A 56,154-nucleotide genomic window follows, 5' to 3' on the forward strand; every position below is an offset into this window, starting at 1 on the left:
ATCGCCCTGACCGCCGACTCCGGCGCCTCCTGGACGCTGCCCCGGCTGGTCGGGCACGCCAAGGCCACCGAACTGCTGATGCTGCCCCGGACGGTGAAGGCCGCCGAGGCGATGGAGCTGGGCCTGGCCACCAGGGTGGTGCCGGCCGAGGAGTTCGCCGCCACCGCGCGGACCTTCGCCCGGGAGCTGGCCGAGGGCCCGACGCTGGCCTACGGCGCCATCAAGGAGTCGCTGGCGTACGGCGCTTCGCACTCGCTGGACGAACTGCTCGACAAGGAGGACGAGCTGCAGACCCTGGCCGGCGAGAGCGAGGACCACCGGATCGCGGTCCGCGCCTTCGTCGCCAAGGAGAAGCCCACGTACCTGGGCCGCTAGCGCTCGTCCCCGCGGGTCCCGGCGGTGCGGACGTGGCAGTCCGCCAGGTGGTCGTCGACCAGGCCGCAGGCCTGCATCAGGGCGTAGGCGGTGGTCGGGCCGACGAAGCGGAAGCCCTCCTTCTTCAGGGCCTTCGCGAGCGCGGTCGACTCGGGCGTGACGGCCGGCACCTCCCCCAGCGTGCGGGGGGCCGGCCGGTCCGGGGCGGCGGCGAACCGCCAGATCAGCGCGTCCAGGCCGCCGTCCAGGTCGCGGGCGACCTTGGCGTTGGCGATCGACGCCTCGATCTTGGCCCGGTTGCGGATGATGCCGACGTCGGCGAGCAGCCGCTCCACGTCCGCCTCGCCGAACTCGGCGACCTTGGCGATCTCGAAGCCGGCGAACGCGGACCGGAAGCCCTCCCGGCGGCGCAGGATGGTCAGCCAGGACAGTCCGGACTGGAAGGCCTCCAGGCAGACCCGCTCGAACAGGGCGTCGTCGCCGTGCACCGGGCGGCCCCACTCGGTGTCGTGGTAGAGCCGGTAGTCGTCCGTCGACTCGCCCCAGGCGCAGCGGCGCAGGCCGTCCGCGCCGAGTACCGCGCCCTCGACCGGAACACTCATGCGCCCACCTCGCTGCGCTCGGCAGGGGCATTCGCCCACACGCACCTCACGATGATGAGCTCACTCCGTTCGCTCATGCGCCCACCTCGCTGCGCTCGGCAGGGGCAATCGCCCACACGCACCCCACGATGACGAGCCCACCCCGTTCGCTCACTGGTCCCCCACCGGCTTCGCGTCCTCGGGCTGCTTGGTGAGCGCGACGGCCGGCTCGACCACCTTCGCGAACTCCTCCAGGCCGGGCAGCGGTTCGGCGCCGGCGTCCGGGCCGTTGGTCGCCTCGACCGCGCCGCGCAGGTGGGCGGCGGCCTCCAGTTCGGCGATCCGCGAGTCGCGGTAGGCGAGTTCGGCGCCGAGGCGGTCCAGGACGTCGTCGACCTCGTCCATCCGGTAGCCGCGGACGGCCATCGGCAGCCGCAGGTCGTCCACGTCCGACTTGCTCAACGGACGGTCCTGCGGCAGCCGGGCGGCGATGCGGTCCTGCACCGCCTCCGGCATCGAGCCGCCCCCGCCGAGCGCCACCAGCGCGGCGCCGCCCACCACGACGGCCATGGCGACCACGATCACCCAGAACACGAGCTGTCCTCCCGAACTCCCGGCCGGCCTGCTGCGAAGTGCCCACGACCAAACTGATCATGACAGCATGGTCCCTGTGAGGCCGGGGGCCATCATCGCACCCGCAGCAGCTGTGGAGGAGACATCGGTGGCACTGCGCCTGGGACCGCGGGAATTCGGCGACGACGAGCTGGTGATCATGGCGATCGTCAACCGGACACCGGACTCGTTCTTCGACAAGGGTGCCACCTTCGCGGACGAGGCCGCGTTCGCCGCCGCCGACCGCGCGATGGCCGAGGGTGCGGCGATCCTGGACATCGGCGGGGTGAAGGCCGGGCCCGGCGACGAGGTCACGGTGGAGGAGGAGCTGCGACGCACCGTGCCGTTCGTGGCCGAGCTGCGCAAGCGCCACCCGGAGGCCGTGATCAGCGTGGACACCTGGCGGCACGAGGTCGGCGAGGCGGTCTGCGCGGCGGGCGCCGACCTGCTGAACGACGCCTGGGGCGGGGTGGACCCGAAGCTCGCCGAGGTGGCCGCGCGCCACGACGTCGGGCTGGTCTGCACGCACGCGGGCGGCGCCGAGCCGCGCACCCGGCCGCACCGGGTCGGCTACCAGGACGTGATGGCGGACATCCTGCGGGTGACCATCGGCCTGGCCGAGCGGGCGGTGGGGCTGGGCGTGCGGCGGGACGCGGTGATCATCGACCCCGGGCACGACTTCGGCAAGAACACCCGGCACTCGCTGGAGGCCACCCGGCGGCTGCCGGAGATGACCGCGACCGGCTTCCCGGTGCTGGTCTCGCTGTCCAACAAGGACTTCGTCGGCGAGACGCTGGACCGGCCGGTGAACGAGCGGTTGCTCGGCACCCTGGCCACCACGGCGGTCTCGGCCTGGCTGGGCGCGCAGGTCTACCGGGTGCACCAGGTCGCGGAGACCCGCCAGGTGCTGGACATGGTCGCCTCGATCCGGGGCACCCGCCCCCCGGCGGTCGCCCGCCGGGGGCTGGCGTAGGGCCTGCCGGCCCTACGGTCCTGGCTCTCGGTCCTGGATCTCGGTCCTAGATCTCGTTCACCGGCCGGCGGGCGTCGGCGAGGATCTTCATGACCTCGTCGATCTCGTCGGTGATGTGGAACAGCTCCAGGTCGTGCTGGGCCGCCTTGCCCTGCGCGACCAGGGTGTGCTTCAGCCACTCGTAGAGGCCGCCCCAGTACGCGCTGCCGAAGAGGATCACCGGGAAGCGGGTGACCTTCTTCGTCTGCACCAGGGTGAGCGCCTCGAACAGCTCGTCCAGCGTGCCGAGCCCGCCGGGCAGGACCACGAAGCCCTGGGAGTACTTCACGAACATCGTCTTGCGGACGAAGAAATAACGGAAGTTCAGCCCGAGGTCGACGAACTCGTTGAGGCCCTGCTCGAAGGGCAGCTCGATGCCGAGCCCGACACTGAGGCCTCCGGCCTCGGAGGCGCCGCGGTTGGCGGCCTCCATGGCGCCCGGTCCGCCGCCGGTGATCACCGCGTAGCCGGCCTCGGCGAGGGCCCGGCCGATGGCCACGCCGGCCTCGTACTCGGGCGAGTCGACCGGGGTCCGGGCGGAGCCGAAGACGCTGATCGCGGCGGGGAGTTCGGCGAGGGCGCCGAAGCCCTCGACGAACTCGGAGGTGATCCGCAGCACCCGCCACGGATCGGTGTGCAGCCAGTCGGTCGGGCCGGTGGTGTCCAGCAGTCGCTGGTCCGTGGTGCTCGTGCCGACCTGGTCCCGGCGCACCAGCACCGGGCCCTTCTGCTTCTCGGGCCAGGCCTTCGTCTTCCGCGGCACGCCGACCTGCTCGGGGCCGTGTCCGTAGTGCTTTTCGTCTCCTGTGCCTGTCATGACGAAACCCTACGCCTGGCGATCCCCGATTTCAGGCAACAGGAGAAGGTCGGTTGGACGACCGGAAGATGGCGTTCAGCCGATGGGCGGCCGGTTGGGCCGGCCGCCCGTCGGCCCGGCGCCTCAGCTGGTCAGCCAGGTCCGCAGCCGGTCCTCGGTCTCGGCGATGGAGCTCAGCGAGCAGTGCTCGTCCCGCTTGTGCGCGAGGTTCGGGTCGCCGGGGCCGTAGTTGACCGCCGGGACGCCCAGCGCGCTGAACCGGGCGACGTCGGTCCAGCCGAACTTGGCCCGGGCCTGGCCGCCGGTGGCCGCCAGGAAGGCCTGCGCGGCCGGCTGGGAGAGCCCGGGCAGCGCGCCCGGGGCGAAGTCGGTGACGGTCAGCTCGAAGCCGTTGAAGACCTCGCGCACGTGCTTCTCCGCGTCCTCCTCGCTGCGGTCCGGCGCGTAGCGGAAGTTGACCGTGACGACGCACTCGTCCGGGATGACGTTGCCGGCCACGCCGCCGTCGATCCGGACCGCGTTCAGGCCTTCGCGGTACTCCAGGCCGTCGATCTCCACCTGGCGCGGCCGGTAGTCCGCGAGCCGGGTGAGCACCTCGGCGGCGTGGTGGATGGCGTTGTCGCCGAGCCAGCTGCGGGCCGCGTGCGCGCGCACGCCGGTGAGCCGGATCTGCGCCCGCAGGGTGCCCTGGCAGCCGCCCTCGACGACCGCGCCGCTCGGCTCCATCAGGACCGCGAAGTCGCCGGCCAGCCACTCCGGGTGCTCCGCGGCGAGGTGGCCGAGGCCGTTGCGGTGGGCCTCCACCTCCTCGCAGTCGTAGAACACGAAGGTGAGGTCGCGGTTGGGTTCGGGCAGGGTGGCGGCGAGCCGCAGCTGGACGGCGACGCCGGACTTCATGTCCGAGGTGCCGCAGCCGTAGAGCAGGTCCCCCTCGACGCGGGAGGGCAGGTTGTCGGCGATCGGCACGGTGTCCAGGTGGCCGGCGAGCAGGACCCGCTCGGGGCGGCCGAGGGTGGTGCGGGCGACCACGTTGTTGCCGTACCGGTCGACGGTCAGGTGCGGGTAGCCGCGCAGGGCGGCCTCCACGGCGTCGGCGAGCGCCTGCTCGTCGCCGCTCACCGACGGGAAGTCGACGAGCCGGGCGGTCAGCGCGCCGCCGTCGAGAGTGAGGTCCAGGGGCGTCGTGTTCGGGCTGCTCATGGCGCCAGCCTAGTCGTCGCGTTGTGTGGCCCGTGTGGCTGTTCTGTGACACGGAACGTGACGGCCAACGGCAACCGGGTGGCGCCGCTCACCCGTCCGAGTGGGTACGGTGTCGGATCAAGAAGCAGGCGCGAGAGGGGCGACGGTGGCCAGGAGAAAGAGCGATGAGCTGGGCGAGGAGTCGGCGCCCCGCCGTCGCAGGCCGCTGCGCGCGGTACTGATCGTGCTGCTGGTCCTGGCGGTGATCGCGGTCGGCCTGTGGTGGCTGCGCGAGGGGAAGACCGAGCCCGAGGGCTGCTCGGTGAAGACCCCGGCCGGCGAGGGCACCCTGGAGATCCCGCAGGCGGCCAACGCCGCGACGATCGCCGCGGTGGCGCGCTCGCGCGGGCTGCCGGACCGGGCGACCACCATCTCGCTGGCCACCGCGATGCAGGAGTCCAAGCTGCGCAACCTCGCGGGCGGCGACCGGGACTCGCTCGGCCTGTTCCAGCAGCGGCCCTCGATGGGCTGGGGCACCCCGCAGCAGATCCAGGACCCGGTCTACGCGACCAACAAGTTCCTGGACGGCCTGGTCAAGGTCCCCGGCTACACCCGGCTGCCGCTGACCGACGCGGCCCAGGCGGTGCAGAAGAGCGGCTACCCGCAGGCGTACGCCAAGCACGAGACCAAGGCGACGCTGCTCTCCTCGGCGCTGGCCGGCCGGGTACCGGGCTCGTTCAGCTGCGTGGTGCACGACTACACCAAGCCGGACCCGGCGGACGCGGCCGCGCCCGCCGCGGGCGCCTCGGCCTCCCCGACCGCCGCGCCGGACCGGGCCCAGGTGCTGTCCGACCGGGTGCGCCGGGAGTTCGGCCGCACGGTGACCCCGGAGACCGGGTACACCTCGACCATCAAGGGCGCCGAGAACGCGATCGCGCTGACCCCGGACCCGTCCGCCGCCGCGCTGACCTCCTCGTCCGACGCCGGGGCCGACGCCGGGGTGAGCGCCGAGCTGGCGAGCGGCTGGGAGGTCGCCCACTGGGCGGTCGCCCAGGCCCAGCAGCTGGGCATCGCGACGGTCGCCTACGACGGGAAGATCTGGCGCAAGACCAAGTCGGAGGACGGCTGGCAGCCGCAGACCTCCGGGACGTCGACCAAACTCGTTCAGGTCACCCTCGCCACGTCCTGAAAGGGCTGATGCACTGACGTACGGGTTGCCGCCGTACGGGTGAACCCGGTCAACCTCGGTGGACGCGGCGCCCGCTCCGGCGACCCCCGGTGGAGAACCGTCACTCCCCTTGCCCGGAGCCGGGTCCACCGGGTCGGACGGGCCCCGCCGGGCGACGTCGCCATGGTCATACGATCCGATGGTCGGTCAGAAACTTTCCTTGCTCAGGCCGAAACCTTCTGGCTTCTCAAGCGGTAACAACGTCGTCCGCCCGGCGGACGGGACGGACCCAGACCCTTCGAGGAGCCCCATGTCTCACCCCCTCACGCGCCGGATCGCCAGCGCCGCGCTGCTCGTGGCGGCCGGAGCGACCCCGCTGGTCGCGGCCGGCTCCGCGTCCGCCCTGGGCGGCGACGCCCTGCTGCCCAAGAGCGACCTGGCCGCACCGCTGGGCCAGCTGACCAACACCGACACCGGTTCCACCCTCCAGCACACCACCCACCAGCTGGGCCAGGCCGCCGGCAGCACCGGCGCCGCCACCGTCGCCGCGGGCGTACCGGCCTCCGCCGACGCCGCCGGCACCATCGTCGCCCACCAGCTCCCCGAGGCGAACGAGAAGGCCGGCTCGCTGACCGCCCCGGTCGACCAGACCGCCGCCACCACCGGCCAGCTCTCCGCCGTCACCCCGAAGGTCGCCTCCGCGCTGGCCGACAAGCTCGGCGAGGCCGTCACCGGCAAGGGCGTCGGCACCCGCAGCGCCGCCGCCAGCCCGGTCGGCGGGCTCTCCCAGGCCGGCTCCGTCGCCCAGGGCCTGCCCGGCGCCGACAAGCTCGCCGGCGCCGTCCCCGGCACCAACGCCGTCACCGACGCGCTGCCGCTCGGCGCCGTCCAGCGCGCGCTGCCGGCCCTGCCCGGCACCGACGTCCTGGGCCTGGCCGAGCACGGCTCGGCCAACCGCCTCGGCGGCGCCGACCTCGGCCCGAACAACCCGCTGTCCGGCCTCACCGGCGCACTCGGCCCGGTCGGCGGCCTGCTGCACGGTGTGAACGGCGGCAGCATCAGCGGCCTGCCGCTGTAACCGTCCGCGGCATCGCGCGGTATCGCAGGGCATGACGAAGGGGCCGGTGTCGGTGGACACCGGCCCCTCTCGCGCTCCGCACTAGCGGGCCGCGTTCAGCCGCTCCACGGCCGCGGCCACCCGCTCGTCGGTCGCGGTGAACGCGACCCGGACGAAGCGCTCGCCGGCCGGCCCGTAGAAGTCGCCGGGCGCCACCAGGATGCCCAGCCCGGCCAGCTCGGCCACGGTCTCCCAGCACGGGCGGTCCTGCGTCGCCCACAGGTAGAGGCTCGCCTCCGAGTGCTCGACCCGGAAGCCGTACGCCTCCAGCGCCGTCCGCAGCGCCGAGCGCCGGGCCGCGTACCGCTCCCGCTGCTCCGCCACGTGCGCGTCGTCCGACAGCGCCGCGATCGTCGCCGCCTGGACCGGCGCGGGCACGATCATGCCGCCGTGCTTGCGCACCTCCAGCAGCTCCTTGACCACCACCGGGTCGCCCGCCACGAAGGAGGCGCGGTAGCCGGCCAGATTGGAGCGCTTGGAGAGCGAGTGGACGGCCAGCAGGCCCTCGTGGCCGCCCCCGCAGACGTCCGGGTGCAGGACCGAGACCGGCTCGGCCGTCCAGCCCAGCTCCAGGTAGCACTCGTCGCTGACCAGCAGCGCCCCGTGCTCCCGGGCCCAGGCGACGGTACGGCGCAGCTCGTCCTCGCCGAGCACCCGGCCGGTCGGGTTGGACGGCGAGTTCACCCAGAGCAGGCGGACGCGGGAGCCGTCCAGCTCGTCCACCGAGTCGTACTCGACCGGCTCCGCGCCGCACAGCCGCGCGCCCACCTCGTAGGTCGGGTAGGCCAGCCGCGGGTAGGCGACCTGGTCGCCCGGACCGAGGCCGAGCTGGGTCGGCAGCCAGGCCACCAGCTCCTTGGAGCCGACGGTCGGCAGCACGGCCTGCGGGCCGATCTCGGCGCCGCAGCGGCGGTGCAGCCAGCCGGCGACCGCCTCGCGCAGCTCCACCGGGCCCCAGACCGTCGGGTAGCCCGGCGTGTCGGTGGCGGCGGCCAGCGCCTTCTGGATCACCTCGGGGACCGGGTCCACCGGGGTGCCCACCGAGAAGTCGCAGAGACCTCCCGGGTGGGCCAGCGCGGTCGCCTTGTACGGCTCCAGCTTGTCCCAGGGGAAGACCGGCAGGAGGTCGGAAACGCGGCGCGCCGCCCCCGGGTGGCCCGGGAACGGCGCGCGCGTGCTGTTGGTGCTCACAGCTCAGTTTCCACCGATCGTCAGTGGTCGGCGTTCTGCGGCGGCAGAGCGGCGATGAACGGGTGGTCACGCTCGATCAGGCCCAGCTTCGAGGCGCCGCCGGGAGAACCCAGGTCGTCGAAGAACTCGACGTTCGCCTTGTAGTAGTCCTTCCACTCCTCAGGAGTGTCGTCCTCGTAGAAGATCGCCTCGACCGGGCAGACCGGCTCGCAAGCGCCACAGTCGACACACTCATCCGGGTGGATGTAGAGCGATCGCTCGCCCTCGTAGATGCAGTCAACCGGGCACTCTTCGATGCACGCCTTGTCCTTCACGTCGACACAAGGCTGCGCGATGACGTAGGTCACGCTGTCGTTCCTCCTCGGAAGGGCCGTGGCGGCCCGTTCTGTTCTACTCGCGTGCGCGGTGAGCGCGGCGTCGTCGATGCCCGCCCCTAGTATCGCGGGTCGGAGACCGCAAATGCACAGGAGGTGCCCAGATGACGGCAGCCGGGCCGGTTCAGGACCGTCCGGAGGTCCGGATAGATCGCTCTGACGTGGGACGACGCGTGTCCGTCCGGCGCATCTCGGAGTTCGTGGGCGACCGGCCGGTGTTCCGGGATGCGATCGGCGTGCTCACATCGTGGGACGATCATGGGTTGACGGTCGCCCCGCGCAGCGGCGAGCCGGTCTCCTTCGCCGAGAAGCTGCTGGTCGCGGGCAAGGTCGTGCCGCTCTTCCCGGCCCGCCGCGCTCCCCTGCCCGCCGCCACGCCCGTCGAACTCCAGCGGATCGCGGCCCGCGGCTGGCCCGCCGTCGAACAGGAACCGCTCGGCGAGTGGACGCTGCGCGCCTCGGCCGGCTTCACCCGGCGGGCCAACTCGGTGCAGGCGCTCGGCGACCCCGGGCTCGCGCTGCCCGACGCGCTCGCGGCCGTCCGCGCCTGGTACACGGCCCGCGACCTGCCCGCGTACGTCGAGGTGCTCACCCCCGGTTCGCCGGCGGACCTGCGGGCCGAGCTCGACCGGCTGGGCGCCGGCTACGCGCCCACCCTGGTCCGGACGGCCCCGCTGGCCGGGCTCACCCGGATCGGCTCCGGGCACGACCGGGTCCGGCTCGCGCGGACGGCGGACGCGGCCTGGCTCTCGCTCTACCGGCGGGTCGGCGAGGACGAGGCGCTGGAGGAGGCCGCCCGGCAGGTGGTGCACGGCGGGCCGTCGGTCTGGTTCGCCACCGTGCCCGGCGCCCCCGGGCAGCCGCCGCTGGCGATCGGACGCTGCGTCATCGACGGGCCCTGGGCCTGCTTCGGTGCGATCGAGGTCGCGCCGTACGCCCGACGGGCCGGACTGGCCACGACCGTCATGGCGGTGCTCGCCGCCCGGGCCGCCGAGGAGGGGGCGACCGGCGGATACCTGCAGGTCGAGGCGGACAATGCCGGTGCGATCGCGCTCTATGACGGACTCGGCTTCACGACCAGTCACACTTACCACTACGCCCTTCTCCCCCAGGGGTAGCACCGCCGTCCGACCCGCCCGCCCGAGCCGCCCGCCCACCCGACTCGTCCGCTTGCCCGCCCGCCGTACGAAAGCCGTCGCCGTCACCGTGACCGAGCAGAGCAGAGACCGCTTCCGGACCGCCGCCCGCGCCGAGCCCGCCGACCCGGTGCTGCTCTGCCTGCTCGCCGCCGCCGAACACGGCCCGGTCCTGGACCCGGACGACCCGGGCGAACCGCCCAGCGTGGACGCCCTGCTCGCCGCCTGCGAGGCCGCCCTGGAGCGGCACGCGAGCGCCGTCCGGCTCGCCGTCGCCGAACGCGCCCCCGCCGGGCCGGAGGAGACCGCCGCCCTGCTCGCCGCCGTCCTCGGCGGGCGGGAGCGGTTCCACGGGCAGCAGTCCGACTACCGGCGGCTCGAATCCTCGCTGCTGCCCGACGTGCTGCGGCGCCGGCGCGGACTGCCGATCATGCTGTCCCTGGTGTGGATGGCGGTCGGGCGGCGGGCCGGGCTCACCGTCCACGGCATCGCGCTGCCCGGCCACTTCATCGTCGCCGTCGGCGGCCCGGCCGGCGGCGAGGAGTACGTGCTCGCCGACCCCTTCCACGGCGGACGGCTGCTCGACCCGGACGACGCGGAACGCCTGGTCCACGCCGCCGGGCAGGAGTTCACCCCCGACCTGCTCACCCCGGCCCAGCCGCTCGACATCGTGCTGCGCGTGCTCGGCAACATCCGCGCCTGGGCCGCTGACCGCCCCGAACACGCCCGCACCCAGCTCTGGGCCGCCGAACTCTCCCTCCTGCTGCCCCGCCACCCCGCCCAGCTCCGCCTCGAACGAGCCGAACTCCTCGTGCGCACCGGCGACTTCCTCGGCGGCTCGGCCGAGATGGACGCCTACGCGCAGATCCTCGACGCCTTCGACCCGGACACCGCCGCCAAGGTCCGCCAGGAGGCCCGGGCCGCCCGGCACCGCCTCAACTGACGGCCCCCTACAGCCAACCCTTCTCGCGGGCGATCCGCACCGCCTCGGTGCGGTTGCGGGCCTCGGTCTTCTGGATCGCCATCGACAGGTAGTTGCGGACCGTCCCCTCCGACAGGTGCAGCCGCCTCGCGATGTCCGCGTTCACCGCGCCGTCGGCCGCCGCGCCCAGCACGTCCCGCTCGCGCGCCGTCAGCGGGTTCGCGCCCTCCGCCAGCGCGGCCGCCGCCAGCGCCGGATCGATCACCCGCTCCCCGCGCAACACCCGGCGGATCGCCTCCGCCAGCTCCGAGGCCGGCGCGTCCTTCACCAGGAAGGCGTCCGCACCCGACTCCATCGCCCGCCGCAGGTACCCCGGCCGGCCGAAGGTCGTCGCGATCACCACCCTCGTCCCCGGTGCATGGCGGCGCAGCTCCGCGGCCGCCTCGATGCCCGTCATCCCCGGCATCTCGATGTCCAGCACGGCCACCTGCACCCCGTGCGCCAGCACCGCCGCCACCACCTCGTCGCCGCGTCCCACCTGCGCGACGACGTCGATGTCGCCCTCCAGCCCGAGCAGCGCCGCCAGCGCCTCCCGGACCATCCCCTGATCCTCGGCGAGGAGGACGCGGATCAGGGCCCCGTTCCGTGTGTCGCTCATGGCCACGACCTTAGGTGTCCCCCGCAGCTTGCGTCTCCCGTAGGGGGAGACGCCAGGCTGGACCCATGGACGGCAACGACGCCCACTACTCGATCGGCGACCTCGCCCGGCGCACCGGGCTCACCGTGAAGACCATCCGCTTCTACGCCGACACCGGCCTCGTGCCGCCCACCGACCGCACCACCGCCGGCTACCGGCGCTACGACGTCCACGCCCTCGCCCGGCTCGACCTCGTCCGCACGCTGCGCGAACTCGGCCTCGACCTGGCCGCCATCCGCCGCGTCCTGGAACGGGAGACCCCGCTGCACGAGGTCGCCGCCGCGCACGCCGAGGCGATCGACGTCCAGATCCGCACCCTGCGGCTGCGCCGCGCCGTCCTACGGGCCGTCGCCCAACGCGCGTCCACACCAGAGGAGACGACACTCATGCACAAGCTCGCCAAGCTCTCCGACGCCGAACGCCGGCGCCTCGTCCACGACTTCATCGACGACGCCTTCGGCGGACTGGACGCCAACCCGGAGTTCGTCGCGATGCTCCGCTCCGCGATGCCCGAACTGCCCGACGAGCCCAGCGCGGAGCAGGTCGAGGCGTGGGTCGAGCTCGGCGAACTCGTCCAGGACCCGGACTTCCGCGCGGCGATCCGCGCGATGGCCGAACACCAGGCCGCCGAACGGGCCGACGGCGACACCACCGGGCTGCACCACGACCTCACCGCGACGGTGCGCTCGCTGGTCGGCGCCGCGCTGGCCGACGGCATCGCGCCGTCCGCCCCGGAGGCCGACGCCGTCCTCGCCGGCTTGACCGCCGCGTACGCCGAGACCTTCGGCCGCCCGGACGACGCCGCCCTCCGCCAGTGGCTGCTCACCCGCCTGGAAACCGCCAACGACCCGCGCGCGGAGCGCTACTGGCACCTGCTCGCGGCGATCAACGGCTGGCCCGTCCCGGACAGCCTGCGGGAGGTATTCGAGTGGTTCACCGCCGCCCTGCGGGCCAGACTGGCGGCATGCTGAGCCTGGAACGACTCCGACCCGACCACGCCGAGGCGCTCCTCGCCTTCGAGGAGGCCAACCGCGCCTACTTCGCGCGCGCCGTCCCCGACCGGGGTGACGCCTACTTCGCCGACTTCCCGGCCCGCCACGCCGCCCTCCTCGCCGAACAGGCGGCCGGCACCTGCCACTTCCACCTCATCCTCGACCCGGCCGGCACCCTGCTCGGGCGCCTCAACCTGGTCGACGTCGAGGGCGGCGGCGCCGAGCTCGGCTACCGCGTCGGTGAGGCCGCGGCCGGCCGGGGCGTCGCCACCGCCGCCGTCGCCGAGGCCTGCCGCCTCGCCGCCACCGCCTACGGCCTGACCTCGCTGACCGCCGTCACCACGCTGGACAACGCCGCCTCCGCGGCCGTCCTCACCCGCAACGCCTTCACCGTCGTCGGGAGGCTCACCATCGACGACCGCCCCGCCCTCCGCTTCCGCCGCCACCTCGCCGACGGCGGCTGACCGCCCCGGCCACCGGGTCGCGGCACCCGGACGGCCGTCCCGCACCCGACGGGTCGGCCGGTACCCCGGCTGTCAGCCGGTTCAGCACGCCGCCGCAGAACGTAGTGACCGGAGCAGGAAGTCGGCCGGGCCGACTTCCTGCTCCGGTTCGCGTCACAGCCAGCGCTGGGCGGCCTCGACGGAGTCGGCGCCGCTGGTGTTGAAGGCGATGGCGGCCTGGGGGGCGTGGCGGCGGACGAGGTTCACCACGTGCTCGAAGAAGGTCAGGGCCGGTTCCGGCTTGCGGATGCCGCCGCCGATGACGACCACGTCCCAGGGGCGTCCGGCGAGGGCGGCGACGATCGCGGGCTCGGCGCTCGCGTCGGGGGCGACCAGGGTCATGGCGGCGTCGATGCCGTGGTCGGCGAAGCGGGCGAGTTCGGTGTCGAGGCCCGCCCGCAGGGTGTCGCCGTCCAGACCGCGGACGGTGTGCGGGTCAAAGCCGAGTACGAGAACGGTAGCCATGCCCGGAGGGACGATCGGCCCGGGCCGCCGGGTTCCCGCGCCGGGCTCCCGGGCCAAGGTCCGGGCCCGGACGGTCTAGGACTTCTCGGACGGCTGCGGGGCGACCGGTGCGGTGACCGTCCGCAGGGGCACCGAGGCCCGGAGGCGGAAGCCCCGGCCCCGCTCCCCCGGCCCGCTCTCCAGCCGCCCGCCGACCAGCGCCAGCCGCTCCTGCAGGCCCGAGAGCCCGTTCCCCGGCTGGGACTTGCCCGGACCGCGCCCGTTGTCGGCGATCTCCAGGACGGCGTAGCGCTCGCCGCTCGCCTCCCAGCTCTCGTCGGCCGTGACGGTGCAGACGGTGGCGCCCTCGCCGTGCCGGACGATGTTGGTGACGGCCTCGCGCAGCGCCCAGGCCAGCACACCCGACTCCTCGTTGGCGAGCCCCGGCCAGGCCTCGGCCAGTTCCGGCGCGGCCTCCAGCCGCACCTGTGCGGCGACCAACGCGGTACGGGCGGCGGCGAGTTCGACCGGCAGGGTGGGGCGGCGGAAGCCGGTCACCGCCTCCCGGACGTCGATCAGCGACTGCCGGGCGACCTGCTCGATGTCGGCGACCTGCGCCCGCGCCGCCTCGTCCTTGCCGGCGTCCATGAACCGCCCGGCCAGTTCGCTCTTCAGCGTGATCAGCGACAGCGAGTGCCCGAGCAGGTCGTGCAGGTCGCGGGCGAGGCGCAGCCGCTCCTCGGAGGCGGCCAGGTGGGCGACCGCGGCGCGGGCCTCGCGCAGTTCCTTCATGGTGGCGACCAACCGCTGCAGGCCGGTCATCGCGATGCCGGAGAGGAAGGCGCTGAGCGTGAAGGTCGCGATGTCGTCCCCGCCGGCGTGGATGAGCAGGCCGACCGTGGCGGTGAGGGCCGCCATGCCGCCGAGCGCGCGGAGCGCGTACCGGGCCGGCGTGATGATCGCGACGCACACCGAGGCGTAGATGAAGAGGGTCAGGAAGGCTCCGCCGAGCACGCAGGCGGACGCGATCGCGAACACCACCATGGCCGCCACGACGGCTCGGCAGGCTCGCGGCCGCATCCCCGCCGTCGAGCGGAAGATCACCAGCAGGACGTAGCCGCCCACGAAGAACGCCAGGCAGGCCCAGCCGAGCACCTCGCCGGCCAGGCTGTGGCCCCCGTGCAGCAGGTTCCCCACCGGGTAGGCCAGGTAGATCATCCAGAGCAGCATCCAGGCGATCTTGACCAGCATCTGCCGACGGGTCTCCACCGGGGAGCCGGGGACGTTCATGAACGACGCGCGCGCCGGGCCCGCCTCCCGCTGCTCGTCGAAGGGGTGGGCCCGGCGCGCGTCATTCATGGAGGTCATCATGCCTGGCGGGTGTCGCGGCGGTACAGCGCCGCCGCGGCGACGACGAACACCGCGAGGAAGGCGGCCAGTCCGGCGACCGCGACGGTGTCCAGGGAGTGCCCGGGCTGGGTGAAGGTGGCCAGCTTGTTGTACAGGTACACCGGGTTGAACCGGGCGAACTTCTCCAGCGAACCACTCACCGGGAACCACGTCCCGCCGAACAGCGCCATCACCATGTAGGTGATCATCACGATGGTCTGCACCGAGTCCGGCGCCGCCGCGTACCCGAGCGCCACCCCGAGCGCCGCGAACACGAAGCTGCCCAGCCACAGCGCCGCCGTCAGGCCGATCCACTGCGGGGCGCTCAGCGACACGCCCTGGCTCGCGCCGACCGCGAAGACCACCAGGATCGCCGGCAGCGTGGTCACCGCGCTCGCGGCGATCTTGCCGAAGGTGTACGCCCGCCCGGGCAGCGCGGTGAGCCGCAGCTGGCGCACCCAGCCGCTCTTGCGCTCCAGCGAGATCCGCTGCGCGCTGCCGGTGAGCACCGCGCCGACCGCGCCGAAGGTGGCCATCGAGACCATGAAGTAGGTCTTCACCGGCAGGCCGCCGGCCAGCTTGGAGGAGTCGTAGGCGTGGATGAAGAAGAAGTACATCAGCGCCGGGTAGGCGATGGTGAAGAGCAGGTAGCGCCGGTTGCGGAGGGTCCGCAGGATCTCCAGCCGGATCAGGGTGGTCATCGCGCGCTCTCCTTCGCCGCCTCGTACTGGTCCTGCTCGCCGGTGATGGTCAGGAAGGCCTGTTCCAGGCCGAGGCCGGTGACCTCCAGCCCGCGCGGGTACAGGCCCGCCCGGTAGAGCCCGGCGACGCTCGCGTCGGCGTCCGCGGTCCGGATCCGGACCGTCCGCACCCCCGGCACCCGGGCGGTGACGTCCAACGACTGCACGCCCGGCAGCATCCGCAGCACGCTCTCCTCGAACTCGCCGTCCGCGTCGTGGAGTTCGAAGGCGACCCGGCGGGCCCCGGCGCGCGCCTTGATCTCGGCGGAGCTGCCGTCGGCGATCAGCCGGCCCCGGTGCAGGACCAGGACGCGGTCGGCGATCGAGTCCGCCTCCTCCAGGTAGTGGGTGGCGAACAGCACCGTGCGACCGGCGTCGGCCTGCGCCCGCATGCTCGCCCAGAACGCCTGCCGGACGCTGACGTCCATGCCGGTGGTGGGCTCGTCCAGCACGATCAGGTCGCTCTCGCCGGCGATCGCGAGCGCGAAGCGGACCCGCTGCTCCTGGCCGCCGGACAGCTTGTCGACCCGGCGCTCGGCCAGTTCGGTGATCCCGGCGTCGGTCAGTACCCCCGTGACCGACCGACCGCGCGGGTGCACGTCGCAGGCGAGCCGGACCAGCTCGCGGACCTTGACGTCGGCCATCAGCCCGCCGCTCTGCAGCATCGCGCCGACCCGGCCGGCCGCGATCGCCTCCCGCGGCGTGCCGCCGAACAGCGTGACGCTGCCCTGGTCGGGCTCGCGCAGGCCGAGCAGCAGGTCCAGGCTGCTGGACTTGCCGGCGCCGTTCGGGCCGAGCAGGGCGACGGTCTCGCCCGGCCGCAGCACGAGGTTGAGATCGTCCACGGCGCGCACCCGCCCGTAGCTCTTGCCGACGCCGCGGAAGGCCGCCACTTCGGTCCCCATCGCCCCGCTCCTCTGCCCTGGTGGTGTCACGTCCGGTGTCGTTCGCACCACGTCAGGGTCCCGTGCGGGCGGGATGCGGCGGCAGTGTCCGCCGTCGTGCCTTCGGCATGACGGATGTCATGCCGGCGGCCGGTACCCGCGTCACGCCGGTACGCGTGACGGGGCCCGGCCGCCGCATCCGCCGGTCAGGGGCTACCTGTCGGGCTTCACGCCCCCAGCGCGCGCTTCACGAAGTCGACCTGGAGCAGCAGCAGGTTCTCCGCGACCTCCTCCTGCGGCGTCATGTGGGTGACGCCCGACAGCGGCAGCACGGTGTGCGGGCGCCCGGCCGCGAGCAGCGCGGAGGACAGCCGCAGGGTGTGCGCGGCGACCACGTTGTCGTCCGCCAGGCCGTGGATGATCATCAGCGGCCGCTCCAGCCCGGCGGCGTACCCGGTCAGCGAGTTGGCCGCGTACACCTCGGGCCGCTCGGCCGGGTGGCCGAGGTAGCGCTCGGTGTAGTGGGTGTCGTACAGCTCCCAGTCGGTCACCGGCGCCCCGGCGACGGCCGCGTGGAAGACGTCCGGGCGGCGCAGCACGGCGAGCGCGGCGAGGTAGCCGCCGTACGACCAGCCGCGGATGGCGACCCGGCCGAGGTCCAGCGGGAACTCCTCGGCGAGCGCCTGCAGCGCCTCGACCTGGTCGTCGAGGGTGGCCCCGGCGAAGTCGAAGGCGATGGACTTCTCCCAGGCCGGGTTGCGGCCGGGGGTGCCGCGCCCGTCGGCGACGACCACCGCGAAGCCCTGGTCGGCGAACCACTGCGAGTTGAGGTGCGGGTTGTGCGCCTGGACGACGCGCTGGCCGTGCGGGCCGCCGTACGGGTCCATCAGGACGGGCAGCAAGCCGTCCCGCTCGCGGTCGTAGCCGGTGGGCAGGAAGACGGCGGCCGGGATGCGGCGCTCGCCGGCGAAGCGGAACACCGGGCGGGCGGTGATGACCGGGGTCTCGGCGTACGAGGCGATGGTGGCGACGTCGTCGACGACCACGCCTTCGGGCAGGTCGCGGGCGACCTGGACGAGGGTGCCGGGCAGGTCCGGCTCGGCGGTGGCGCGCACGGTGATCCCGCCCGCGTGCACGGCGCTGGTGACGGAGGTGAACGGACGGCCGTTGGAAGACTCCCAGGCCAGCCGCTTGCCGTCGTGGCTGATCCGGCCCACCGCGATCCAGCCGGGCTCGGGGTCGGTCTCCCCGGCGCCGCCGGAGGCGCTGAAGAACACCTCGTCGTCGGTGACGGCGACCACCGACCGCAGGTGCAGGTCGGCCCCGGTGACGGCCTGGTCACCGATCACCAGCGCGCGCACCCCCGCGTCGTCCGAGATCCGGACCAGCCTGCCGTCCGGGGTCCAGGCCGGGACGCCCTGGAACAGCTCCAGCCAGACCTCGTCGCGCTCCTCGAACAGCACCTCGGTGGCGCCGGTGGCCACGTCGAGGCCGAGGATCCGCTGGCTGCGCTGGTCGCGGGCCTGGACGAGCAGCAGCGGCACGCCGCCGGTGGACCAGTGCACCCGGGCGAGGTAGGGGAAGGCCGCCCGGTCCCAGACCACCTCGGTGCGGCCGCCGTCCAGGTCGAACACCCAGAGGCCGACCTCGGCGTCGGCGGTGCCGGCGGCCGGGTAGGCGATCTCGGCGGGCTCGCGCTGCGGGTTGGCCGGGTCGGCGATCCACCAGCGGCGCACCGGGGAGTCGTCGGCGCGCTCGACCAGCAGCCGCTCGCCGTCCGGGGACCACCAGAAGCCGCGGTCGCGGCCCATCTCCTCCTGGGCGAGGAACTCGGCCTGCCCCCAGGTGACGTTCGGGCCGTCGGGCTCGGCGAGCGCCCGGTCGGCGGTGCCGTCGGTGCGGGTGAGCCGCAGCTCGCCGGCGGTGTTGGCGTAGGCGACGTGGCTGCCGTCCGGGGCGACCCGCGGATCCAACAGCGGTCCCTGGGCGGGCAGTTCGGCGGTGGCGCCGGAGGCCAGGTCGGCGGTGAACAGCCGGCCGGAGAGAGCGAAGGCGGCCAGCCGGCCGGCCGTGTCCAGGGCGTAGCCGACGATGCCGGCCGAGCCTTCGCGGCTGCGCTCGCGGCGGGCCTTCTCGGCGGGCGAGAGGTCCTCCTCGCCGCCGCCGAGCAGCACGGCCGGGTCGGCGGCGATCCGCTCCTCGCCGGTGGCGGTGTCGAGGGTCCAGAGCAGGTTGGTCCGGTCGCCGCCCGACCGGGAGCGCAGGAAGACGACCCGCGAGCCGTCCGGTGAGACGGAGAACGAGCGGGGCGCGCCAACGGTGTAGCGCAGGGTACGCGCGTACTGCCGGGGGAAGGTGTCCGCAGGGGTGTGGGAGGTCATGGCACCAGACCCTACGACGCCCCGCTCCCACTGTCGGGAGCCTGGTGATCACTCGTTCGGAGCATCGTTCCGAAGTACCCCCCAAAGGGGCTCATACCCCCTCCGACCGGCCCATGCGCCCCACGAGTGCCGCAGCGCCCCGACGTGCGGAGACTCACCGCGTGTAATGCTCCCCTCACCCATCGGGTATGACTGGTCGGGCGGTGATCGTCGGGTCCCGTCCCGGGCCCCGGTCACCCGACCGCAGGTCCCGCACGGTCCCACCGCCACCCTCCCGGGTGGCGCACCCGAGAAGGGGTGTGAGCCGACATGGCTTTGTCCGTCTCCGCAGCCATGCTGATGCTGGTCATCGTGGTGGTGCTGATCCGCCGCTCCAGCCTGAAGCTCGGGCACGCGATCATCTGCGCACTGCTCGGCTTCTACCTGGCCTCCAGCTCGATCGCCCCGTCGATCAGCCAGGTCACCAGCAACCTCGCGGGGATGATCAACGGCCTGAAGCTCTGACCCCGCCACCACGGCCGCCATCGTGACGACAGGCTCTAGGCTTTCCCCCATGACCGCGACTACCGGCCGCCGCCTGCTCCTGGTGCACGCCCACCCCGACGACGAGTCGATCGGCAACGGCGCCACCATGGCCCGGTACGCCGCCGAGGGCGCCCACGTCACCCTGGTGACCTGCACCCTCGGCGAGGGCGGCGAGGTGATCCCGCCCGGGCTGGCCCATCTGACGGCCGATCGGGACGGCACCCTCGGCGCGTACCGGATCGGCGAGCTGACCGAGGCGATGCGCGCGCTCGGCGTCACCGACCTGCGTTTCCTCGGCGGCCCGGGTCGCTACCGCGACTCCGGGATGATGGGCGTGCCCGACAACGACGTGCCCGGCTGCTTCTGGCGGGCCGACGTGGACGAGGCGGCCGGTCACCTGGTCGCGGTGATCCGCGAGGTCCGGCCGCAGGTACTGGTCACCTACGACGAGAACGGCGGCTACGGGCACCCGGACCACATCCAGGCGCACCGGGTCGCGATGCGCGCGTACGAGCTGGCCGCCGATCCGGTGCACCGCCCGGAGCTGGGCCCGGCCTGGCGGATCGCCAAGGTGTACTGGAACCGGATGCCCCGCTCGGTGCTCGAGGCCGGGCTCGCCGAGACCGCCGCCAGGGCGTCCTTCCCCGGGGTGGCCCAACCGGCCGACGTCCCCGGCGTGGTGGCCGACGAGGTGGTCACCACCGTGCTGGACGGCTCCGCGTACGCCGGGCACAAGGCGGCCGCGATGGCCGCGCACGTCACCCAGATCACCGTGGACGGCGCCGCCTTCGCGCTCTCCAACCACCTCGGCCAGCCGCTGCTCGCCACCGAGTACTACCAGCTGGTACGCGGCCAGGCCGGACCGGACCGGCCCGAGGAGGACCTGTTCGCGGGCCTGGCGCCCGACCCCGACCCGCTGCACACCCCCGCCGAGGAGAGCGTCCGATGACCGAGCCCGCCGCCGCCCGGCCGCCGCGCCGCTCGTTCCCGGCGACCGTCCTCGGCACCCGCGAGGAGCGGCTGGCCGAGTCCCAGCCCCCACGCGCGGCCCGGATCGCGGCCTACGTCCTGTTCTTCCTGCTGGGCATCGCGGTGTCGGTCTGCGGATCCTTTGTGCAGGCCTTGTGGCCGCCTGTGGGGGTCCTGCTGTCGCTCGCCGCGACCGGCGCCACCTTCTACGCAGGCCTGCGGGTCACCGGCACCCGGCTGGGTGCGGCGCTGCCCGCGGCCGGCTGGTTCCTGGCGATGCTGCTGGTGATCGTGCCCCGGCCGGAGGGCGACAACGTGCTGTGGTCCAACGCCACCTCGCTCGGCTGGCTGTTCGCCGGCTCGGTCCTGGGCGTGATCTGCGCCACCCTGCCGACCCGCGGCAGCTGGTTCCCGGGCGTGCCCGGACCGCCGCGCTGACCCCACCCCCGGGGCGCGTACGGCGCCGTGCACGACGCGCAGTCAGGAGCACACGGCCGTACTCTCATACCGGAGGAACCGGACGTATCAGGATCTGTCCGAAGCCGTTCGCCGCTCAGTTCTTCCCAGTATGGTGGTCCCGCAGAACGCCGTACCCGACCGCCGCCCGCCCAGGCCCGGCGACCACGAACCGCGGTCGCGCCGCACGGCCCGCCCGCGAACCCGGAGCAGAGCAGCATTGAGCAGCCGCGAATCTGACAACGCCCACCCGACGCCCCGGCGTACGGGCCCGGACGCCTACCCGTCGGGCACCCCGCCCTACGGCACACCGGGGCTCCCGGGCGGCGACCGGACCGGTGCCGCCCAGGGCGCCGCGTCAGGCGGCGAGGACGACGGCCCGAAGACCGAGACCACCCTGACCACCCGGGTCCGGATCAACATCCCCGGGTCGCGCCCGATCCCGCCGGTCGTGGTCCGCAGCACCGTCAAGAACGAGGACGGCCCGGGTGACGAGGCCCCGGCGCCCGCCCCCGAGCCGGGCGGCCCGCGGCACCGTTCCGCGCCCGCCTCCCCCGTCCTCGGGGTGATGGACGGCGGCGCCCAGACGGCCACCCCGCCGAACCTGCCGCCGGAGTGGCAGGTCCCGCCGATCCCGCCGGCGACCTCCGAGTCGGAGTCCACCGGCGCCTGGTTCCGGCCCCGGCAGAAGAAGGGCCCCGAGTCGGCCGGCGCACCGGAGACCCCGGCCGCGCCCGCCGCCGCCGAGCCCCGGCCGACGGCCGCCCCGGCCGCCCCGGCCACCGGTGCCCGCCAGAACGGCACCCGCCCCGCCCCGGGTGCGGCCCGTCCGAACGGCCGCCCGGTGCCCGCCCAGACCAAGGGGCCGAACCCGAACGGCGCACCCGCCGCACCGTTCCCCGCCGGCCCCGGCGCGCAGCCCCCGGCGGAGGAGCCCGGCGTGTACGAGGCCGCCGCCCCCTTCGTCCCGCCCGTCGCCGACCCGTTCGCCCCGATGGCTCCCGAGGCCGAAGCCCGCGGCCGGCGCGACGCCCGCCCGCAGCAGGGCACCCCGCCGAACGGCGCCCAGCCGAACGGCCGGCAGCCCAACGGCCGACCCCAGCAGGGACCGCGCCCGGGCGCCCGCCCGCCGGGCCCGGCGGCCGGCGCGGCCGACCCCGAGGACACCTCGGTCGACGGCTTCGAGCCGATCCGCGAGGGCACCCCGCCGCCCGCCGCCATACCCGGTCTGCCGCAGCGCGGCGCCTCGCACGGCGGCGAAGCCCGCCCGCAGCCGGGCCTGTTCGCCTCGGCCCCGGCCGGCGCCGACCCGTTCGCCACCCAGCGCCCCGCCGCGCCCGGCCAGGACGCCTTCGCCACCCCGCCCCCCGGCGGCCTCTTCCCGGGCGCCCCCGGCGCCGCCCCCGGCCAGCCGCAGCAGCCCGGGCGGGACCCGGAGGCCACCGAGCTCACCCCGCTGCCGACCCCCGGCCCCGGCCCCCGGCCCGAGGACGCCCAGTCCGCGCCGGTCCCGCCCGCACCGCAGCCGGCCAAGGCCAAGGCCGCGCCCGGCAAGGCCAAGCGCGGCGGCGCCGGCAAGAAGCTCGTCAAACTGGGCGTCTACGGCATCGGCGGTGTGCTGTTCCTCGGCGCCGCCGCGTACGGCACCGGCCTGATGCTCAACCAGTCCGACGTCCCCAAGGGCACCGTGGTGCTCGGCACCGACATCGGCGGCAACAGCCGCGACCAGGCGATCCACCAGCTCGACGAGACCGTCGGCAAGGCCGGCCAGCAGCCGCTCAAGCTGAAGGTCGGCGACCAGACGCTGAACCTCGACCCGACCGTCGCCGGGCTGAGCTTCGACACCACGGGCACCGTGGACGGCCTCGCCCAGCACAGCTACAACCCGGTCGACGTCATCAAGTCGCTGAAGGGCGGCACCAAGGCGGTCGCACCGGACGTCAAGGTCGACCGGGCCAAGCTCAAGGCCGCCCTGGACACCCTGGCCTCCGGCTCGGGCCAGGGCCTGCAGGAGGGCTACGTCAAGTTCGGCGACAACGGCGACCCGCTCGTGGTGCCCGGCCGGGCCGGTCAGGCCATCGACTCGGCGAGCGCCCTCGACGTGGTCGAGCAGGCCTACCGCGACCGTGCCGCCGGCAAGCCCGACCAGCCGATCGCGCTCGCCGTCACGGCCGCCCAGCCCAAGGTCTCCCCGCAGGCCCTGCAGGCCGCCGCGGACAGCCTCGGCAAGTCCGCGGTCAACGGCAACGTGTACCTCGTGGCCGGTGCCAAGAAGTGGGGCTTCGGCAAGCTGGTCGCCGCCAAGACGCTCACGCTCGCCCCGGACGCCTCCGGCAAGATCGTGCCCAAGTGGGACCTCGACGCGCTGAACGGCCAGCTGAACGGCGTGTTCGACAAGGTGAAGGTCAAGAAGAACGGCCAGACCGCCGCGATCACCCCGCAGGACGTCGCGGACGCCATCACCCCGCTGCTCGACAAGACCGGCGAGAAGGACCGCACCTTCAAGTTCACCGTCGTCTGAGCGACGACCGCGCCGATCGGGGGGCGGGCCGGATCCCGGCCCGCCCCTCGACAACTCCCCCCTCCGGTCAGCAAGATGTGACGCCACACCTTCCGCCACAGCCACCTCGGGGAGCACGCCGATGAGCCGCCGCCTCCAGTACCGGCCGGCTCTGCTCGCCGGCCTCACCGCACTCTCGCTCTCGCTGACGCTCTGTTCGTGCGCCTCCGGTCAGGGCGACGGCGGCGCGAACGGGCCGGCGGCCGCCGAGATCCCCAAGTTCACCTCGATCGACATCAACCCGCTCGACCGCTCCCGGCTGCGCCAGGGCGGCACCCTGCACCTGGCGATCGCCCAGTTCTCCCGCCAGTGGTCGCCGATCCAGAACGACGGCAGCGAGTCCTCGACGATCAGCGTCACCAAGCCGCTGCTGCCGACCTTCTTCCGCTCCGACGCGGCCGGCACCCAGACCGTCAACCCCGCCTACCTGCAGGACGCCCACGCGGAGCTGCGGGACGGCCGGCAGGTGGTCGTCTGGACGCTCAACCCGAAGGCCCACTGGTCCGACGGCACCCCGATCACCTGGCGCGACATCGAGGCCAACTGGCGGGCCCTGAACGGGAAGGACCCGGCCTACCGGCCCTCCAGCAGCACCGGCTTCGAACAGGTCTCCTCGGTCGAGCGGGGCAAGGACGACTTCCAGGCGGTGATGACCTTCGACCGGCCGTTCTCCGAGTGGCAGTCGATGTTCAACGGCGCCGCCAACGCCCCGCTGCTGCCCGCCAGCCGGATCGCCACCCCTGAGCTGTTCAACTCCGCCTACCTGGACGCGATCCCGGTCACCGCCGGCCCGTTCAAGGTCGAGCGGCTGGACCGCGCCGCCCAGACCGTCACCCTGGTCGCCGACCCCTCGTGGTGGGGCGACAAGCCGATGCTGGACCGGATCGTCTTCCACGCCATGCTGCCCAACGCCATGGCCGCCGCCTTCGCCAAGGGCGAGATCGACCTCTTCAACAACGGCCCGGACGTGGCCGGGTACCAGACCATCAAGAACACCAAGGGCGCCGCCGTCCGCCGGGCCGGCGGGCCGGACTTCCGCCAGCTCACCCTGAACGCCCGCACACCGGCGCTCAGCGACGCGACCGTCCGCCAGGCCGTCTTCCAGGCCATCAACCGGGACGCCGTCATCCGCTCCGACCTGAACGGCCTGGACTGGCCCGCCGTCCCGCTCAACAACCACCTGCTGGTCGCCAACCAGAACGCCTACCGGGACAACTCCCTCGGCCTCAGCCGCTACGACCCCGCCGAGGCCGCCCGCAAGCTGGACGCAGCCGGGTGGAAGCTCGACGGCGACGTCCGGAAGAAGGACGGCCGCGAGCTCAACCTGCGGATGATCGTCCCGGCCGGCGTCACACAGGCCCAGAACGAGGCCGCCAGCACCACCCGGATGCTCAAGGACGTCGGTATCGAGGTCACCACGGTCACCGCCGCCGCGAACGAGTTCTTCGACCGGTACGTCAACCGCAACGACTTCGACATCGCCGCCTACTCGCTGCTCGGCACGCCCTTCCCGGCCAGCGGCAACCGCGCCAACTTCGTCCAGAACGGCGGCACCAACCACGTCGGCGCGGGCAGCCCGGCGGTGGACACCGCCCTCGACCGGGCCGCCGCCGCGCCCGATGCGGCGACCGCCTCGGAGGCGATCAACCAGGCCGACGGCGAGCTGTGGAAGGTGGCCGGCGTGCTGCCGCTCTACCAGCGTCCCCAGCTGTACGGCGCCCGTGCCAACCTCGCCAACATCGGCGCGCAGGGGCTGTCCGACATCGTCTGGGAGAACGTCGGCTTCGAGCGGTAGGCGACGGCGGCCCTCCGGCACCCTCAGCCGTCGAGGGTCTCCCGCCAGAAGTGGCAGGCGCTGCGGCGGCCCGGCAGCTCGGCCCCGTCCGCGGCCACCACCGGTACCAGCGGCGGGAGTTCGGTCAGGCAGCGGTCCTGCACCCGGTCGCAGCGAGGGTTGAACGCGCAGCCCTGCGGGATCCGCAGCAGGCTGGGCGGCAGGCCCTTGATGGCGTGGAGGTTCTGCCCCTTCTGGTCCAGCCGGGGGATCGAGTCCAGCAGGCCGCGGGTGTACGGGTGGGCCGGGCGCGCGTACAGCTCGCGCACCGGCGCCGTCTCGACGATCCGACCCGCGTACATCACCGCGATCGTGTCCGCGACGTCGGCGACCACCCCGAGGTCGTGGGTGATCAGGATCAGCCCCATGTGGAACTCGTGCTGCAACTCGGCCAGCAGGTCCATCACCTGGGCCTGCACGGTGACGTCCAGGGCGGTGGTGGGCTCGTCCGCGATGATCAGGTCCGGCTCCAGGGAGAGCGCCATCGCGATCATGATGCGCTGGCGCATGCCGCCGGAGAACTGGTGCGGGTAGTCGCCGACGCGCTGCCTGGCGGCCGGGATGCGCACCCGGTCCATCAGCTCGACGGCCTTCTCCCTGGCCTCCTTGCGGCTGACGCCGTGGTGCACCTGGAACATCTCGCCGAGCTGGTAGCCCACGCTGAGCACCGGGTTGAGTGCGGACAGCGCGTCCTGGAAGATCATCGCGATCTTCTGGCCGCGGACGGCCCGCCGGGCCCTGGAGCCCATGGTCAGCAGGTCCTCGCCGCGGTAGAGGATCCGACCGGCGGTGATCCGACCGGGCGGCATGTCCAGGATGCCCATGATCGCCTGCGCGGTCACCGACTTGCCGGAGCCGGACTCACCCAGCACCGCGAGCGTCTCACCGGCCGACACCGAGTAACTCACCCCGTTGACGGCCTTGGCGACGCCGTCCCGGGTGACGAACTCGACGTGCAGGTCGTCGACCTCCAGCAGCGGGGTGCCGGGCACCAGGTTCTCCCGACCGCCGCCGATCACTTCCACCGCGTCCGTCCGCGGCTCACCGCCCCTGCTCCGGGACGAGTTCGTCAGGTCAGCCATGGTGAGCAGCCCTCCCCAGCGCAGCAGTGACCGCCGATTGGCGCAGAGCAACTATCAACGACCGGGAGGCCTTTGCGGAATCCGCCGGGACGTCTCTTTTGCATCACGGGAAAGGGCGCGCCCTCGATGCGAGGACGCGCCCTGGGCAGTGGAGCCGCGTCGGGCGGCGTCCACCGGGTGGTCAGTCGGCCCCGGAGCCGGCCTCCCCGGCCTCGCGCTCCGCCGCACTCTGCTCAACCTCGCGCTCCGCCGCGCTCTGCCCAACCTCGCGCTCCGCCGCGAAGTGACACGCCGAGTCGTGCCGGGCCGCCCCGCCCAGCCAGAAGGGCGCGGCGAGCAGCGGGACCTCGGCGGCGCAGCGGTCCTGCGCCTTCCAGCAGCGGGTGCGGAAGCGGCAGCCGGACGGCGGGTTGGCCGGCGAGGGCACGTCCCCGGTGAGCACGATCCGGTCCCGCGACTCGCGGGCCGTCGGGTCCGGCACGGGGACGGCCGAGAGCAGCGCCTGGGTGTACGGATGGGTCGCGTGGTCGTAGATCTCCGCGTCGGTGCCGATCTCGACCATCTTGCCGAGGTACATCACGCCGACCCGGTCCGAGATGTGCCGGACGATGGAGAGGTCGTGCGCGATGAACATGTACGAGAGCTCGAACTCGCTCTGCAGCTGCTCCAGCAGGTTGATCACCTGCGCCTGCACCGACACGTCCAGCGCCGAGACCGGCTCGTCGCAGATGATGACCTCCGGCTTGAGCGCCAACCCCCGCGCGATGCCGATGCGCTGGCGCTGCCCGCCGGAGAACTGGTGCGGATAGCGGTTGATGTACTCGGGGTTGAGCCCGACCACGTCCAGCAGGTCCTGGACGGCCTTGCGGCGATCGCCCCTGGGTGCCACCTCGGGGTGGATCTCGTACGGCTCCCCGATGATGTCGCCGACCGTCATGCGCGGGTTCAGCGAGGTGTACGGGTCCTGGAACACCATCTGGATGTTGCGGCGGACGGCCTTCAGCGCCGCCCCGGAGAGCCGGGAGATCTCCTGGCCCTTGTACCGGACGGAGCCCGCGGTGGCCGGCTCCAGGTTCATCAGCACCTTGGCCAGCGTGGACTTGCCACAGCCCGACTCGCCGACGATGCCCAGCGTCTCGCCCTGCATCAGGTCGAAGGTGACCCCGTCGACCGCCTTCACGGCGCCGACCTGCTTCTTCAGCAGGATGCCCTTGGTCAGCGGGAAGTGCTTGACCAGGTCCCGGACTTCGAGGATCGGCTCGCCGCGCGGCACCTCCTGGGCGAAGGCGACCTCCTCCGGCACGGTCGCGCCCAGTGCGCTGGACCCGTTAGCGGTCATGGAGGGTCTCCTTCCAGAAGAAGCAGGCGCTGCCCCGCCCGGCCAGCGGGGCACCGTCGTCCTCGGTGACCGGGTACAGCTCCGGCACCTCGGCCCGGCAACGGTCCTGGGCCCGCGGGCAGCGCGGGTTGAAGGCGCACCCCTTGGGGATCCGCAGCAGGTTGGGCGGCAGGCCCTTGATGGCGTAGAGCTCCTGGCCCTTCTGGTCCAGCCGCGGGATGGAGTCGAGCAGGCCGCGGGTGTACGGGTGGGCGGGGCGCGCGTAGAGCTCGTGCACCGGGGCGGTCTCGACGATCCGGCCCGCGTACATCACGGCGATCTTGTCCGCGACGTCGGCGACCACGCCGAGGTCGTGGGTGATCAGGATCAGGCCCATGTTGTACTCGGCCTGGAGCTCCGCGAGCAGGTCCATCACCTGGGCCTGGACGGTGACGTCCAGGGCGGTGGTGGGCTCGTCCGCGATGATCAGGTCCGGTTCCAGGGCCAGCGCCATCGCGATCATGATGCGCTGACGCATGCCGCCGGAGAACTGGTGCGGGTAGTCGTTCACCCGCTGCTTGGCCGCGGGGATGCGCACCCGGTCCATCAGCTCGACGGCCTTGTCCCTGGCCTCCTTGCGGGACGCCCCCTGGTGGGCGCGGAACATCTCGCCGAGTTGGAAGCCCACGCTGAGCACGGGGTTGAGCGAGGACAGCGCGTCCTGGAAGATCATCGCGATCTTCTGGCCGCGGATCTTCCGCCGCTCCTCCTTGCCCATCTTCAGCATGTCCCGGCCTCGGAAGCGGATCTCGCCGCGCGGGATCCGGGCCGGCGGCATGTCCAGGATGCCCATGATCGCCTGCGCGGTCACCGACTTGCCGGAGCCGGACTCGCCCAGCACCGCGAGCGTCTCCCCCGCCCGGACGCTGTAGTCGACCCCGTTGACCGCCTTGGCGACGCCGTCCCGGGTGACGAACTCGACGTGCAGGTCGCGGACGTCGAGCAGCGGCCCCTCGTACGGTGCGTCCCGCTTGGACCTGGTGGAGTCCACAGCTGTGGTCACGATGCGTTCCCCCTCGCTCAGCGAAGCTTCGGGTCGAGGGCGTCGCGGACCGCGTCGCCCAGCATGATGAAGGCCAGCACGGTGACGGAGAGCGCCGCGGCCGGGAAGAACAGCGCGAACGGCGCCGTGCGGATCACCTTCTGGGCGGAGGAGATGTCGATGCCCCAGGAGATGGTCGGGTCCTGCAGACCGATGCCGAGGAAGCTCAGCGTCGCCTCGGTGGCGATGTAGCCGCCGAGCGCGATGGTGGCGACCACGATCACCGGGGCGATCGCGTTCGGCAGGATGTGCCGGAACATCAGCCGCCCCGTCCCGGCGCCGAGCGCCCGGCCGGCCACCACGTAGTCGGCCTGTTTGACGGTCAGCACCGCTCCGCGCATGACGCGGGCGATCTGGGTCCAGCCGAGGACGCCCAGGGCGATGACCACGCTCCACACCGTGCGGGTGGTGAAGGCGTTCAGCAGCACCAGGGCGCCGAGCAGCAGCGGGATGCCGAAGAAGATGTCGATGATCCGGGAGATCACCGCGTCGATGCCGCCGCCGAAGTAGCCGGCGACCATGCCGGTCAGCCCGCCGAGCACGGTGACCGCCAGGGTGACGCAGATGCCGACGGTGATCGAGGCGCGGGCGCCGTACACCACCCGGGCGTAGATCGACCGGCCCTGCCCGTCGTAGCCGAACCAGCCGGCGCCGAAGAAGTCGGTCCAGTCCGGCCGCCTGAGGTAGTTGTGCACCAGGTCGGCCTTGCGCGGGTCGGCGTCGGTGAACGCCCACGGGAAGATCGCCATCACGACCAGCAGCAGGATCAGCACGGCCGAGATCAGGAAGATCGGCCGCCTGCGCAGGTCCCGCCAGGCGTCGCCCCACAGGCTGCGGGCCTCCTCCCGCTTGACCGGGTCGGCCTCGACCAGGGTGCCCTGCTCGACCGCCATGCCCTGCTCCCCCGCGTAGTCGAGGTGCGAGACGCCGGGCTTGGGGTGCGGCTCGTACGAGTTCTCGTCGTGGACGTCAGGCATAGCGGATCCTCGGGTCCAGGACCGCGTAGAGCAGGTCGACGAGCAGGCTGGCGACCAGGTAGACGATCACCAGGACGGTCACGATGCCGACCACGGTCGGGCCTTCCTTCTGGTTGATGGCCCGGTACAGGACGTTGCCGACGCCCTGCACGTTGAAGATGCCCTCGGTGACGATCGCCCCGCCCATCAGCGCGCCGAGGTCGGTGCCGAGGAAGGTGACCACCGGGATCAGCGAGTTGCGCAGCAGGTGCCGGGAGACGATGGTCCGCCGGGGCAGGCCCTTGGCGACCGCCGTGCGGATGTAGTCGGCCCGCAGGTTCTCGCCGATGGACGTCCGGGTGAGCCGGGCGACGTACGCGAGCGAGAGCGAGCCCAGCACGATCGCGGGCAGGATCAGCTGGGAGAGGTCCCGGGAGTCCTGCACCGTCGGGGTGACCCAGCCGAGGTTGGTGGCGAAGATCGTCTGCGCGATGTAGGCCAGCACGAAGACCGGGATCGAGATCACCACCAGGGTCAGGACGAGCACCAGGGTGTCCTGGATGCTGCCGCGCCTGAGGCCGGAGACCAGGCCCAGGGCCAGGCCGAGGACCAGCTCGAAGACGAAGGCCAGCAGCGCGAGCCGGATGGTGACCGGGAAGGCGTTCGCCATGATGTCGGAGACGGGACGGCCGGTGAAGCTGGTCCCGAAGTCCCCCTGGAAGAGGTTCCCCATGTAGTGCAGGTACTGCTTCCAGACCGGCTGGTCCAGGTAGTACTGATGCTTGATGCTGGCCACCACGGCCGGGTCGGCGGCCTTCTCGCCGAACAGCGCCGTCACCGGGTCACCCGGCAGCGTGTAGACCATCAGGAAGATCAGCAGCGTGGTGCCGAAGAACACCGGGATCATCTGCAGCACCCGCCGCAGCACGTAACTGCCCATCCGAGCCTCCTTCCTAGGTACCCGACCGGCCGCGGCCGGTCGGCCGAGAGGCCGGGCCCCGCCCTCCGTGCGGGAAGGGCGGGGCCGGCGCGAGGGGCCGACGCCCCCAGGAGATCAGCCCTTGACCTCGACCTGGGTCCAGGCCGGGTTGCCGAAGGAGTCGAACGCCACGTTCTGCACCTTGGACGAGTAGCCCGAGTTGGTGCGGTAGTACCAGAGCGGGATCGCCGGCATCCCGCTCGGCAGCACCGCCTCGGCCTGCTGGTAGCCGGCCACCGTGTCCGCGACGCTGGAGGCCTCGTCGGCCTTGGTGGCCGCCTGGTCGAACTGCGGGCTGCTGTAACCGAAGTCGTTGGAGGCCGCGCCGGTGCGGTACACGTCGGACAGGAAGTTGGCGTTCAGCGGGTAGTCCTGCACCCAGCCGGTGCGGAAGGCTCCGTTGACCTGGTGCCCGGTGATCGCGGCGCGCGCCGTCTTGAAGTCGGGCTTCGGGTCGCCGAGGCAGTCGACGCCGGTGTTCTGCCGGATCGAGTTGCAGACCGCGTCGACCCACTCCTTGTGGCCGCCGTCCGCGTTGTAGGTGATGGTCAGCTTGTTGCCGGGGACGCCGCCGCCCTCAGTGATCAGCTGCTTGGCCTTGGCGGGGTCGAACGTGCAGAAGTCCCCGCAGGCGCCGCTCTTGTAGCCCTCGACGCCCTCGGCCACCCAGGCGGTGGCCGGCTTGCGGGAGCCCTGCAGCACCGTCTTGGTGATGGTGTCGCGGTCGATCGCCATCGACAGGCCCTGGCGCACCTTGGCCTTGTCGGGCGAGGCCCAGTCGGCCTGGTAGAGGGTGAAGCCGATGTTCTGGATGGCACCCTGCGGGGCGTCGATCGCCCGGTCGCCGAGGTCGCTCTTGTACGTCGCCAGCGCGGACGGCGGCACCTGGTCCATCACGTCCAGGTTGCTGGACTGCAGGTCGGCGTAGGCGGCCTCGGACGTGGTGTACATCTTGAAGACGATGCCGCCGTTCTTCGGCTTGTCCACGCCCTGGTAGTCCGCGAAGGCCTTGGTGACCACCTGGGTGTTGTGCGTCCAGCTGACGAACTGGTACGGGCCGTTGCCCACCGGCTTCTGCCCGTACCCGGCCGGGTCGTTGAAGAAGGCGTCCGGCAGCGGCGAGAAGGCGATGTAGCCGAGCTTGTACTCGAAGTACGAGACCCTGTTGGCCAGCTTGACGGTGAAGTGCAGGTCGTCGACGACGGTCAGCCCGGACATCTTGGTCGCGGTCGGCTGGCCGCTGGCGGGGTGGACGTCCTTGTAGCCCTCGATGTCGGAGAACCAGGAGCTGTTGATCTGGTTGTTGCTGGTGGTCGCGCTCCAGTTCCACGAGTCCACGAAGTTCTTGGCGTGCACCGGCGTGCCGTCGTGGAACTTCCAGCCGTCCTTCAGCGTGACGTTGAAGGTCTGGGAGTCACTGGTGTCGATCTTGTCGGCGACCTGCATCCGGATCTTCGCCGTACTGGGGTCGTAGTCCACCAGCCCCTTGAAGAGGTTCTGGATGATGCGACCACCGCCGACCTCGTTCGCGTTGGCGGGCTGCAGCGGGTTCTGCGGCTCACTGCTCTGGTAGCTGAAGGTCTTGCTGGCGTCCGGCGAACTGCTGCCTCCGCCGCCGCTGCTGCACCCGGTGGCCACCAGGACCACGGATGTCGCAGCGGCGAGGACCCAACGAGCACGGGCGGCTACGGGCATGGAGGTCCCTCCTCATGGTGTGTGTCGCATCACACCCCATGAGAAGCGCGCCCCGGCGACGGCGCGAGTCGGGTGCACCCGGATGGGTGCAGTCACCCGCCTGCCGGGTTGACGGAACGACGGAAGGGCCCGCGGCGGGAAGCCACGGGCCCTTCCGGGGATGCCACGGGGAATCAGGCGGCGGCCGACTCCCGGACCTCGGCGAAGTGGCAGGCCGACTCGTGCGCGGCCGGGCCCTCCAGCACCGAGGGCACCGCGAGCAGCGGGATCTCCTCGGCGCAGCGGTCCTCCGCCTTCCAGCAGCGGGTGCGGAAGCGGCAGCCGGACGGCGGGTTGGCCGGCGAGGGGATGTCGCCGCTCAGGATGATCCGCTCGCGGTTCTCCCGCGCCGTCGGGTCCGGCACCGGCACCGCGGAGAGCAGCGCCTGGGTGTACGGGTGGGTGGCGTTGTCGTAGATCTGCTCGTCGGTGCCGATCTCGACCATCTTGCCGAGGTACATCACGCCGACGCGGTCGGAGATGTGCCGGACGATGGAGAGGTCGTGCGCGATGAACATGTAGGAGAGCTCGAACTCGCTCTGCAGCTGCTCCAGCAGGTTGATCACCTGCGCCTGGACGGACACGTCCAGGGCGGAGACCGGCTCGTCGCAGATGATGATCTCGGGCTTGAGCGCGAGGCCGCGGGCGATGCCGATGCGCTGGCGCTGGCCGCCGGAGAACTGGTGCGGGTACCGGTTGATGTACTCCGGGTTCAGACCCACGACGTCCAGCAGGTCCTGGACGGCCTTGCGGCGGTCGCCCTTGGGCGCCACCTCGGGGTGGATCTCGTACGGCTCCCCGATGATGTCGCCGACCGTCATGCGCGGGTTCAGCGAGGTGTACGGGTCCTGGAACACCATCTGGATGTTGCGGCGGACGGCCTTGAGGGCCTGGCCGCTCAGCTTGGAGATGTCCTCGCCCTTGAACAGCACCTGGCCGGAGGTGGCCCGTTCCAGGTTCATCAGCACCTTGGCCAGCGTGGACTTGCCGCAGCCGGACTCACCGACGATGCCGAGGGTCTCGCCCTTGGCCAGGTCGAAGGAGATGCCGTCGACCGCCTTGACCGCGCCGACCTGCTTCTTGAAGAGGATGCCCTGGCTCAGCGGGTAGTGCTTGACCAGGTCCTTGACCTCCAGGATGGGCTCAGCCATGGAGGGTCTCCTTCCAGAGGTGGCACGCGCTGCGGCGGCCGGTGAGCTCCTTGCCGTCCTTGTCGGTCACGTGGTGCAGCTCCGGGGTCTCCGTGCGGCACAGGTCGGTGGCGACGTCACAGCGGGGGTTGAACGCGCAGCCGGTCGGGACCTTCAGCAGGTTCGGGGGCAGGCCCTTGATCGCGTAGAGCTCCTGGCCCTTCTGGTCCAGGCGCGGGATCGAGCGGAGCAGGCCCTTGGTGTACGGGTGCGCCGGGTTGGCGTAGAGCTCGTGCACCGGGGCGGTCTCGACGATCCGGCCCGCGTACATCACGGCGATCTTGTCCGCGACGTCGGCGACCACGCCGAGGTCGTGGGTGATCAGGATCAGGCCCATGTTGTACTCGGCCTGGAGCTCCGCGAGCAGGTCCATCACCTGGGCCTGGACGGTGACGTCCAGGGCGGTGGTGGGCTCGTCCGCGATGATCAGGTCGGGCTGCAGGGAGAGCGCCATGGCGATCATGATGCGCTGGCGCATGCCGCCGGAGAACTGGTGCGGGTAGTCGCCGACGCGCTGCCTGGCGGCCGGGATGCGCACCCGGTCCATCAGCTCGATGGCCTTCTCCTTGGCCTCCTTCTTGGAGGCGCCCTGGTGCACCCGGAACATCTCGCCGAGCTGGTAGCCCACGCTGAGCACGGGGTTGAGCGAGGACAGCGCGTCCTGGAAGATCATCGCGATCTTCTGGCCGCGGATCTTCCGCCGCTCCTCGTTGCCCATCTTGAGCATGTCCTGACCGCGGTACAGGATCTCGCCCTGGGTCACCTTGCCGGGCGGCATGTCCAGGATGCCCATGATGGTCTGGGCGGTCACGGACTTGCCGGAGCCGGACTCGCCGAGCACGGCGAGCGTCTCGCCGGCCGCGACGGAGTAGTTGACGCCGTTCACGGCCTTCGCCACGCCGTCCCGGGTGTGGAACTCCACGTGGAGGTCCTTGACCTCCAGCAGCGGGGTGCCAACTTCGAGCCGGCCGCTCTTCTGGTCGTTCTCGATCACGGTGGTCATCGGGTCGTCACCTCTTCTCTCAGCGGAGCTTCGGGTCGAGGGCGTCGCGGACCGCGTCGCCGAGCATGATGAAGGCCAGAACCGTGAGGCTCAGCATTCCGGCGGGGAAGAACAGCGCGTACGGCGCGGTGCGGATCACCTTCTGGGCGGTGTTGATGTCGATGCCCCAGGAGATGGTCGGGTCCTGCAGACCGATGCCGAGGAAGCTCAGCGTCGCCTCGGTGGCGATGTAGCCGCCGAGCGCGATGGTCGCGACCACGATCACCGGGGCGAGCGCGTTCGGCAGGATGTGCTTCCACAGGATCCGGCTGGTGCCGGCGCCCAGCGCCTTGGCGGCCGTCACGAAGTCGGCCTGCTTGACCGTGATGACCGAACCGCGCATGACACGGGTCATCTGGGTCCAGCCCAGGGCGACCAGCGCGAAGACCACGCTCCAGATGGTGCGCGAGGTGAAGGCGTTGAGGATGACCAGGGCGCCGAGCAGCAGCGGGATGCCGAAGAAGATGTCGGTGACCCGGGAGATGATCGTGTCGATCCAGCCGCCGAAGTAGCCGGCCAGCATGCCGGTGATGCCACCGAGGATGGTCACACCCGCCGTGACGCAGATGCCGACGACGACCGAGGCGCGGGCCCCGTAGATCACCCGGGCGTAGATGCTGCGGCCCTGGAGGTCGTAGCCGAACCAGTCCGCCTGGAAGAAGTGGCTGTAGTTCGGCTTGGTCAGGTAGTGCAGACGCAGGTCGCCGGCGCGCGGGTCCGCCGAGGTGAACAGCCCGGGGGCGATCGCGATGACGATCAGCAGCAGGATCAGCAGCGCGGAGATCACGAAGATCGGCTTGCGGCGCAGGTCGTGCCAGGCGTCCGAGCCGAGGCTGCGGGCCTTCTCGGGCTTGGCCGCCGCGGTGTCGGCGCCGCGCTGGGCCGGGATCTCCTCGGCCGTCTTCTTCTCGGTCAGGTCAGGCATAACGGATCCTCGGGTCCAGGACCGCGTAAAGCAGGTCGACGATCAGGCCGGCGGCCAGGTACACGAGCACCAGGAAGGCCACGAAGCCGGAGACCGTCGAGCCCTCCTTCAGGTTGATCGCGTGGAAGAGCGCGTTGCCGACACCCTTGACGTTGAAGATGCCCTCGGTGACGATCGCGCCGCCCATCAGGGCTCCGAGGTCGGTGCCGAGGAAGGTGACCACCGGGATCATCGAGTTGCGGAGCAGGTGGGTGCCGATCACCTTGCGCCGGGGCAGGCCCTTGGCCACCGCGGTGCGGACGTAGTCGGCCTTGATGTTCTCGGCTATGGAGGTACGGGTGAGACGCGCCACGTACGCCAGCGACAGCGAGCCGAGCACGATGGCCGGCAGCATGAGCTGGGTGATGTCGTTCGAGTCCTGAACGGTCGGCGTGACCCACTTCAGGTTGTCCGCGAAGATCGTCTGGAAGATGAAGCCGAGCACCGGGACCGGGATCGAGATCAGCAGCAGGGTCATGACCAGGGTGCCCTTGTCGAACGCCTTGCCGCGGCGCAGGCCGGCGAAGAGGCCGATGGACACGCCGAGCACGATCTCGATGGTGAAGGCCAGCAGTGCCAGCCGCACCGTCACCGGCAGCGCCTCGGTGATCACGTCGACCACCGGCCGTCCGGCCAGGGTGGTTCCGAAGTCGCCGGTGAGCAGGTTCCCCATGTAGTCGAGGTACTGCTGGACCAGCGGCTTGTCGAAGCCCATCTGGTGCCTCAGAGCGGCGAGCTGGACCGGGTCCGGCGCCTTGTCGCCCCACATCGCGGCCACCGGGTCACCCGGCAGCGCGTGCACCATGTAAAAGATGAGCGCGGTCGTTCCGAGGAAGACCGGGATCATCTGGAGCAGTCGCCTCGCGACAAAGCGCCCCATCGTGCCTCCATGTATGACTCTGCCGGGCCCGTCATCCCGGCCAGAGATAAGTCGGCGTGCCAACGGCCGGTGCCAGTCCTCGCCCTTGTGGGGATGGGACGGGCACCGGCCGTTGTCACCGGGTCAGGCGGTGCCGACCGATTACTTCTTCTTGACCTCGACGTCGGTGTAGACCGGGTTGCCGAAGGAGTCGAACTTCACGTTCTGGACGTTGTTGGACCAGCCGGAGCTGGTCTTGTAGTACCAGAGCGGGATGGCCGGCATGTCCTTGGCCAGGACGGCCTCGGCCTGCTGGTAGAGCTCGGTGGTCTTCTCGACCGAGGTGGCCGCGTCGGCCTCCTTCGAGAGCTTGTCGAACTCCGGGCTGGAGTAGCCGGCGTCGTTCGCCGCCGCACCGGTGCCGTAGACGTCGCGCAGGAAGTTGGCGTTCAGCGGGTAGTCCTGCACCCAGCCGGTACGCATCATGCTCGGGACCTGACGCTTGGTCACGAGGTCGCGCGAGGTCTTGAAGTCCGGCTTCGGGTCACCGAGGCACTCGACGCCGGTGGCCTGGCGGATCGAGTTGCAGACCGCGTCGACCCACTCCTTGTGACCACCGTCGGAGTTGTAGAGGATGGTGATCTTGTTGCCGGGCACGCCGTTGCCCTCGGCGATCAGCTGCTTGGCCTTGGCCGGGTCGTACTTGCAGGCGTCGCCGCAGCTGCCGGCCTTGAAGCCCATGACGCCGGGCGCCACGAACGCGTCGGCAGGCTGACGCGTGCCGTTCAGCACGGTCTTGGTGATGGTGTCGCGGTCGATGGCCATCGACAGGCCCTGGCGGACCTTGGCCTTCTCCGGCGCGCTCCAGTCGGCGTTGTACAGCGCGAAGGAGATGTTCTGGATGGCGCCCTGCGGCTGGTCGACCGCGCGCTTGCCCAGGTCGTCCTTGTACTTGGGCAGGTCGGTCGAGTCGACCTGGTCCAGGACGTCGAGGGTGTCCGACATCAGGTCCTTGTACGCGGCCTCACCGGAGGTGTAGTTCCGGAAGACGACGCCGCCGTTCTTGGCCTTGTTCGTGCCCGCGTACTTGTCGAAGGCGGCCAGGGTGATGGCCTTGTTGTGCTCCCACGACACGAACTTGTAGGGGCCGTTGCCGATCGGCTTCTGGCCGTAGCCCGCCGGGTCGGCGAAGAAGCCCTCCGGCAGCGGGTAGAAGGCCGAGTAACCGAGCTTGTACGTGAAGTACGAGACCGGGTTGCTCAGCTCGATGGTGAAGTGCGTGTCGTCGATGACCTTCAGGCCGGACATGCTGTCGGCGGTCGGGTCACCCTTCTCCGGGTGCACGGCGTCGTAGCCGACGATGTCGGAGAACCAGTCCGAGTTGATCTGGTTGTTCTTGGTGTTGGCCGACCAGTTCCAGGACTTCACGAAGGACTGGGCGGTCACCGGGGTGCCGTCGTGGAAAGTCCAGCCGGACTTCAGGGTGACGGTGTAGTTCTTGGCGTCAGTGGTCTCGATCTTGTCGGCCACCTGGTTGCGCAGGGCGCCGGTGGCGGGGTCGTAGTCGACGAGGCCCTGGAAGAGCTGCTTGACGATGCGGCCGCCCTGGTTCTCCATGGCGTTGGCCGGCTGCAGCGGGCGCTGCGGCTCGCCGCTCTGGTAGCTGAAGACGCCCTGGGCGTTGACCGCAGCGCCATCGGAGCTGCTCCCACCGGTGGAACCGCCACTGCTACAAGCAGTCGCGGCAAGGGCGACAGCAACAGCTGCGACAACCCACTTGGCCTGGCTCCCACCACGCATCGGTGTGCCTCCTGAATTCGACGTTGCAACGAGGAGGGCATCGCGGACGGTTGTCACCGGACCCGCTATGCCGTCCGCGCTCGTGGTTTCGGCGCGCACCCCTGCGCGTTCACCCTTGACCCGAGCCTGACTGCACCCACTATCCGTCACGCACGGACACGAAAGTGACCAGTGACGATCTCAATTAGGTCACATGAACAGTCGGTAAGTTTCGAAAACCGGACATATGAGACATAGCCAGACAGGCACCAAACGGACAGTCGTCATGAATGACGAACTGTCACGTTCGCTCAGCGGACACCTGGGCGTGATGAGCGCTATTCCGTTAATACCCGCGTCGACAACTTGGAGTAGTTGAAAAAGTTCGCCCCCCTCTCCATGGGAAAGGGGGGCGAAGCATTCCGGCCAATGGCCGGTCAAGCCGTCCGGATCACGCCTTCTTGGCGCGCGAGGCGGTGCGGCCGCGCTCCTTCTGGTCCAGGACGACCTTACGGATGCGAACCGTCTCCGGAGTCACCTCGATGCACTCGTCCTCGCGGCAGAACTCCAGCGACTGCTCCAGCGAGAGCTTGCGCGGCGGCACCAGGTTCTCAGTGGTGTCGGAGGAGGCCGCACGCATGTTGGTGAGCTTCTTCTCCTTGGTGATGTTGATGTCCATGTCGTCCTGGCGCGAGTTCTCGCCGACGATCATGCCCTCGTACACCTCGGTGGTGGGCTCGACGAAGAGCGTGCCGCGCTCCTGGATGCCCATCATCGCGAACGGCGTCACGACGCCCGCGCGGTCGGCCACCAGCGAGCCGTTGTTGCGCATCCGGAGCTCGCCGAACCACGGCTCGTGACCCTCGAAGATGGAGTGCGCGATGCCGGTGCCGCGGGTGTCGGTCAGGAACTGCGTCCGGAAGCCGATCAGGCCGCGCGACGGGACGATGAACTCCATGCGGACCCAGCCGGAGCCGTGGTTCGTCATGGTCTCCATGCGGCCCTTGCGGGTCGCCATCAGCTGGGTGACCGCGCCGAGGTACTCCTCGGGGCTGTCGATGGTCATCCGCTCGACCGGCTCGTGGGTCTTGCCGTTGATGACCTTGGTGACGACCTGAGGCTTGCCGACGGTCAGCTCGAAGAGCTCCCGGCGCATGGTCTCGACCAGGATGGCCAGCGCCAGCTCGCCACGGCCCTGGACCTCCCAGGCGTCCGGACGCTCGGTCGGCAGCACGCGGAGCGAGACGTTACCGATCAGCTCCTTGTCCAGGCGGTCCTTCACCATGCGGGCGGTGACCTTGTGGCCCTTGCCGCCCTTGCCGACCAGCGGCGAGGTGTTGGTACCGATGACCATGGAGATGGCCGGCTCGTCGACCGTGATCAGCGGCAGCGCGATCGGGTTCTCGAGGTCCGCCAGGGTCTCGCCGATCATGATCTCGGGGATACCGGCGACGGCGCAGATGTCACCGGGGCCCGCCACCTCGGCCGGCTTGCGGGTGAGCGCCTCGGTCATCAGCAGCTCGGTGATCTTGACCTGCTGGACCGAGCCGTCACGCTTCATCCACGCGACCTGCTGGCCCTTGCGCAGCTCGCCCTGCTCGACTCGGCAGAGCGCGATACGGCCGAGGAAGTTGTCGGCGTCCAGGTTGGTGACGTGCGCCTGGAGCGGGGCGTCCTCGTCGTAGGTCGGAGCCGGGACGTGCTCCAGGATGGTGGAGAAGAACGGCTCCAGCGAGTCGCTGTCGGCCGGGACGGTGCCGTTCTCCGGCTTGGTCAGCGAGGCGACGCCGTCACGGGCACAGGCGTAGACGATCGGGAACTCGATCTGGTCCTCGTCCGCGTCCAGGTCCAGGAACAGGTCGTAGGTCTCGTTGATGACCTCGTCGATCCGGGAGTCCGGGCGGTCCGTCTTGTTGATGCAGAGGATGACGGGCAGGCGGGCGGTGAGCGCCTTGCGGAGCACGAAGCGGGTCTGCGGCAGCGGGCCCTCGGAGGCGTCGACCAGCAGGACGACCGCGTCCACCATCGACAGACCGCGCTCGACCTCGCCACCGAAGTCGGCGTGGCCCGGGGTGTCGATGATGTTGATGGTGATGGGCGCGCCACCATCCTTGGGGTGGTACTTGACCGCGGTGTTCTTCGCGAGAATGGTGATGCCCTTCTCGCGCTCCAGGTCGTTGGAGTCCATCATCCGGTCGTCCAGGTGCTGGTGGGCGGCGAAGGCACCGGCCTGCTTCAGCATGGCGTCGACCAGGGTGGTCTTGCCGTGGTCGACGTGGGCGACGATAGCGACGTTACGGATGTCGTTGCGCGTGGGCATGCCTTGCGGATTCTCCCGGAATCGTGGGTTACGGCGCCCGGCCGCGAGACGCCGACCTGCGATCCCACTGGATCGCCGCCGCCCGTTCCGCCTGCTACTACCGGTCCACCCGCCGGGCAACGGACATGCCTCGGCTTCCTCCTATCGTACGGGGAAGCGCCCAGGTGAGCAGAAACGAGCAGGTCGGGCGGGATCAAGATCACAGATCGGTCACCCGCTCGTCACCCGCCGTTCCCCCTGCGCCGGGATTCGGCGGGTGATTCGAGGACGGCCCTAGGCGTTCCACCCCACGTCCTGGAAGCGCGGCCAGCCGTACCCCCAGACCCCCGCACCGGCGACGCCCGCCCGGACGCCGACCAGCTCGGGCCGCTGGTAGAGCGGCACCGAGTGCCCGAGCTGCCAGATCCGGACGTCCGCCTCCTGGAGCAGGCCGAGCCGGGCGCCCGGGTCGAGTTCGGCGCCGGCGCGGTCGAACAGCCGGTCGATCTCCTCGGTGCCGCTGCGGGCGTAGTTGGTGCCGTGGTCGAGGACGCCGTCGGCGTCGGGCCGGGGCTTGGCGTAGACGGGCCGCTGTTCGCCCGCCGGGCTGGTGCCGGCGGGCCAGGAGAACAGGGCCAGGTCGTACTCCCCGGCGGCCAGGTGGTCCTGGACGAAGGTCTCGGTGGGCGCGGTCGCCGTCTTCACCGCGACGCCGGACTCGGCGAGGTTGGCGGTGAGCGCGTCGGCGGTGCGCTTGGCGGTCGCGGAGTCGGCCGGGACGAGCAGGGTGAGGCTGAGCTCCTTGCCGTCCTTGGTCCGGGGGCCGCCGCCGGCGGGCCGCTTCCAGCCCGCCTCGTCGAGCAGCCGGTCGGCGTCGGCCGGGCCGGCGGCCACGCTGTTGTCGCGATAGCCGTCCTGGTCGCCGGCGAGCAGGTGGCTGCCGATCGGGGCGCCGGGCAGGCCGAGCGGGGTGAGCGCGGCGTCGGCGATCCGCCGCCGGTCGACGGCGCGGGAGAGGGCGAGCCGCAGGGCCGGGTCGGTGAGCGGGGCGCGGGCGGCGTTGAGGGTGAGCTGGGTGAGCGAGGCCCCGACGGCCCGGTGCACGGTGACGCCGTGCAACGACTCGGCCCGCTGCAGGGCCGCCGTCGCGGCCTCGGGCGCGGCGGCCGGCGGCGCCGCGGCGGCGGTCGGTGTGCCGGAGGCGGCCGGCGAGCTGGTGGGGGGCGCGGGCACCGCCCGGTCCACCGCCGTGGTGAGCGGGACGATGTCCAGCCGATCCTCGTCGAGCGCGTCCAGCCGCTGCTCGGGCGGCGTGGCGAGGAAGTCGATCCGGTCGGTCTTCGGCGGGTCGCCCCACCACAGCGGGTTGCGGGAGAGGCTGACCCGCCCGGCCGCGGCGTCGTACCCGGAGACGGTGTACGGCCCGGCGCTCAGGTGGCCTCCGCCGGTGAGCGCCTGGTTGAAGGCGTCCGGGGTGGCCGTCTCGGCCGCCGGGTAGAGCGGGCCGAACAGCGAGCGCCATTCGGCGTACGGGCGTCGGAAGGTCACCCGGACCTCGTGCGGGTCGGCGCCCTGGGCGATCGAGTCGATGGCGTCGTACCCGGCCGGGCGGCCGCCCTGGTAGGCCGGGTCGAGGCCGGAGAGGGCGGCCCGCTGGGCGGTGAGGTCGGCGGCCGAGAGCGGGGTGCCGTCGCTCCAGACCGCGTGCGGGTTGAGCCGGTAGGTGACGACCTGGGGCTGCTGCCCGGGCGGGGTGGACTCGGCGCCGGCCAGGTAGTCCGGGTCGGGGACGAGCCGGCCGTGGTCGTCCGGCCGGAACAGCGAGGGGTAGAGCGCGTGTGCGAGCAGCGCCGAGTCGGCGGTCGCGGCGCCCTGGTAGACGTTGAACGTGGTCGGGAGGCCGTCCACGGCCCAGCGCAGCGTGCCGCCGCTCCGCACGGCGGCACGGTCGGCGGGCCGGACGTCCCCGGTGCCGGCGGTGGGGTCGGCCGGGGCCGGGGCGGGCCCGGGGGGACGGACCGGGGCCGGGTCGTCGGAACAGCCGCCGAGGCCGGCGGCGAGCAGCAGCGCGGCGGCTGCGGTGGTGAGCTGGCGGACGCGCATGGCGGCCATGCAACGCCGACCGGGGCGCCGGGCCCGGCCCGACACGGCGGACCGCCGGGCGACTGCACCCGGACGGCCGATCCCGCGGGCTCGGGACGGGCCCTGGCTAAAGCGCCAGCTCGAACCAGACGATCTTGCCCTTGGGCGTGCGCCGGCTGCCCCAGCGCTCGGCCAGCAGGCTGACCAGCTGCAGGCCGCGCCCGCCCTCGTCGGTCTCCTGGGCGCGCCGCTGCCGGGGCTGGGCGTAGCCGTCGTCCCAGACCTCGCAGACCAGGCTGCGCTCGCGCAGCAGCCGCAGCCGGATCTCGCCCCGGCCGTGCTTGAGCGCGTTGGTGACCAGTTCGCTGACCAGCAGCTCGGTGGTGTCGACGAGTTCGTCCAGGCCGCGGGTCAGCAGCCAGCTGCAGGCCAGCTCGCGGGCCTTGGCGACGGAGGTGGGCTCGGGCGGCAGGAACCAGTTCCCGACGGCGTCCTCGGGGAAGGCGTGCACCTTGGCCATCAGCAGGGCGATGTCGTCCTCGCCGTGGTGCGGGTTGAGCTCGCCGAGGACGTGGTCGCAGAGGTCTTCGAGGCCCTTGCCCTCGGCGGACAGCGCGGTGCGGAAGGCACGCAGGCCCTCGTCCAGCTGGTGCTTGCGGCTCTCCACCAGGCCGTCGGTGTACAGGCCGAGGACGGCGCCGTCCGGGAGGGTCAGCTCGACCTCCTCGAAGGGCTCGCCGCCGACGCCGAGCGGCAGGCCGGGCGGGACGTCGAGCATCCGGGCGGGTTCGCCGGGGCCGAGCAGGACGGGCGGCAGGTGGCCGGCGTTGGCGATCCAGCAGCGCCGGGTGACGGCGTCGTAGACCGCGTAGACGCAGGTGGCCAGGTAGACCTCACGGGCCTCCTCGTCGGCGGCCGAGGTGAGCCGGCCGTACGGGGTGGGCGGGCCGGCCGGCACGGTGTCGCCGCCGAGGCCGCGGGCGATCTCGTCGAGGGCGGTGAGCACCTCGCCGGGCTCCAGGTCGAGCATGGCGAGGGTGCGGACGGCGGTGCGCAGCTGGCCCATCGCGACGGCGGCGCGCAGGCCGCGGCCCATCACGTCGCCGATGACCAGGGCGGTGCGGTTGCCGGGCAGCGGGATGACGTCGAACCAGTCGCCGCCGACCTCGGTGTTGTTGTTGCTGGGCAGGTAGCGGCAGGCGATCTCCAGGCCGCTGGCGGCCGGGTTGCCCGGGGGCAGCAGGCTGCGCTGGAGGATCAGGGCGCGCTCGTGCTCGCGGCGGTAGAGCCGGGCGTTGTCGATGCAGACGGCGGCGCGGGCGACGAGCTCCTCGGCGATGGCGACGTCGCGGGCGTCGAAGGGCTCGCTGCCGATCGCACGGGAGAGCTGGACGAGGCCGAGCACCTGGTCGCGGGCGACCAGCGGGACGATCAGGGTGGAGCGCAGCAGCGGGTCGCGCCCGGGCTCGGGGATGACGCTGCGGCCGGTGCGCAGCGCCCGGGCGTGCGGGGAGCGGCGCGGGTAACAGAGGGTGCCGCCGGCTTCGGCGATGGGCAGGCCGGTGACCGAGCCGAGCACCGAGGAGGCGCCGCCGATGACGCTGGAGACGGCGACCCGGCGCAGTTCGCCGCTCCCGTCGGTGAGCACGGTGTCGCCGAGCCGGCCGGCGCTGGGGACGGTCTCGCCGGAGAGCAGCGCGGTGTAGAGGTCGACGGTGGCGAGGTCGCAGAACGGCGGGACGACGACGTCGAGCAGTTCCTTGGCGGTGGTCTCCAGGTCGAGGGTGGAGCCGATGTGCGCGCTGGCCTCGTTGAGCAGGGCGAGGTTGCGGCGCACGCCGTCGGCCTCGCGCTCGGCGACGTGCCGGCTGGTGACGTCGGAGACCTGCCCGGCGACGCCCATCGGCTGTCCGGCCGCGCCGTTGAGGCGGTACAGCGAGACGGCCCAGAGTCGGTTGCCCTCGCGGGTGGGGACGGCGCCGTGGAAGCGCAGGTCGAAGACGGGTTCGCCAGTGGCGAGGACCTTGCGCAGGGCGGCGGTGAGGCGGTCGGCCTCGGACGGCGGGAAGAGGTCGTGCGGGGTGAGGCCTTCGAGGTCGGTGGGGACCAGGCCCATGCCGGAGGCGAAGGCGTCGTTCACCCGCTGCAGGCGCAGCCGGTCGTCGAAGAGGATGAAGCCGGTGGGGGTCTGCCCGAAGACGGCCTCGGAGGCGGCGAGGTCGGTCTCGATCCGGCGCAGCCGGCCGAGGTCGACGGCCAGACAGGTGGCGCCGGCGGTGGGCAGGGCGCTGTCGGGCATCAGGTAGAGCTCGGCGAGGCCCTCGCCGCCCGCGGCGTCCCGGTAGGGAGTGGTGCCGACCCACTCCTCGCCGGCCAGGGTGCGTTCCAGCCGGGCGCGGCCGCGCTGCCAGAGTTCACGGGGGACGAAGGTGGTGATCGGGTCGGCGCCGACGGCGTCGGGGGCGGGGACGCCGAAGAACTCGGCGGCGCGCTCGCTCCACTGGCTGATCCGGCCGTCGGGGCCGATCGCGAAGGTGGCGACCCGGATGTAGTCGTAGATCGAGCCGGGGTCGCCGGCGCCCCACGGGTGGGCGTCGGCCAGCGGTTGGGCGGTGCGGCCGCCGCCCGCGGTGTCGGCGCCCGGCGGCGACGCCGGGCCGGGCAGGTGCGGTGAACCGGCCTGCCCGGGCACGGCGGCATGACCGCTGCTACTCGGCGCATTCCGCGCCGGGGTGCTGTTCAACGGACCGACCCCTCCAACCCGCGACCGTCCGGATGTCGAGAAGACCGAGTATTCATCATCGAGGGGTACGTTCACACGCCCTCAACATCACAACATCAGATCGGGCGAAGGTTTTTGTCCTACCGCCCGCGCAACCACAATGCCACGCTCGCGCCCCCTTCCGGAGCGCGCGCTCCCCCTGACCGCCTGCTGGCATGTGCAGCCCCGTCCCCCTCGCCTCCCGTCCAGCTCATGCGCCCGCTCACAGTTCGTCGGGCTCATTACCCGGCAACGCCTGCTCGAACCAGACCACCTTGCCGATGCCCTCGGCCCGGGCGCCCCAGCGCAGCGCCAGGCGGCGGACCAGTTCCAGGCCCCGGCCGCCCTCGTCGGCCTCGGCCGCGTGCCGCTCCCGGGGCGGGTCGGGCAGCGGGTCGGAGATCTCGACCAGCAGCGTCTCACCGAGCGTCAGCCGGACGCCGATGGGGGCGCTCGCGTACCGGACGGCGTTCGTGACCAGCTCGCTGACCAGCAGCTCGGCGGTGTCGGTGAGCTCCTCGATGTTCCACTCGGCGAGCGTGGAGCGGACCAGCCGGCGGGCCCGGGACACGGCGGTGGGCTCGGCCGGCAGGGTCCAGCCGGCCGTCGGGGTGCCGGCCTGGCCGTGGCCGAGCCGGGCCAGCAGCAGTGCGACGTCGTCCGGCTCGCGGCCCTGCTCCATGGTGTCGAGCACGGCCTCGCAGGCGGCCTGGATGGAGGCGTGCGGGTCCTGGAGCACGGTGACCAGCCGGCCGAGGCCGACGTCGAGGTCCTTGTCCCGGGACTCGACCAGTCCGTCGGTGCAGAGCGCGAGCAGGCTCCCCTCGGGGATCTTCAGTTCGACGGACTCGAACGGGACGCCGCCGACGCCCAGCGGGGCGCCCGAGGGCAGGTCGAGGATCCGGCCGACGCCGCCGGGCAGCGGGCCGCCGGTCCGGGTCGGCTCCCCGTCCTCCCCGCCCGGCACCACCAGGACCGGCGGGATGTGCCCGGCCTTGGCGACGGTCAGCTTGGCCGTCCCCGGGTCGAACACCGCGTAGACGCAGGTGGCGAGCAGCGCCTCGTCCGGCCCCTGGGCCAGGTCGTCGGCCAGCTCGTGGACGTGCCGCAGCAGGACGTCCGGCGGCAGGTCGAGGGCGGCCAGCACCCGGACGGCGGTGCGCAGCCGTCCCATGGTGGCGGCGGCCCGCAGACCGTGGCCCATCACGTCGCCGACCACCAGCGCGGTGCGGTCGCCGGGCAGTGGGATGACGTCGAACCAGTCGCCGCCGACCTCGGTGCCGCTGCTGCCGGGCACGTACCGGTAGGCGACCTCGACGCCGGTGGGCTGCGGGACCTGCTGCGGGAGCAGGGTGCGCTGGAGGGTGAGCGCGGCGGTGCGCTCGCGGGCGTAGAGGCGGGCGTTGTCCAGCGAGCTGCCGGCCCGGTCGGCCAGCTCGACGGTGAAGGCCAGGTCGTCCCGGTCGAAGCCCTCCCGGTAGCCGGCCCGGCTGACCAGCAGCAGCCCGATCACGATGCCGCGGGCGCGCAGCGGGACGACCAGCATGGAGTGCACGCCCAGGTCGTGGGCGGCCTGCATCTTCGGGTCGCCGGAGTACGTCACGTCGTCGAGCTGGTCGGCGCCGGAGAGCAGCTCGGGGACGCCGGTGCGCAGCACCCGGCCGCAGGCGGAGTCCTCGGCGAAGGTGATCCGGGCGCCGCGGCGGAGCATCACCTCGACCTCGGGGCCGTCCTGGACGGAGGCGGTGCCGAGCTGGAGCAGCGAGGTGCGGCGGTCGTGGCCGTGCCGGGGCAGGTCGTCGCCGTGCGCGACGGCCTGCAGCAGGATCACCGCGGAGTGGTCGGTGAGCCGGGGGACGACGGAGCTGGCGAGTTCCTGGGCGATCCGGGACGCGTCGAGCAGGTCGCCGACCCGGGAGCCGAACTCGTTGAGCAGCGAGAGCCGGCGCCGGGCGTGCTCGACCTTGGCGACGGCCCGGTAGCGCTCGGTCACGTCCATCACGGTGCCGGAGATGCCGAGCACCCGGCCGGAGCGGTCGGTCATCCGGCTGTAGGAGATCGAGCGGTAGCCGGAGCGGGCGGTGACCGGGGAGGCGAGGGTGACGTCGATGACCGGCTCGCCGGTGGCCAGCACCTGGCGCTGGATGGCGGTGATCTCGTCGGCGGCCCGCTCGGGCAGGGTCTCGCCGGTGGTCCGGCCGACGTGGTCCGCCAGGGCGACGCCGTTCATCTCGGCCAGGGTCTGGTTGACGGCGGTGTAGCGCAGGTCGGTGTCCATGATGGCGATGCCCAGCGGGGACTGTTCGAACAGCGCGTCGCGGACGGCGAGGTCGCGCTCGACGGCCCGGACGGCGGCCGCCTCGGCCATGTTGACCTGCAGGAACGGGGTGCCGTCGCCGTCCACCAGGAGGGAGACCCGGGCGTCCACCGCGACCGGCACGCCGTTCCGGTCGCGCAGTTCGGCGTTGCCCGCCCAGCGGCCGTGGCGCAGGGTGTCCTGGATCGCGGCCCGGATCCGGGCGACCTGCTCCTGATCGGGGATCAGGTCGTCGATCCGGCGGCCGACCAGCAGCTCGTTCGGCCAGCCGAGCAGTTCCTCGGCGGCCGGGCTCCAGAGCACCACCCGGCCTGCGGTGTCCAGGATCGCGATGGCGACCTTCAGCAGGTCGAGCAGGCTGCCCTCGGGCGGCGCGCCGAGGCCGTGCGCGGCGTCGGACGGCCCGCCGGGGAACGGCCGGGCCGGACGGCTGCGCAGGCCGGGCGGGGCGCCCGGGTCCGGGGCGGCCGGGGTCGGCGCCGGCGGGGCGGGCCGCGGGGCGTCGGCGGTGTCCCGGCGGCGGCCGACCGGCTGCGGGGCGGCCGAGGACTGCGGGGCGGCCGGGTGGGCGCCGCGGCGCAGCCGGGCGCGCGCGGCGGCGCCGCCCGCGGCACCTGTCCGCCGTGCTCTCCCGCCGCCGTTCCCGGTACTCGACACCGACGGGGCCTCCGGCTCTGGTCGGGATCGGCGTAGCCGGCTGGGACGGCTCACCGATGGTGACGAATAGTGCCGAAACGCGACATACCCAGCAGGACCCAGGCTATCCCGGCCGTCAGGTCCTCTTGTCCGATTGACCTACCCCGTACGGTGCGCGTCGCACACCGGCACGCGCGGCCCGATGCGGGCGCACGGGGGCTTCGGGCGCTTCGGACGCTTCAGGCACTTGAGGGGCTTCAGGCGCTTCAGGCACCGAGCAACCGCGCGATGTGCGGCAGGATGTCCCGGTCGTGCTCGATCCAGTCGACGCTGTCCAGCTCGGCCGGGCCGAGCCAGCGCAGCTCGTCGTGGTCCTCCAGCGGGCGGGGGTCGCCGGCCAGCAGCTCCGCCGCCCAGAACCGCAGCTCCAGGCCCGGCCGGACGCTCCACGCCCCCGGCAGCCGCTCCAGCGCCCGGGCCTGGACGCCCAACTCCTCCAGCAGCTCCCGCTCCAGCGCCTGCGCCTCGGTCTCACCGGGCTCGGCCTTCCCGCCCGGGAACTCCCAGCGCCCCGCCACGGCCGCAGGCGCGCTGCGCCGGGCGGCGAGCACCCGGCCCCGGTGGATGAGGGCGCCGCCGACGACGATCCGGGGCTCGGCGGGGGTTTCGACGGGGGTCTCGGCGGGGGTCTCGGCGGCCTTGTCCATGGCCCGACCCTATGGCCTCCGCGACCCTAGGACGTCGGCGTGCCCGGCCGTTCGCCGTCGGCACCCGGGCCCTCGCCGGGGTCGGTCTCGACCCAGTACAGCTGCTTGTGGCCGCGGGCCTCGAACTCGGCCGCCAGCCGCTGCGCCTCGGCGCGCTCCAGCCCGGTGGCGACCAGGAAGCGGTTGCCGTTGTCGTCCTGCCGCATCACCCGATAGGCGCTCATGGCGGGGAGCGTATCCCCGGCCTGCGTGGGGGTCGGGCCGGGGATCCGCCCTCGCGACGCTACGCGCGGCTCGCTACCGGCAGGTACGGGCGCGGTTAACGGCGGGTAACCCGGTGCGGAGGCGGGGTGAGCCCGCCGGCGCACCGAAGCCGTCGGCGGCTCAGACCTGGAGGTCGGGCACCTGCTCGCCGGTGGAGAGCCCGAGCCCGCGCCGGATCTCGACGCTGAGCGGCACCGTCCTGGTCACCAGTGCCCGGGCCCGCCGGACGTCGCCCTCCAGGTCGGCACCGGCGGCCGCGGCGTCCCACGCGGCGGCGGCCGTCTCCTGGGCCGCCGCCAGCTTGCCGATCGTCGGCTTGACCTCGGCCGGCCACACCGCCGGCTCCTTGTTCAGCGCCGCGGCCTCCGCGTGGGAGGCGGCGGCCATCCGCCGGGCCCAGTCCCGGTACTCGGACGACGCCTCGGCGAAGCCCTTGCTCGGCTGGCTCCCGTAGGTGTCGTTGAAGCCTCGCACCGCCTCCAGGTACGTCAGCTGGGCGGAGTTCAGGCTGCCCCGGTCGGTGCGGACCGTCCCCCGGTGCTCGGCATCGCCGTCCTCGAACGCGCAGGTGACGCTCCGGTCGCCGGACCTCCAGTTGCCCCGGGTCGGGTAGAGGTAGACGTCGTCCATGCCGTCCGGGATCGCCCACTGGTCGAGGGCGTAGTCGTCGAGCACCTTGCGGCACAGCTCGGCGGCCAGCTCGCGGACCCTGGCCTCGCCCGGGTAGGACGGACCCTCGCTCGCCGGGATCCGGACGGTGCCGGCCACCTCGCCGTGGTGCGGTACCGAGCACGGCACCCGGCGGACCCAGTACAGCGTCTCGTCGCCGCCCTCGGGGTCGGTCCGGCTGCCGTTCTCGGGGGTGTTGTAGCAGTCCCCGGACTTCAGCGCGGCCCAGGCGACCGAGCCGGCCGGAGCCTTCGGGGGCAGGGCGAGCCGGCCGCTCCCGTCGGGCTCGAAGGTCGATCCGGCCAGCGCGAGGGAGAACAGCAGCGTGCCGACCACGCCGAGGACCAGGCCGGTCACGGCCATCCCGAAGCCGCGCTCCTTGCGGCGGTTGATCTGGACCAGCGCGACGATGCCGAGGACCAGGGCCACCGGCGCCGCCGCGACCAGGCCGGTCACCAGGGCGGCGACGGCGAAGCCGTTGGTGACGGTGGCGGCGGCCGGGGCGTAGAAGCCGGGCTGGAAGCCGGGCTGCACGGCGGGGGGCACCGACGCCCAGCCGCCGGCGGGCAGCGGCGGGGGCGGCGGCTGGGGCGGCGCCAGCGACGGGGTGGGCGCGGACCAGGGGTTGGCGGGTGCGGGTGCGGCGGGTGCGGGTGCGGCGGGTGCGGGTGCGGGTGCGGGTGCGGGTGCGGGTGCGGCGGGTGCCGTGGCCTGCTCGACTCGCTCGGCCTGGTCCGCCGGCTCGGCCTCGTGGGCCGGCTTGTGGAGATCGACCGCGGGCGACTCCGGCCCCGGCGCGGGCGGCACGGGCGGCACGGGCGGCACGGGCGGCACGGACGGCACGGACGGCACGGACGGCACGGGCGGCACGGACGGCACGGACGGCACGGACGGCACGGGCGGCGCGGGCGGCGCGGGCGGCGCGGACTCAGGCTTGGACACGTGCACTCCCCCGGCCCGCCGGTACGGGCATCAACTCGGCAGTTCGACTCGTCCACTCGCCCCTCCAGCAGCGGGCCGGACGGGCCCGAACGGACCCGGTACGAGCGGACGCGCGACTTTACCTGATCTTTCCGAACGCCCGCGCGACCGTTTCGCCCGCCCCCGCCTCGCCGCCGGTCGTCCCCGGCCCCCGGTCAGCCGCGTGCCAGGATCTCGCCGTGCAGCATGGAGAACCAGCCGTCCCCGGCGGCACTCCACTCCTGCCAGCCGGCCGCGATCCGCTCCAGTTCGGCCCGGTCCGCGAAGCCCCGCTCCACCGCCGCCCGGCCGATCGTGGAACCGGTGACCCGGTCCGCCCACATCCCGCCCCACCAGGCGCGCTGCTCGGGCGTCGCGTACGTCCAGGTGGTGGCGGTCGCCGCGATGTCGGCGAAGCCCGCCGCCCGCGCCCAGGACAGCAGCCGCCGCCCGGCGTCCGGCTCGCCGCCGTTGGCCCGGGCGATCCGCTCGTACAGCTCCAACCAGCTGTCCAGCGAGGGCACTTCGGGGAACCAGGTCATCGACGCGTAGTCGACGTCCCGCACCGCGACCACGCCGCCCGGCGCCACCACCCGGCGCATCTCGCGCAGCGCGGCCACCGGGTCGGCCACGTGCTGCAGCACCTGATGGGCGTGCACCACGTCGAACTCGCCGTCCGCGTAGGGCAGTCCGTGGACGTCGGCGACCTCGAACACGACGTTCGACAGGCCGCGCCCGGCCACGTACGCGGCGGCCAGCTCCAGCACCTCGGCGGAGGTGTCCACGGCCACCACCCGCCCGCCCGGGCCGACCAGCTCGGCCAGGTCGGCGGTGATCGTGCCGGGCCCGCAGCCGATGTCCAACAGCCCCTGCCCGGACCGCAGTTCGGGCAGCAGGTAGGCGGCCGAGTCGGCGGCCGTCCGGGAGCGGTGCGAGCGCAGTACGGCCTCCTGGTGGCCGTGCGTGTAGACGGCGGACTGCTGTCCGGTCATGGGATCCCCCTGGGGCGTGGTCGGTTTCCGCGACGTCTTCGACGCTACCGGACGTTCCGAATGCCGAGAAGATTCGTCTCACATGTCGACCACCTGCCGGTCGCGCCACCCCCGCCGGCCGTACCGTGGAGGCGCCCCCGACAGAACGGTCCCCGCCATGCCCGGCCAGCGCCCCTTCGTCCTGCTGAGCGCCGCGATGTCCCTCGACGGCCACCTCGACGACGCCTCCCCCGACCGCCTGCTGCTCTCCAACCAGGCCGACTTCGACCGGGTCGACGCGGAGCGCGCGGCCGCCGACGCGATCCTGGTCGGCGGCAACACGCTGCGCGCCGACAACCCGCGCCTGCTGGTCAACGACCCCGCCCGCCGGGCCGCCCGACTCGCGGCCGGCCGCACCGAGTACCCACTGAAGGTGACGCTCAGCGCGAGCGGCGCGCTCGACGCGAGCCTGCGCTTCTGGCACGCCGGCGGCGCCAAGCTCGCCTACACCACGGACACCGGCGCGGCGGTGCTGCGACCCCGCCTGGACGGGCTGGCCGAGGTGGTCACGCTCGGCGGCGCGGTGGACCCCGGTGCGGTGCTGGACGACCTGGGCGCGCGCGGGGTGCGCCGACTGATGGTCGAGGGCGGCGGCGGCGTGCACACCCAGTTCCTGGCCCAGGGCCTGGCGGACGAGCTCCAGCTGGTGGTCGCCCCGTTGCTGGTCGGCCAGGTCGAGGCGCCGCGGTTCGTCCGGCCCGCCGCGTTCCCGGGCGGCCCGGCCCGGCGGATGCGCCTGCTGGAGGCACGTACGGTGGGCGACGTCGTCCTGCTCAGGTACGCCCCGAAGGAGCCCGCCCCGTGACCACCGACCTCGACCACCTGCGCCGGGCCGTCGAACTCTCCCGCCGCTGCCCGCCGTCCGGGACGGCCTTCTCGGTCGGCGCGGTGATCGTCGGCGCCGACGGCGAGGTGCTGGCGGAGGGCTACAGCCGGGAGGCCGACGCGCACGACCACGCCGAGGAGGCGGCCCTCGGCAAGCTCCCGGCCGGCGACCCGCGACTGCGCGGGGCGACCGTCTACAGCTCGCTGGAACCCTGCGGACAGCGCGCCTCGCGGCCGGTGCCGTGCGCCCGGCTGCTCATCGCGGCGGGTGTGCCACGGGTGGTGGTGGCCTGGCGCGAGCCGGACCTGTTCGTCGCCGACTGCCAGGGCACGGCCCTGCTCGCGGCGGCCGGAGTCGAGGTGGTGGAGCTGCCGGAGCTCGCCGAGGAGGCCCGCGCGGTCAACGCCCACCTGCTCTGCTGATCTTTTGTATCCTTATGGAACAAACGACTCAGCTCTGCGTCGTCCATTCGCCGCGCCCGCGAGGAGCCGCTCCATGCCCGCCACCCCCATCCAGCTGACCACGCGCGCCTTCCTTCTCGACATGGACGGCACCCTGGTCAACTCCGACGCCGTGGTCGAGCGCTGCTGGCACCGCTGGGCCGAGCAGCAGGGCCTCGACCCGGCCGCCGTCCTGGCCGTCGCCCACGGCCGCCAGGGCCACGCGACCATGGCCGCACTGCTGCCCGACCGCCCGGTGGAGCTCAACCTCGCCGACAACGAGCGGATGCTCGCCACCGAGCGCGCCGACACCGACGGCGTCGTCCCCGTCCCCGGCGCCGCCGCCTTCCTCGCCACCCTGGCCGCCCTGCCGCACGCCCTGGTCACCTCCGCCGACCAGCCGCTCGCCCGGGTCCGGATGGCCGCCGCCGACCTGCCGCTGCCGCCCGTCCTGGTGACCGCCGAGTCCGTCGGCGCCAGCAAGCCCGACCCGGAGGGCTTCCTCAAGGGCGCCGCCGCCCTCGGCTTCGCCCCCGCCGACTGCCTCGCCTTCGAGGACTCCGACGCCGGGATCGCGGCCGCCCGGGCAGCCGGCATCCGCGTCATCGGCATCGGCCCCCGCGCCGCCGCCCACCACCCGGACGCCCACACCGACACCCTCGACGGCGTCACCGTGACCGCCGCCCCGGACGGCGTCATCACCGTCACCGTCCACCCCTGACCGGGGCGGCCACCTGGTCGCCGTCACGCTCAATGCCGGTGGTATCGAGCAGCAACCCCCGGACACCGTCCGGCAGTTGGACGACCAGCACGTCACCCCGCTCCCCGGCCGCCAGGTACCACTCCCCCGGCTCCACCGCAACACGACGGACCCGGCCCCGAAAGGCCCGGCCCGTCCCGCCCGACACCGGTCACACGTTGCAGCGGAACGTCAATAGCTCTGCCCTGACCTGCGGAAACGTCGATTCCAGCGGCCCAAGTCAGCACAGAGTCAGCACGGTGGGACGACGTTCGGCAGAGGACGATCAGTAGCGATAGCGGGCGGCGAGGATGATGATCTCCTCATCCGTGACCAGGTAGACGAGGCGGTGCTCGTCATCGATCCGCCGTGACCAGGCGCCGGCCAGGTGGTACTTCAGCGGCTCGGGCTTGCCGATCCCGGCGAAGGGATCACGGCGGGCGTCCTCGATGAGCTTGTTGATCCGGGCGAGCATCTTGCGGTCGCTCTTGAGCCAGGACGTGTAGTCCTCCCAGCCCTGATCCTCGAAGACGAGCCTCACGCGGCGCCCTGCCCCGCATCCGCCGCATCGGGGTCGATCAGCTCGCGCTCGGCGAGGCCGACACGGCCGAGGGCGTTTTCGTACGCCTTGAGCAGGCGGCGGGCATTGGCGGGCGAGCGCAGCAGATAGGAGCCCTCGCGCAGGGCGGCGTAGTCCTCGGCGGATACGAGGACGGCATTCCCGTGCCTGGAGACGATCTCGATGGCCTCGTGGTCGTCATTGACTTTCTTGATGAGCGGGAAGAGATCCTTGCGGGCCTCGCTCGCGGTGATGGACATGGCAGGAAACCCTTCGGGAGTGGTACCGGATAACGTACCACTCACGGCGATGACCGGCGGGGCGTTCAGCGCGATGTCGACCCGGAGAAGTCAGCACCAAGTCAGCACGGGAACACGTCAGGGGCCCACACCCGAGAGAGTGGACCCCATTCGACCTGCACAGTTGACAGATCAGCTAACGAAAAGTTAGCCACCCTCACACATTGAAGCGGAACTCCACCACGTCGCCGTCCTGCATGATGTATTCCTTGCCCTCGATGCGGGCCTTGCCCTTGGAGCGGGCCTCGGCGATGGAGCCGGTCTCGACCAGGTCGGCGAAGGAGATCACCTCGGCCTTGATGAAGCCCTTCTGGAAGTCGGTGTGGATGACTCCGGCGGCCTCGGGGGCGGTGGCACCCTTCTTGATGGTCCAGGCGCGGGTCTCCTTGGGGCCTGCGGTGAGGTAGGTCTGCAGGCCCAGGGTGTCGAAGCCGACGCGGGCGAGGGTGGCGAGGCCGGGCTCCTCCTGGCCCATCGACTGGAGCAGCTCCAGGGCCTCGTCGTCGTCGAGCTCGATCAGCTCGGACTCGATCTTGGCGTTGAGGAAGATCGCCTCGGCCGGGGCGACCAGCTCGCGCTGGGCGTTCTTGAAGTCCTCGTCGGCCAGCTCGGCCTCGTCCACGTTGAAGACGTAGAGGAAGGGCTTGGCGGTCAGCAGGTGGAGGTCGCGGATCGGGGTGGTGTCGAAGCCGGCCTCGAAGAGGGTCTTGCCGGTCTCCAGGACCGCCTGCGCGGCCTCGGCGGCGGCCAGCACGGGGGCGGTGTCCTTCTTGAGGCGCGCCTCCTTCTGGAGCCGCGGCAGGACCTTCTCGATGGTCTGCAGGTCGGCCAGGATCAGCTCGGTGTGGATGGTCTCGATGTCGTCCTTGGGCGACACCTTGCCGTCCACGTGCACCACGTCCGGGTCGGTGAAGGCGCGCACGACCTGGCAGATCGCGTCCGACTCGCGGATGTTGGCGAGGAACTTGTTGCCCAGGCCCTCGCCCTCGCTGGCGCCGCGCACGATGCCGGCGATGTCGACGAAGTCGACGGTGGCCGGGAGGATGCGCTGGGAGCCGAAGATCTCGGCGAGCTTGGCCAGCCGCGCGTCCGGGACGCCGACGACGCCGACGTTCGGCTCGATGGTGGCGAACGGGTAGTTGGCCGCCAGCACGTCGTTCTTGGTCAGGGCGTTGAACAGGGTCGACTTGCCGACGTTCGGCAGGCCGACGATTCCGATCGTGAGCGACATGAAGCGCAGTCCCGGGGGCTTGGAGGAGTTGGGTCGGCACCGTGCGGGCCGACCCCCAAGTCTACGGGCAGCGCCTCACGCCTCGGTCGGCGCCGGGAGGGGCTCCAGGAACTCCAGCCGGTTGCCCAGGTTGTCGGCGGCGTGGAAGCGACGGTGGCCGGGCAGGTCGTCGTCCCAGACCACCTCGTGGCCGTGCGCGGTGAGCCGTTCGGCGAGCGCGTCCAGCGAGCCCACCTGGATGCCCGGGTGCCCCTTGCGGGCCGGGCGGAAGTCCGGGGTGACACCGAGGTGCACCTCGACCCCGCCGCCGCGGAACCAGCAGCCGCCGCGGGCGGCGAGCACCGGCGGCTTCTCCAGTTCCGCCATGCCGAGGACACCGGCCCAGAAGGCGCGGCACCGGTCCTCCGCGCCGGCCGGGATGTCGAGCTGGACGTGGTGAAGCCGTTCGAAGCTGAAACCGCTGGTCATCGG

49 protein-coding genes and 1 pseudogene (1 of these 50 running past the window's edge) are annotated in these 56,154 nt (G+C 72.4%); 15 read left to right on the forward strand and 35 right to left on the reverse strand.

Annotation, left to right across the window (positions count from 1 at the left end):
* On the forward strand, positions 1–375 hold the 3' portion of the coding sequence (locus tag ACIOJE_RS06560) for an enoyl-CoA hydratase-related protein (RefSeq protein ID WP_280676387.1). It extends 426 nt beyond the left edge of the window; the window shows 375 of its 801 coding nt (coding positions 427–801); the start codon falls outside the window, past its left edge; the stop codon is at positions 373–375.
* On the opposite strand, the gene ACIOJE_RS06565 is transcribed toward ACIOJE_RS06560, so the two are convergent.
* On the reverse strand, positions 372–977 hold the full coding sequence (locus ACIOJE_RS06565) for a DNA-3-methyladenine glycosylase I (RefSeq protein WP_400773756.1): 606 nt from the start codon (positions 975–977) through the stop codon (positions 372–374). The two genes, ACIOJE_RS06560 and ACIOJE_RS06565, sit on opposite strands and share 4 nt — an antisense overlap.
* Before the next feature lie 150 nt (positions 978–1,127).
* Entirely contained in the window at positions 1,128–1,550 is a 423-nt protein-coding gene (locus tag ACIOJE_RS06570) for a DivIVA domain-containing protein (protein WP_400773758.1), read from the reverse strand.
* 178 nt (positions 1,551–1,728) lie between these two features.
* On the opposite strand from ACIOJE_RS06570, the gene folP reads away from it, so the two are divergent.
* Positions 1,729–2,541: a dihydropteroate synthase gene (gene folP / locus ACIOJE_RS06575; RefSeq protein ID WP_280676632.1), complete on the forward strand. Its 813-nt coding sequence runs from the start codon at positions 1,729–1,731 to the stop codon at positions 2,539–2,541.
* A 46-nt stretch (positions 2,542–2,587) separates the two neighbouring features.
* Here the strand turns inward: folP and ACIOJE_RS06580 are convergent, their stop codons facing one another.
* Both ACIOJE_RS06580 and dapE read right to left on the reverse strand, forming a co-directional pair.
* Positions 2,588–3,397, reverse strand: a complete 810-nt coding sequence (locus ACIOJE_RS06580) for a TIGR00730 family Rossman fold protein (RefSeq protein ID WP_280676391.1) — start codon at positions 3,395–3,397, stop codon at positions 2,588–2,590.
* Positions 3,398–3,520: 123 nt separating this feature from the next.
* On the reverse strand, positions 3,521–4,597 hold the full coding sequence (gene dapE, locus ACIOJE_RS06585; protein WP_400773759.1) for a succinyl-diaminopimelate desuccinylase: 1,077 nt from the start codon (positions 4,595–4,597) through the stop codon (positions 3,521–3,523).
* A 145-nt stretch (positions 4,598–4,742) separates the two neighbouring features.
* On the opposite strand from dapE, the gene ACIOJE_RS06590 reads away from it, so the two are divergent.
* Positions 4,743–5,765 carry a hypothetical protein gene (locus ACIOJE_RS06590; RefSeq protein WP_400773762.1) on the forward strand — a complete coding sequence of 341 codons (1,023 nt, stop codon included), beginning with the start codon at positions 4,743–4,745 and terminating at the stop codon, positions 5,763–5,765.
* A 289-nt stretch (positions 5,766–6,054) separates the two neighbouring features.
* The gene (locus ACIOJE_RS06595) at positions 6,055–6,822 is read left to right on the forward strand and encodes a hypothetical protein (RefSeq protein WP_280676649.1); all 768 of its coding nucleotides are present in this window, start codon (positions 6,055–6,057) and stop codon (positions 6,820–6,822) included.
* 81 nt (positions 6,823–6,903) lie between these two features.
* Here ACIOJE_RS06595 and dapC read toward each other — a convergent pair whose 3' ends face one another.
* Positions 6,904–8,052, reverse strand: a complete 1,149-nt coding sequence (gene dapC, locus ACIOJE_RS06600; protein WP_280676398.1) for a succinyldiaminopimelate transaminase — start codon at positions 8,050–8,052, stop codon at positions 6,904–6,906.
* Between the two features lie 20 nt (positions 8,053–8,072).
* Positions 8,073–8,399, reverse strand: a complete 327-nt coding sequence (fdxA, locus tag ACIOJE_RS06605; RefSeq protein WP_030061559.1) for a ferredoxin — start codon at positions 8,397–8,399, stop codon at positions 8,073–8,075.
* A gap of 200 nt (positions 8,400–8,599) precedes the next feature.
* Here fdxA and ACIOJE_RS06610 point away from each other — a divergent pair, with 200 nt between their 5' ends.
* Together ACIOJE_RS06610 and ACIOJE_RS06615 are read left to right on the forward strand one after the other, a co-directional pair.
* Entirely contained in the window at positions 8,600–9,544 is a 945-nt protein-coding gene (locus ACIOJE_RS06610; RefSeq protein WP_400773766.1) for a GNAT family N-acetyltransferase, read from the forward strand.
* A gap of 52 nt (positions 9,545–9,596) precedes the next feature.
* A complete protein-coding gene (locus tag ACIOJE_RS06615) occupies positions 9,597–10,505 on the forward strand; it encodes a transglutaminase family protein (RefSeq protein WP_400773768.1) in 909 nt (302 codons plus the stop codon).
* Between the two features lie 7 nt (positions 10,506–10,512).
* On the opposite strand, the gene ACIOJE_RS06620 is transcribed toward ACIOJE_RS06615, so the two are convergent.
* The gene (locus ACIOJE_RS06620) at positions 10,513–11,142 is read right to left on the reverse strand and encodes a response regulator (protein ID WP_400773771.1); all 630 of its coding nucleotides are present in this window, start codon (positions 11,140–11,142) and stop codon (positions 10,513–10,515) included.
* Positions 11,143–11,207: 65 nt separating this feature from the next.
* Here ACIOJE_RS06620 and ACIOJE_RS06625 point away from each other — a divergent pair, with 65 nt between their 5' ends.
* Positions 11,208–12,152 carry a MerR family transcriptional regulator gene (locus ACIOJE_RS06625; RefSeq protein ID WP_400773774.1) on the forward strand — a complete coding sequence of 315 codons (945 nt, stop codon included), beginning with the start codon at positions 11,208–11,210 and terminating at the stop codon, positions 12,150–12,152.
* A complete protein-coding gene (locus ACIOJE_RS06630; RefSeq protein WP_400773776.1) occupies positions 12,146–12,637 on the forward strand; it encodes a GNAT family N-acetyltransferase in 492 nt (163 codons plus the stop codon). The genes ACIOJE_RS06625 and ACIOJE_RS06630 overlap by 7 nt, the downstream gene beginning before the upstream one ends.
* Before the next feature lie 153 nt (positions 12,638–12,790).
* Here the strand turns inward: ACIOJE_RS06630 and ACIOJE_RS06635 are convergent, their stop codons facing one another.
* The 5 genes from ACIOJE_RS06635 to ACIOJE_RS06655 all read right to left on the reverse strand — a co-directional run bounded on the left by ACIOJE_RS06635 (position 12,791) and on the right by ACIOJE_RS06655 (position 18,514).
* Positions 12,791–13,141: a hypothetical protein gene (locus ACIOJE_RS06635; protein WP_400773779.1), complete on the reverse strand. Its 351-nt coding sequence runs from the start codon at positions 13,139–13,141 to the stop codon at positions 12,791–12,793.
* Positions 13,142–13,216: 75 nt separating this feature from the next.
* Positions 13,217–14,479 carry a sensor histidine kinase gene (locus ACIOJE_RS06640; protein ID WP_400773781.1) on the reverse strand — a complete coding sequence of 421 codons (1,263 nt, stop codon included), beginning with the start codon at positions 14,477–14,479 and terminating at the stop codon, positions 13,217–13,219.
* 8 nt (positions 14,480–14,487) lie between these two features.
* On the reverse strand, positions 14,488–15,210 hold the full coding sequence (locus ACIOJE_RS06645; protein WP_400773783.1) for an ABC transporter permease: 723 nt from the start codon (positions 15,208–15,210) through the stop codon (positions 14,488–14,490).
* A complete protein-coding gene (locus ACIOJE_RS06650; protein WP_280676407.1) occupies positions 15,207–16,154 on the reverse strand; it encodes an ABC transporter ATP-binding protein in 948 nt (315 codons plus the stop codon). Before ACIOJE_RS06650 ends, ACIOJE_RS06645 begins: the two co-directional genes overlap by 4 nt.
* Before the next feature lie 206 nt (positions 16,155–16,360).
* Positions 16,361–18,514 (reverse strand): prolyl oligopeptidase family serine peptidase, encoded by a 2,154-nt coding sequence (locus ACIOJE_RS06655; protein WP_400773787.1) that lies wholly within the window; start codon positions 18,512–18,514, stop codon positions 16,361–16,363.
* Between the two features lie 309 nt (positions 18,515–18,823).
* On the opposite strand from ACIOJE_RS06655, the gene ACIOJE_RS06660 reads away from it, so the two are divergent.
* The 5 genes from ACIOJE_RS06660 (at position 18,824) to ACIOJE_RS06680 (ending at position 24,819) form a co-directional block, all read left to right on the forward strand.
* Positions 18,824–19,018: a DUF2304 family protein gene (locus tag ACIOJE_RS06660; RefSeq protein ID WP_280676409.1), complete on the forward strand. Its 195-nt coding sequence runs from the start codon at positions 18,824–18,826 to the stop codon at positions 19,016–19,018.
* A 49-nt stretch (positions 19,019–19,067) separates the two neighbouring features.
* Positions 19,068–19,988, forward strand: coding sequence for an N-acetyl-1-D-myo-inositol-2-amino-2-deoxy-alpha-D-glucopyranoside deacetylase (mshB, locus tag ACIOJE_RS06665; protein WP_400773789.1), 921 nt, complete (start codon positions 19,068–19,070; stop codon positions 19,986–19,988).
* On the forward strand, positions 19,985–20,446 hold the full coding sequence (locus ACIOJE_RS06670; RefSeq protein WP_280676411.1) for a DUF6113 family protein: 462 nt from the start codon (positions 19,985–19,987) through the stop codon (positions 20,444–20,446). The genes mshB and ACIOJE_RS06670 overlap by 4 nt, the downstream gene beginning before the upstream one ends.
* A gap of 238 nt (positions 20,447–20,684) precedes the next feature.
* Positions 20,685–22,985, forward strand: a complete 2,301-nt coding sequence (locus tag ACIOJE_RS06675; RefSeq protein ID WP_400773792.1) for a hypothetical protein — start codon at positions 20,685–20,687, stop codon at positions 22,983–22,985.
* A gap of 121 nt (positions 22,986–23,106) precedes the next feature.
* Positions 23,107–24,819 carry an ABC transporter family substrate-binding protein gene (locus tag ACIOJE_RS06680; protein ID WP_280676413.1) on the forward strand — a complete coding sequence of 571 codons (1,713 nt, stop codon included), beginning with the start codon at positions 23,107–23,109 and terminating at the stop codon, positions 24,817–24,819.
* A gap of 23 nt (positions 24,820–24,842) precedes the next feature.
* On the opposite strand, the gene ACIOJE_RS06685 is transcribed toward ACIOJE_RS06680, so the two are convergent.
* From ACIOJE_RS06685 to ACIOJE_RS06775, 19 genes are all read right to left on the reverse strand, one after another.
* Entirely contained in the window at positions 24,843–25,940 is a 1,098-nt protein-coding gene (locus ACIOJE_RS06685) for an ABC transporter ATP-binding protein (protein WP_280676414.1), read from the reverse strand.
* Between the two features lie 181 nt (positions 25,941–26,121).
* The gene (locus ACIOJE_RS06690) at positions 26,122–27,279 is read right to left on the reverse strand and encodes an ABC transporter ATP-binding protein (protein WP_400773796.1); all 1,158 of its coding nucleotides are present in this window, start codon (positions 27,277–27,279) and stop codon (positions 26,122–26,124) included.
* The gene (locus tag ACIOJE_RS06695; RefSeq protein WP_400773799.1) at positions 27,269–28,321 is read right to left on the reverse strand and encodes an ABC transporter ATP-binding protein; all 1,053 of its coding nucleotides are present in this window, start codon (positions 28,319–28,321) and stop codon (positions 27,269–27,271) included. Before ACIOJE_RS06695 ends, ACIOJE_RS06690 begins: the two co-directional genes overlap by 11 nt.
* A 17-nt stretch (positions 28,322–28,338) precedes the next feature.
* Positions 28,339–29,253 carry an ABC transporter permease gene (locus tag ACIOJE_RS06700; RefSeq protein WP_280676634.1) on the reverse strand — a complete coding sequence of 305 codons (915 nt, stop codon included), beginning with the start codon at positions 29,251–29,253 and terminating at the stop codon, positions 28,339–28,341.
* Between the two features lie 76 nt (positions 29,254–29,329).
* Positions 29,330–30,256 carry an ABC transporter permease gene (locus tag ACIOJE_RS06705; protein ID WP_280676417.1) on the reverse strand — a complete coding sequence of 309 codons (927 nt, stop codon included), beginning with the start codon at positions 30,254–30,256 and terminating at the stop codon, positions 29,330–29,332.
* 114 nt (positions 30,257–30,370) lie between these two features.
* A complete protein-coding gene (locus ACIOJE_RS06710; RefSeq protein WP_280676418.1) occupies positions 30,371–31,990 on the reverse strand; it encodes an ABC transporter substrate-binding protein in 1,620 nt (539 codons plus the stop codon).
* 173 nt (positions 31,991–32,163) lie between these two features.
* Positions 32,164–33,180: a dipeptide ABC transporter ATP-binding protein gene (locus tag ACIOJE_RS06715; protein WP_280676419.1), complete on the reverse strand. Its 1,017-nt coding sequence runs from the start codon at positions 33,178–33,180 to the stop codon at positions 32,164–32,166.
* On the reverse strand, positions 33,173–34,222 hold the full coding sequence (locus ACIOJE_RS06720) for an ABC transporter ATP-binding protein (protein WP_400773804.1): 1,050 nt from the start codon (positions 34,220–34,222) through the stop codon (positions 33,173–33,175). Before ACIOJE_RS06720 ends, ACIOJE_RS06715 begins: the two co-directional genes overlap by 8 nt.
* 19 nt (positions 34,223–34,241) lie before the next feature.
* Positions 34,242–35,186, reverse strand: coding sequence for an ABC transporter permease (locus ACIOJE_RS06725; RefSeq protein ID WP_280676421.1), 945 nt, complete (start codon positions 35,184–35,186; stop codon positions 34,242–34,244).
* Positions 35,179–36,105 carry an ABC transporter permease gene (locus ACIOJE_RS06730; RefSeq protein ID WP_400668580.1) on the reverse strand — a complete coding sequence of 309 codons (927 nt, stop codon included), beginning with the start codon at positions 36,103–36,105 and terminating at the stop codon, positions 35,179–35,181. Before ACIOJE_RS06730 ends, ACIOJE_RS06725 begins: the two co-directional genes overlap by 8 nt.
* A 141-nt stretch (positions 36,106–36,246) precedes the next feature.
* Positions 36,247–37,884 carry an ABC transporter substrate-binding protein gene (locus tag ACIOJE_RS06735; RefSeq protein WP_280676423.1) on the reverse strand — a complete coding sequence of 546 codons (1,638 nt, stop codon included), beginning with the start codon at positions 37,882–37,884 and terminating at the stop codon, positions 36,247–36,249.
* 430 nt (positions 37,885–38,314) lie between these two features.
* Complete coding sequence (gene typA / locus ACIOJE_RS06740; RefSeq protein ID WP_280676424.1) at positions 38,315–40,183, reverse strand: translational GTPase TypA; 1,869 nt, start codon at positions 40,181–40,183, stop codon at positions 38,315–38,317.
* 273 nt (positions 40,184–40,456) lie between these two features.
* On the reverse strand, positions 40,457–42,265 hold the full coding sequence (locus ACIOJE_RS06745; protein WP_400773808.1) for an ABC transporter family substrate-binding protein: 1,809 nt from the start codon (positions 42,263–42,265) through the stop codon (positions 40,457–40,459).
* Between the two features lie 106 nt (positions 42,266–42,371).
* Positions 42,372–44,987, reverse strand: coding sequence for a SpoIIE family protein phosphatase (locus ACIOJE_RS06750; protein WP_400773810.1), 2,616 nt, complete (start codon positions 44,985–44,987; stop codon positions 42,372–42,374).
* A gap of 241 nt (positions 44,988–45,228) precedes the next feature.
* Positions 45,229–47,979 carry a SpoIIE family protein phosphatase gene (locus ACIOJE_RS06755; RefSeq protein WP_280676426.1) on the reverse strand — a complete coding sequence of 917 codons (2,751 nt, stop codon included), beginning with the start codon at positions 47,977–47,979 and terminating at the stop codon, positions 45,229–45,231.
* 245 nt (positions 47,980–48,224) lie between these two features.
* Complete coding sequence (locus ACIOJE_RS06760; RefSeq protein WP_400773813.1) at positions 48,225–48,665, reverse strand: NUDIX domain-containing protein; 441 nt, start codon at positions 48,663–48,665, stop codon at positions 48,225–48,227.
* A 26-nt stretch (positions 48,666–48,691) separates the two neighbouring features.
* Positions 48,692–48,889, reverse strand: a complete 198-nt coding sequence (locus ACIOJE_RS06765; protein ID WP_400773815.1) for an SPOR domain-containing protein — start codon at positions 48,887–48,889, stop codon at positions 48,692–48,694.
* Between the two features lie 160 nt (positions 48,890–49,049).
* The gene (locus ACIOJE_RS06770) at positions 49,050–50,540 is read right to left on the reverse strand and encodes a DUF4190 domain-containing protein (RefSeq protein WP_400773818.1); all 1,491 of its coding nucleotides are present in this window, start codon (positions 50,538–50,540) and stop codon (positions 49,050–49,052) included.
* A 194-nt stretch (positions 50,541–50,734) separates the two neighbouring features.
* Positions 50,735–51,550 carry a methyltransferase domain-containing protein gene (locus ACIOJE_RS06775; protein ID WP_400773820.1) on the reverse strand — a complete coding sequence of 272 codons (816 nt, stop codon included), beginning with the start codon at positions 51,548–51,550 and terminating at the stop codon, positions 50,735–50,737.
* Between the two features lie 157 nt (positions 51,551–51,707).
* Here ACIOJE_RS06775 and ACIOJE_RS06780 point away from each other — a divergent pair.
* Together ACIOJE_RS06780 and ACIOJE_RS06785 are read left to right on the forward strand one after the other, a co-directional pair.
* A pseudogene (locus tag ACIOJE_RS06780) lies at positions 51,708–52,837 on the forward strand (dihydrofolate reductase family protein).
* A gap of 73 nt (positions 52,838–52,910) precedes the next feature.
* Complete coding sequence (locus ACIOJE_RS06785; protein ID WP_280676432.1) at positions 52,911–53,576, forward strand: HAD-IA family hydrolase; 666 nt, start codon at positions 52,911–52,913, stop codon at positions 53,574–53,576.
* A 304-nt stretch (positions 53,577–53,880) separates the two neighbouring features.
* On the opposite strand, the gene ACIOJE_RS06790 is transcribed toward ACIOJE_RS06785, so the two are convergent.
* The 4 genes from ACIOJE_RS06790 to ACIOJE_RS06805 form a co-directional block, all read right to left on the reverse strand.
* Entirely contained in the window at positions 53,881–54,135 is a 255-nt protein-coding gene (locus tag ACIOJE_RS06790; protein WP_400773822.1) for a Txe/YoeB family addiction module toxin, read from the reverse strand.
* A complete protein-coding gene (locus ACIOJE_RS06795; RefSeq protein WP_280676436.1) occupies positions 54,132–54,413 on the reverse strand; it encodes a type II toxin-antitoxin system prevent-host-death family antitoxin in 282 nt (93 codons plus the stop codon). The genes ACIOJE_RS06790 and ACIOJE_RS06795 overlap by 4 nt, the downstream gene beginning before the upstream one ends.
* 196 nt (positions 54,414–54,609) lie before the next feature.
* Positions 54,610–55,683, reverse strand: a complete 1,074-nt coding sequence (gene ychF / locus ACIOJE_RS06800; RefSeq protein WP_280676438.1) for a redox-regulated ATPase YchF — start codon at positions 55,681–55,683, stop codon at positions 54,610–54,612.
* A gap of 75 nt (positions 55,684–55,758) precedes the next feature.
* Entirely contained in the window at positions 55,759–56,151 is a 393-nt protein-coding gene (locus tag ACIOJE_RS06805; protein ID WP_280676440.1) for a VOC family protein, read from the reverse strand.
* Between the last annotated feature and the right edge of the window lie 3 nt (positions 56,152–56,154).

Origin of the sequence: Kitasatospora sp. NPDC087861 (assembly GCF_044742585.1) — a bacterium.
GTDB lineage: Bacteria > Actinomycetota > Actinomycetes > Streptomycetales > Streptomycetaceae > Kitasatospora.

Excerpts from the sequence above, each read along its gene's own strand:
- ACIOJE_RS06710 (WP_280676418.1), bottom strand. The coding sequence starts at position 31,990 with ATGCCCGTAGCCGCCCGTGCTCGTTGGGTCCTCGCCGCTGCGACATCC.
- ACIOJE_RS06580 (WP_280676391.1), bottom strand. The coding sequence starts at position 3,397 with ATGACAGGCACAGGAGACGAAAAGCACTACGGACACGGCCCCGAGCAG.
- ychF (WP_280676438.1), bottom strand. The coding sequence starts at position 55,683 with ATGTCGCTCACGATCGGAATCGTCGGCCTGCCGAACGTCGGCAAGTCG.
- ACIOJE_RS06645 (WP_400773783.1), bottom strand. The coding sequence starts at position 15,210 with ATGACCACCCTGATCCGGCTGGAGATCCTGCGGACCCTCCGCAACCGG.
- dapE (WP_400773759.1), bottom strand. The coding sequence starts at position 4,597 with ATGAGCAGCCCGAACACGACGCCCCTGGACCTCACTCTCGACGGCGGC.
- ACIOJE_RS06680 (WP_280676413.1), top strand. The coding sequence starts at position 23,107 with ATGAGCCGCCGCCTCCAGTACCGGCCGGCTCTGCTCGCCGGCCTCACC.
- ACIOJE_RS06715 (WP_280676419.1), bottom strand. The coding sequence starts at position 33,180 with ATGGCTGAGCCCATCCTGGAGGTCAAGGACCTGGTCAAGCACTACCCG.
- folP (WP_280676632.1), top strand. The coding sequence starts at position 1,729 with ATGGCGATCGTCAACCGGACACCGGACTCGTTCTTCGACAAGGGTGCC.
- ACIOJE_RS06785 (WP_280676432.1), top strand. The coding sequence starts at position 52,911 with ATGCCCGCCACCCCCATCCAGCTGACCACGCGCGCCTTCCTTCTCGAC.
- ACIOJE_RS06595 (WP_280676649.1), top strand. The coding sequence starts at position 6,055 with ATGTCTCACCCCCTCACGCGCCGGATCGCCAGCGCCGCGCTGCTCGTG.
- ACIOJE_RS06690 (WP_400773796.1), bottom strand. The coding sequence starts at position 27,279 with ATGACCGCTAACGGGTCCAGCGCACTGGGCGCGACCGTGCCGGAGGAG.
- ACIOJE_RS06565 (WP_400773756.1), bottom strand. The coding sequence starts at position 977 with ATGAGTGTTCCGGTCGAGGGCGCGGTACTCGGCGCGGACGGCCTGCGC.
- ACIOJE_RS06745 (WP_400773808.1), bottom strand. The coding sequence starts at position 42,265 with ATGCGCGTCCGCCAGCTCACCACCGCAGCCGCCGCGCTGCTGCTCGCC.
- mshB (WP_400773789.1), top strand. The coding sequence starts at position 19,068 with ATGACCGCGACTACCGGCCGCCGCCTGCTCCTGGTGCACGCCCACCCC.
- ACIOJE_RS06660 (WP_280676409.1), top strand. The coding sequence starts at position 18,824 with ATGGCTTTGTCCGTCTCCGCAGCCATGCTGATGCTGGTCATCGTGGTG.
- ACIOJE_RS06795 (WP_280676436.1), bottom strand. The coding sequence starts at position 54,413 with ATGTCCATCACCGCGAGCGAGGCCCGCAAGGATCTCTTCCCGCTCATC.
- ACIOJE_RS06725 (WP_280676421.1), bottom strand. The coding sequence starts at position 35,186 with ATGCCTGACCTGACCGAGAAGAAGACGGCCGAGGAGATCCCGGCCCAG.
- ACIOJE_RS06635 (WP_400773779.1), bottom strand. The coding sequence starts at position 13,141 with ATGGCTACCGTTCTCGTACTCGGCTTTGACCCGCACACCGTCCGCGGT.
- ACIOJE_RS06765 (WP_400773815.1), bottom strand. The coding sequence starts at position 48,889 with ATGAGCGCCTATCGGGTGATGCGGCAGGACGACAACGGCAACCGCTTC.
- ACIOJE_RS06730 (WP_400668580.1), bottom strand. The coding sequence starts at position 36,105 with ATGGGGCGCTTTGTCGCGAGGCGACTGCTCCAGATGATCCCGGTCTTC.
- ACIOJE_RS06700 (WP_280676634.1), bottom strand. The coding sequence starts at position 29,253 with ATGGCGGTCGAGCAGGGCACCCTGGTCGAGGCCGACCCGGTCAAGCGG.
- typA (WP_280676424.1), bottom strand. The coding sequence starts at position 40,183 with ATGCCCACGCGCAACGACATCCGTAACGTCGCTATCGTCGCCCACGTC.
- ACIOJE_RS06625 (WP_400773774.1), top strand. The coding sequence starts at position 11,208 with ATGGACGGCAACGACGCCCACTACTCGATCGGCGACCTCGCCCGGCGC.
- ACIOJE_RS06685 (WP_280676414.1), bottom strand. The coding sequence starts at position 25,940 with ATGGCTGACCTGACGAACTCGTCCCGGAGCAGGGGCGGTGAGCCGCGG.
- ACIOJE_RS06640 (WP_400773781.1), bottom strand. The coding sequence starts at position 14,479 with ATGAATGACGCGCGCCGGGCCCACCCCTTCGACGAGCAGCGGGAGGCG.
- ACIOJE_RS06805 (WP_280676440.1), bottom strand. The coding sequence starts at position 56,151 with ATGACCAGCGGTTTCAGCTTCGAACGGCTTCACCACGTCCAGCTCGAC.
- ACIOJE_RS06705 (WP_280676417.1), bottom strand. The coding sequence starts at position 30,256 with ATGGGCAGTTACGTGCTGCGGCGGGTGCTGCAGATGATCCCGGTGTTC.
- ACIOJE_RS06670 (WP_280676411.1), top strand. The coding sequence starts at position 19,985 with ATGACCGAGCCCGCCGCCGCCCGGCCGCCGCGCCGCTCGTTCCCGGCG.
- ACIOJE_RS06735 (WP_280676423.1), bottom strand. The coding sequence starts at position 37,884 with ATGCGTGGTGGGAGCCAGGCCAAGTGGGTTGTCGCAGCTGTTGCTGTC.
- ACIOJE_RS06720 (WP_400773804.1), bottom strand. The coding sequence starts at position 34,222 with ATGACCACCGTGATCGAGAACGACCAGAAGAGCGGCCGGCTCGAAGTT.
- ACIOJE_RS06630 (WP_400773776.1), top strand. The coding sequence starts at position 12,146 with ATGCTGAGCCTGGAACGACTCCGACCCGACCACGCCGAGGCGCTCCTC.
- ACIOJE_RS06620 (WP_400773771.1), bottom strand. The coding sequence starts at position 11,142 with ATGAGCGACACACGGAACGGGGCCCTGATCCGCGTCCTCCTCGCCGAG.
- ACIOJE_RS06775 (WP_400773820.1), bottom strand. The coding sequence starts at position 51,550 with ATGACCGGACAGCAGTCCGCCGTCTACACGCACGGCCACCAGGAGGCC.
- ACIOJE_RS06760 (WP_400773813.1), bottom strand. The coding sequence starts at position 48,665 with ATGGACAAGGCCGCCGAGACCCCCGCCGAGACCCCCGTCGAAACCCCC.
- ACIOJE_RS06650 (WP_280676407.1), bottom strand. The coding sequence starts at position 16,154 with ATGGGGACCGAAGTGGCGGCCTTCCGCGGCGTCGGCAAGAGCTACGGG.
- ACIOJE_RS06655 (WP_400773787.1), bottom strand. The coding sequence starts at position 18,514 with ATGACCTCCCACACCCCTGCGGACACCTTCCCCCGGCAGTACGCGCGT.